This window comes from Sphingomonas sp. IC4-52, assembly GCF_020707225.1.
Classification (GTDB): Bacteria; Pseudomonadota; Alphaproteobacteria; order Sphingomonadales; family Sphingomonadaceae; genus Sphingomonas.
Window position 1 is genome coordinate 113,458 of record NZ_JAJFEU010000004.1, and the last position, 56,690, is coordinate 170,147.

Here is a 56,690-nt window from a genome sequence, read left to right on the forward strand (position 1 = left end):
CGCAGGCATCCCGCTTGCAACCGCCGTGGCGAACGCTGGCCTGATCGGCAGCAACCTCGATCGCCTGTCGACGCTGAACAACCTGGGCGACAACAACGCGCGTTATTACCAGGACAGCGAGAATTACGCGTTCTTCACGCACAACATCTTCAAGCTGACCGACACGCTGTCGATCACGGCCGGCCTGCGCTGGACCCATGAAGCCAAGAAGTTCCATGCGAACTTCAACAACACCAACACGGTCTGCCCGGCGCTACAGGCGGGCACGGCACAGGGCGGCCTGGGCGGCCTGCTGGCCAACCCGGCGCTCGCCACGCTTGCTGGCGGCATCATCACGCTGGGCTGCACGGGCAACTCGTCCGTGACGCTCAACGGCCTGGATCTGCAGGACAACTTCAACGAAGATCAGTTCACCGGCACCGGCGTGATCTCGTGGAAGCCGACCCGCGACCTGATGGTCTATGCAAGCTATTCGCGTGGCTACAAGGCTGGCGGCTACAACCTTGATCGCTCCGATCTGGGTTCGGCGCTGTTCCCGCGCTCGTCGGCGAACGTCACCAACCTGCGCTTCGATCCGGAGCTGGTGGACAGCTATGAAGCGGGCATCAAGTACTCGACGCGTCAGTTCACGGCGAACGTCACCGTGTTCCGCTCAGACTTCGAAAACTTCCAGCTCAACACGTTCAACGGCACCAACTATGTCGTCGAGAACATCGGTTCGTGCGCAGACAGCCTGAACGGCGGCGACCAGGACGGTTCGGCAGCGACCGGCGTCTGCACCGGCGATGTGAAGCCGGGCGTGCGCAGCCAGGGCGTGGAAGTCGAGCTGGGCCTGTACCCGGCGCGCAACTTCGCGGTGAACCTGGGCTACACGCTGGCCGACACCAAGTTCCGCCGCAACCTGGTGGGCTCGGCAGCGGGCGCTGCGCTTGACCCGGCACTGTTCCTGCTCGCCGGCAGCCAGATGTCGAACGCGCCGCGCAACGTGGTGACGGGCTCGGTCAGCTGGACGCCGGAGATCGGCAGCTCGGGCATGACCGGCCTGTTCTATGTCGATGGCCGCATGACCAGCGACTACAACACCGGTTCGGACCTGTTCTTCGAGAAGGAGCAGGACGGCTTCTTCCTGATGAACGCCCGTATCGGCGTTCGCGGGCCGGACCAGAACTGGTCGATCGAGGCATGGGCACAGAACCTGCTGAACCAGGACTACCAGCAGGTCGCGTTCAACGCGCCGTTCCAGGGCGCAGGCAGCCTCGCGCAGACGATCCGTCTCGGCACGTCGCCGGCGAACCAGCTGTTCTCCGCGTTCCTTGCCGAGCCGCGCACCTATGGCGTGACCCTGCGCAAGCGCTTCTGATCGCTCAGGGGCGCGGGTAACGCGCCCCGCCAGCGCTTTCTCACCCCGGCTTCAGTCAATGCTGAAGCCGGGGTGTTTTTCGTTCATGGGATGGGTGTGGTGGCAGGTCGGGCCGTGCCCCCCTCGGAAAGCGCCGGTCAGGCGGGCGGCTCCCACAATTCGATCACGTTGCCCTCCGGATCTTGGAGGCGCGCAAAGCTGCCGGTTTCCGGAGAGTCCCATTCCGCGCGTGTTTCAACCGCAATGCCCGACGCCTCGAGATCGGGAATCATCTCCGCAAGGCCGCTGACCCGAAGGTTGATCATGAAGGCGCGGTCGGCCGGAAAATAGTCGGTTGTGTCCTTGAACGGCGCGAATACGAAGGGGCCGCCTCGCGCTTGCCAGAACCACTCGCTGGCCGGCGCCGCCGGGTCGCCGCTACAGCCGGGGCCGACGTTCAGGTGATCGCGATACCAGGCGCCGAGCGCCTCTGGATCCCTCGCGCGGAAGAACAAGCCGCCCATTCCCAGCACTGGCATTGCCGTCTCTCCTTCTGGTCATTCCTGTCGACCTGATCAGGGCGGCGCACCGGGAGGGCGATCGTCACGCCGCCAGGTCGACCGCCCTGCCGGCCGCAGCGTCGAGCAGCCTTTTCTCCAGCGCCTTCAGCCGCGCACCAGTGGCGATCTTATCGCCGGTCAGATCGGTGATGTAGAAGGTATCGACCGCGCGCTCGCCATAGGTGGCGACATGGGCGGAATGGATCGTCACCTTTGACTGGAACAGCGCATGGGCGAGCTGATTGAGCAGCGCGGGGCGGTCGCGCGCATTTACCTCGACCACGGTGAAGCGGTTCGAAGCCTTGTTGTCGACCAGCACATTCGGCTCGATCCGGAAGGCGTCGGCACGCACCCGCGGCAGCGGCTTGGCCTTCAAGCGCTCCACCAGTTTGCCGCGATTGGCCAGCGCATCCTCGATCGCGGTCTGCAATCGGGCGAGCTGCTCAGGCTCGTCGAAGGGGCGACCGAACGGATCCTGGACGAGGAAGTTGTCGAGCGCCATGCCGTCGCGCGTGGTGTGGATCCGAGCGTCGATGATGTTCCCGCCAGCGACATGGATTGCGCCGGCGATACGGTAAAAGATGCCGGGATGGTCGGCGGCATAGACTGTAACCAGGGTCGCGCCGCGCTGGGCATAGACCTGTGCGTCGATGGCGAGCTGCGCTTCCCCGACGCCGGCAACGAAGCGGGCGTTGTGGGCCAGCACATCCTCCGGCTCGGCGATCCAGTAAGCCTCCGGGAAACGCCGCACATAGGTGGCCATGGTCGGCGCGTCCCAGCCTAGCGCCTCGGCCAGGGCGGCCTGCTTGGCGGCGATCCGCTCCTCGCGCCCGCGCTGCTTGTGGCCGAGGCGAAGCACTTCCTCCGCGGCCTCGTAGAGATCGCCGAGCAGCTGCCGCTTCCAACCGTTCCACGTCCCCGGTCCGACCGCGCGAATGTCGACGATCGTGAGAACCAACAGCAGCCGCAGCCGCTCCGCCGATTGCACAACATCGGTGAAATCAAGGATCGTCTTGAAGTCCGACAAGTCACGCTTGAACGCGGTGGCGGACATCAGCAGGTGGTGACGCACCAGCCACGCCACCGTCTCGGTCTCGGCAGGCGTAAGGCCGAAGCGGGGACATAGCTGCTCCGCCACGGCCGCGCCCAGGATGGAGTGGTCACCGCCGCGGCCCTTCGCCACATCGTGCAGCAATACCGCCACGTACAGCACCCGCCGCGACACGATCTGCGGCAGGATGCCGGCTGCGAGCGGATGCTCGTCCGCGAGCTCGCCGCGCTCGATTCGGGCGAGGAGGCCGATGGCGCGGATCGTATGCTCATCCACCGTGTAATGGTGGTACATGTCGAACTGCATCTGCGCGACGACGCGGCCGAAATCCGGCACGAAGCGGCCGAACACGCCGGCCTCGTTCATCCAGCGCAGCACCGTTTCCGGCTCCCGCGGCGAGGTCAGCAGATCGAGGAACAACGCATTGGCGCGTGGGTCGCTGCGCACTTCATCCACCAGCTTCGCATCGCGGGTCGCGGCACGCATGGCCAGCGGATGGATTTCCAGCCCATGGAGATCGGCCAGCTGGAAGATCTCGATAAGGCGCGTGGGATCCTCCGCGAAGAAGGTGTCGTGCGGCAACGCAAGTCGGCCCCGATCGAGAACGAAGCCGTGAAGCTTGCCCGGACGGCGGCGCAGGCGCGGCAGGCCGAAGCGGCGACCGCGGGCGGCAAACAGATCATCAATATGCGCCAGGAACACTCCGGTGAGCGCGCCGACGGTCTTTGCCTGCAGGAAGTAGAATTGCATGAACCGCTCAACCGCGGCCTTTCCGGGCCGATCGGCATAGCGCATCCGCTCCGCAATCTCCCGCTGCATGTCGAACGTCAGCCGGTCCTCGGCCCGGCCGGCGGCAAGATGCAGATGGCAACGCACCGCCCAGAGGAAATTGTCGGCCCGGTTGAATAGGCGGTACTCGGCCGGGGTGAACAGCCCCTTGTCCACCAGCTGGGCGGCGCGATCGACGTCATAGACATATTTGCCGATCCAGAAGAGCGCATGGAGATCGCGGAGGCCCCCCTTCCCTTCCTTCACATTGGGTTCGACGACGTAGCGGGTGTCGCCCATCTTGACGTGGCGCGCGTTACGCTCGGCCAGCTTGTCGGCGATGAATTGGCGCTCGGTGCCGCGTGTCACCTCATTGCGGAAGCGCGCCAGCGATTCCTCGTACAGCGCTTCGTTCCCGCACACGAAGCGCCCCTCGAGCAGCGCGGTCCGGATCGTCACATCGCTCTTCGCCTGCCGCACCATCTCGTCCAGCGAGCGAGAGGAATGGCCGACCTTCAGACCGAGATCCCAGAGGGCGTAGAGGATCGATTCGATCACCTGCTCGGCCCATGGCGTCTGCTTCCAAGGCGTGAGGAAGCCGATATCGACATCCGAGAAGGGCGCCATCTCGCCCCGGCCGTAACCGCCCACCGCCACCAGCGTGAGCCGCTCCGCCGCGGTCGGATTGCTGAGCGGATACAGCCGCTGTGTCACCAGATCGAACAACAGCTTCAGTAGCTGGTCGATCAGAAAGGCCTGGGCGTTGGCCGCTTCCAGCCCGCGCGACGGCCGTTCGCCGAGGCGCCGCGCGATTTCGGCACGGCCGGCATCCAGCGCGTCTTTCAGCATCGCCGTCGCCTTGCGACGAAGCAGCGCCGGATCATCCCGGTCCAGCGCAGCCAGTGCATCCGCGATCGCGCGCCGATCGATGATCGCGCGGCGGTTCGGCAAGCTGTCAAAGCGCGTGTTCATGCGCTCCGATGTACGCGCCGCGCGAGGCAAGGGCCATGCCCTTGCCCATCACTCGTGCCGGAGGGCGTCAATGGGGTTGAGGCCGGCCGCGCGACGGGCGGGGAAATAGCCGAACACCACCCCGATTGCGGCCGCGATGGCGAACGCCACCACGTTGATCGAAGGATCGAACGTCCACGGCACCTGCATCAGCGGCGTCGCCACCGCGATGACGAGCTGCGCCAGCACCAGGCCGACCAGGCCGCCAAGCATCGACAGGACGACCGCTTCCACCAGGAATTGCATCAGCACTTCATTGGCGACCGCCCCGATGGCCAGACGGATGCCGATCTCCCGAGTCCGCTCCGTCACGGAAACGAGCATGATGTTCATGATTCCGATGCCGCCGACCACCAGGCTGATCGCTGCGACGGCAGCGACGATGCGGGTCAGCAACGTCGTCGTTCCCGTCAGCGTGTCGCTGATCTGCTTGGTATCGAAGATGTTGAAATCATCCTGCTTGGTGCCGGTGATGTTGCGGCGTTCGCGCAACAGATCGGTGATCGAGGCCTGCACCGCGCTGGTCGAATAGGCCTGGTCGACCCCGACCAGCATCAGGCGCACATCGCGGCTGCCGGTGAAGCGGCGCTGCACTGCCTTGATCGGCATCACCACGGTGTCGTCCTGGTCTCCGCCGAATCCGGCCTGCCCGCGTGCGGTAAGAACGCCGATCACGTCGCAGCTGATCGAGCCGATCCGCATCCGTCGACCAATTGCATCGCCACCGCGGAACAGGTTTTGCCGGACGGTATTGCCGATGATGCACACCGCCTTGCCCGCCTGCTCCTCCGCCGGTGTCCAATATCGGCCCTGCGCCAACGGCCAGGGCTGAACCACGAAGACCCCGTTGGTGGTGCCCTGAACCGTCGTCGACCAGTTCGCCCCTTCGTAGATAGCGGTCGCCGCGGTCGAAGCTTGCGGCGCCACTGCAGTGACGCCGGCGACCTGTTGCGCAATCGCGGTCACGTCCTCGGGATCAAAGTCCGGCGGACGCGGGCCGCCGCCGCCGCGACCGAAGCCCTGGCCGGGGCGGATCTGGAGCACGTTGGTGCCAAGCGCGGCGATCTGCTGCTGCACGGCGCTGGTGGTTGCCTTGCCCAGCGTCACCATGGCGACCACCGCCGCCACGCCGATGACGATGCCCAGGATCGTCAGGAACGAGCGAAGCAGGTGCCGGCGGATCGATCGCAGGGCGAGGATGAAGGTGGTGCCGAACACGCGATCACGACCCCTGCTGCAGCCGGGCGCAGCACAGCGGCGCCTGGCGGACGATAAGCGGATCGCCGCGGCGGGATGAGGAAGCAGCGCGCATCACGACACATCCTCCCCCATCCGGTGGTTCGCATCGATCCGTTCCACCAGCCCGTCCTTGAAATGAACCACCGTGCGGGCAAACGCAGCCATTTCCGGCTCATGCGTCACCATCAACACGGTGATCCCGCTGTCGCGGTTCAGCCCGGTGAGCAACTCCATGATTTCGACCGATCGCTCCGAATCGAGGTTGCCGGTCGGTTCATCGGCCAGCAGCACATCGGGCCTGGTGACGATCGCGCGGGCGATAGCGACACGCTGTTGCTGACCACCGGAAAGCTCCGCCGGGGTATGATCCCACCAGTCCGCCAGGCCGACCTTGTCGAGCGCCGCCATACCGGCGTCACGGCGGCTCTTGCGATCGTCGCCGCGGTACAACAGCGGGAGTTCGACATTCTCGAGCGCGCTGGTGCGGCTCAGCAGGTTGAAGCCCTGGAAAACGAAGCCGAGGTATTTGCGGCGCAGCAGCGCCCGCTGGTCGCGATCAAGCGTCTCCACATGATGGCCGCGGAACAGGAAGGTGCCGCCCGTGGGCACGTCCAGGCAGCCGAGGATGTTCATGGTGGTCGACTTGCCGGAGCCCGACGGGCCCATCACGGCGACGAAATCACCGGCGGCGATATCGAGGTCGACGCCCTTCAGCGCCTGAAACGCCGTTGGGCCACTGCCGTACACCTTGGTGACATTGCGGAGCGAGATGATTGGCCCCGTCATCCCGCCTGCGCCCCGTCTTCGGTTCGTCGCTGGCCTGCGCGATCCAAGCTGCCACCACGCCGCGCTGGTGATCGAGGCGACTGCCCGGGAAGGACCGAAGAAGCTGGCGCGAGCGCCGGGTTATGCACCACCTGCGGCTCCCGGACGCTGACGCCGCTGTCCACCGCCGCCGCCGCCGCTGCGCGATCCTTCTTCGCCGCCCGCCAGCTGACCGGTGATCACTTCCATGCCGGGCTTCAGGCCGCCGGACAGCACCTCGGTGACTGAGCCGTTGGTATCGCCGGTTGTCACTTGCACGGGCTGCGGCTGGCCATCGGCACCCTTGACGTAGACCGTCTGCTGCGCGCCGCGGCCAAGCGTCGCCTGGCGTTCGGGCCGGTCGCGTCGCGGGCGGAAGGTCAGCGAGCCCGCGATGCCGCCGCTGCCGCCCGCACCGGCGGCGCTGGGCTTGAAGCGGAACGCGGCATTGGGAACGAGCAGCACGTTCTTCTTGTCGCTGGTAACGATGTCAGCGGTCGCGGTCATGCCCGGGCGCAGTTCCATGGTCGGGTTCGCCACGGTGAGATCGGCGGCATAGGATACGACCTGCCCCGTGGTCGCAGTGCCGGACGTGGCGCTGCTGGAAGACGCGCTGGCCGTGGTGGCGGTGAGGTTCGAACCGAGATCGACGCGGGTGATCGTTGCGGGGAAGGTGCGGCCCGGGAATGCATCAACGGTGAAGCTTGCCGACTGCCCTTCCTTCACGGAACCGACGTCAGCTTCGTCGATGGCGACCTCCAGCTTCATCTTGCTGAGATCCTCCGCGATCACGAACAGCGTCGGCGTGTTGAACGATGCCGCCACGGTCTGCCCCGGATCGACCTGACGCGCGAGCACGACGCCGTTCACGGGAGAGCGGATGATGGCGCGCTGACGCTGGGTCTGATTCTGCGCGAGATTGGCGCGTGCCGCGGCGACATTGGCCTCAGCAACCCGGAGCGCGGCAACCGCCCGCTGAGCGTTTGCCCGGCCGGTCTGCAGCTCCGTCTGCGAAGGGACGCGTCCGTTCGACAAGCGATACACTTCCTCCAGCCGGGCAAGCTGCGCCTGTGCCTCGGCCACGGTTGCGCGCGCCTGGTTCACGCCCGCAATGTTGGCGTTCAACTGCGCCTGACCGGCACGGATCTGCGCCTCGATCTGTTCGGGATCGATCAGCGCAAGCGCCTGCCCCGCGGTAACCCGGTCGTTTACGTCGACAACGACCCGCGTGACGAGGCCGGATAGCTGCGAGCCGACCGTCACCTGATTGGTCGGCGCCAGCTTGCCAGTGGCCGAAACGGTGACCGTCAGATTCCCGCGTCGCACCGGGGCCGTCGCGTAACCAGCCTCCGCCCGAGATCCGAACAGCCGAAAACCAAGCAGCACCAGCAGGATCACGCCAACGGCGATCGCGCCCCATTTCGCCCAGCGACGCCACGCCGGCTGCGGCTTCACCCCGAGGAAATCATCAAGTTGCTCGGTGGCCATCAGCGGGTTCCGTCCTGCCTGTTGTTCTGGGGTGATATCGCCTGGGGCGCCGCGGTCGAATCCCAGCCGCCGCCAAGCGCGGTGTAGAGCTGGATCAGCGCATTGGCGTGATCGGCGCGCGCCTGTGCGGCGCTGTTGCGAGCCGACAGCAACGCCGCCTCCTGCTGACTGAGGGTCGTGAAGTCGGTGAGGCCGGTGCGATACTGGCTGCGGCTGAGGATCGCGGAATTGTTTGCCGCTTCCAGTGCGACGGCGAACTCGCGTTCGCGCGCTTGCGCGGTGCTGAGCGCGACAACGGCATTCTCGATGTCTTCGAGCGCGATCAGCACCGTCTGCTTGTAAGCCGCAAGGGCGGCGTCGGCGGCAGCCTCTGCGCCGCGCACCTGGCTGTTCAGACGGCCGCCGTTGAAGATCGCTTGCGTCAGTCCGGCGAACAACCCGCCGGTGACCGTTTCCAGCAAACCGCCCAGGTTGCCGGCGCGGGTATCGATATTGCCGCTGATCGCCAGCGCGGGATACAGCTGGGCCTTGGCAACGCCGATCTGCGCGGTTGCGGCAGCAAGGTTCCGCTCGGCCGCGCGCACATCGGGGCGTTGCCGCAGCACATCCGCCGGAATGCCGACGCCAGCGCTTGCCGGCCCACGCGGGATCGGCTTCGTCGCGGCGAGCAGCGGCTTCAGTGTACCTGGCGCAGCGCCGGTGAGCACGCCGATACGGCTCACTGCGGCATTATACTGCTGCTCGATCAACGGGACGGAGGCCGCGGTCTGCGCGCGCTGCACCCGCGCCTGTTCCTGGTCGAGGCTGGAAACCAGCCCGGCCTGAACGCGAAAGCCGGCGATTTCCAGATTGTCGTCCTGCAACGCCAGGCTGTCGCGGGCATTGGCGAGCTGAAGCTGGTAAAGCCGGGCCAGCACATAATTGCGCGCGACCTCCGCCTGCACGGACAGCAGCACCGTCGCCTGATCAAAACCGGACGCCTCATATTGCGCCTGGCTGCTCTCCACGGTGCGGCGCACTTCGCCAAACAGGCCAATCTGATATTGTGCGTCGAGCCCGAGGGAGAAATTGGAGCCTCCCCCACCGCCGATGCTTTGCGTGGTGCCATCGGGGAGGGTGATCACCGTCTGCCCGCCACGCAGCGTTTCGGAGCGGCTGTAGCCCGCCGAGCCGTTCACCGTTGGCAGCAGGCTTGCCCGGCTTTGGACCAGCGCTTCGCGGGCCTGTCGCAGCCGAGCGGATGCCTGCGCGATGTCGAGATTGCTCGCGGCTGCTTGTTCCACCAATTGCCCGAGCACCGGATCATCGAAACTGCGCCACCAGCGCGTCAGATCCTCACGCGTCGGTTCGGCCGTGACCGAAAAGGTGTCGGGCACCCCGAGCTCAGTGGCGGTTCGTGGTCGATAATCCGGACCAACAGTACATCCGCCAAGAGCGGCGGCGAGGAGAAGCGTAGCCCGCAAGCGCGTCATGGATGCCGAAATGGTTGGAAGACCCATAAGGGTCCAGCGCTTTTGTGTCGCGATTTGTCGCAGCGCGAGACTCGTCGGCCAGCCGGGTGCAGGTGCAGCGATCAGGATACGGGGGTGAAGACGGCGTCCCGTCCCAGTGGCAGGCTTTAACGCGCGGTTATTCGAGCTCGATCAGCACCTGATCAACGGCGACGCTTTCACCAGTGGCCACACGCAATGCCGCGACCGTCCCGTCGGCCTCGGCGCGCAAGACATTCTCCATCTTCATCGCTTCAATCACGCCCAGCGCCTGACCGGCAGCGACATTCTCGCCGACGCTAACGTCCAGACGGACCAGCAACCCCGGCATGGGCGCGGTGACGATCTTGCCGGTATTGGCGGGGAGCGGATCGATCAGATGACGGGTGTAGCTGGCGATCCGCTGCGGCAGCACGCGCACTTTGTGCCGCGCACCGCGGGTATGCAGGGTAAAGCCTGTCAGCGTACGCGCCGCCTGCACAACCACTTCTTCGCCATCCAGGTCGATGCGGAATATCGTGCGGCCGGGTGCGTAATCGTGCGAGATGGCGATGTCCTCTCCATCCACCGCCACTGCGTCACCGGACATAGTGACGGCGAAATCCCGCTCGCCGATCCGAACCGACCAGTTCTGCTCAGCCGCGCCGCGCGCGTTCGCTTGCGTCATGAGCACAGCCAGTGCCGCGAGGCCTTCCAGGAACGCGGCGGGTGTCGGCGCGCCGTTGAAGCCTCGCGGATATTCCTCCTCGATGAACCCGGTGGTGAGATCGCCGCGACCGAAGCGCGGGTGCTGCATCAGTGCGGAGAGGAAATGGATGTTGGTGGCCGGTCCCTCGATCTCGAACGCATCGAGGGCGCGGACCTGCGCCGCGACCGCGGTTTCGCGGGTTGGGCCCCAAGTGATCAGCTTCGCGATCATCGGGTCGTAGAAGCGGCTGACCTCGCCACCTTCGGCCACCCCGTCATCCACCCGAACACAGAAGTTGGGATGCGTGTTGCCGTCGGCTTTCTGATCCTCCTCCGGCCCCGGGCGGCGATAGCGGACCAGGCGCCCGGTGCTGGGCAGGAACCCCCGATAGGGGTCCTCCGCATAGATGCGGGTTTCGACGGCCCAGCCATTCAGGTGAACGTCCGCCTGCGAAAAGGCGAGCCGCTCGCCGGCGGCGACACGGATCATCTGCTCGACGAGATCGAACCCGGTTACGGCCTCGGTGACGGGATGCTCCACCTGAAGCCGGGTGTTCATTTCCAGGAAATAGAAGCTTTCGCCGCTCGGATCGGCGCCTGACACGATCAGCTCCACCGTGCCTGCGCTATGATAGCCGACAGCGCGCGCGAGCGCGATTGCCTGCTCGCCCATCACCCGGCGCATGGCAGGCGTGACGAACGGCGACGGCGCCTCTTCCACCACCTTCTGGTGGCGGCGCTGAACCGAACATTCGCGTTCGCCGAGGTAAACCAAATTGCCGTGCTGATCACCGAGCACCTGAATCTCGACATGACGAGGGCTCTCGATGAACTTTTCGATCAGCACGCGATCATCGCCGAAACTGGCAAGAGCCTCTCGGCGGGTCGCGTCGAAGCCGGTGACGATCTCGGCCTCATCACGCACCAGCCGCATCCCCTTGCCCCCGCCGCCGGCCGAAGCCTTCACCATCACGGGATAGCCGATGGCAGCGGCGATACGCGCCCCGTCCGCCACGCTTTCGATCGCAGTGGGATGACCCGGCACGACATTCACGCCCGCCGCGCGCGCGATCTCCTTGGACGCGATCTTGTCACCCATGGCGGCGATCGCTGTCGGAGGCGGTCCTATAAAGGCGATGCCGGCTGCCGCGCAGGCCTCGGCAAAGGACGCGCGCTCGGACAGAAAGCCATAACCGGGGTGGATGGCATCCGCGCCGGTTGCGCGTGCGGCCGCGAGGATACGATCGGCATCGAGATAGCTTTCGCTCGCCGGCGCCTCACCGATCCGGATCGCCTCGTCCGCCATCGACACGTGGGGCGCGCGAGCGTCGGCATCGGAATAGACGGCCACCGTGCCGATGCCCATTCGCCGGGCCGTGCGGATGATCCGGCACGCGATCTCACCACGATTGGCGATCAGGATCTTGCCGAACACCCCTGCCCCTCGCTCATGGCCCTAAAATGCCGCCGCCGTCCCACGTGTCCTGACCGACGGCGGCACTGTCGCCAGCGTTATTCCGCTGCCTCGCACACGCGCACCGGTTCCTCGGCTACCATCGGTTTCAGCCCGAGCTTGGCAAAGAGATTCGCGTCCGCGCTGTCGCCCCGATTGCCCGCCGTCAGCAGCTTGTCGCCGGTGAAGATCGAGTTCGCGCCTGCCATGAAGCACAATGCCTGCGTTGCCTCGCTCATCGATTCACGACCGGCAGACAGACGCACCATGCTGAGCGGCATGGTAATCCGCGCCACCGCAACCGTGCGGACGAACTCGATGTCATCAATCTGGGCGAGCGGCGTATCCGCCAGCATGTCGCCCAGCACTGTGCCCTTCACCGGCACCAGCGCGTTGACCGGCACGCTTTCGGGATGCCGCGGCAGGGTGGCGAGCGCATGGACGAAGCCAACGCGATCCTCGCGTGTCTCGCCCATGCCGACGATCCCGCCACAGCAGACGTTGATGCCGGCCTGCCGCACATGCTCCAGCGTTTCCAGCCGCTCCCCGAAGGATCGGGTCGTGATCACCTCGCCGTAACGCTCGGGCGAGGTATCGATGTTGTGATTGTAATAATCGAGCCCGGCTTCAGCGAGCCTCTGCGCCTGTGCCGGCGTCAGCATGCCCAGCGTCATGCACGTTTCCATGCCCATGGCGCGGACGCCCTCGATCATGGCGATGATCGCATCCATGTCGCGATCCTTCGGATTGCGCCACGCGGCGCCCATGCAGAAACGCTGGCTTCCGGCATCGCGAGCCTCGGCCGCGCGCTGCAACACGGCGCGCACGTCCATCAGCTTGGTCGCCTTTACGCCCGTTTCGGCGTGGGCGGATTGCGAGCAATAGCCACAATCCTCCGGACAACCGCCGGTCTTGATCGACAGCAACGTGCATAATTGCACTTGGCCGGCGGCGTGATGCGCGCGGTGCACATTCTGCGCCTGCCACATCAGCTCGTCGAAAGGCAGGTCGAACAGCGCCGTGATTTCCTCACGGGTCCAATCATTGCGGGTCACCGCGTCCACATCAGATCCTTCAATTGTTTGGTCCGCTCCCGGGTCAGCCGCGCCAGGCATTGCGCGCGCGCGAACCCCTGCAGTGAGCCGCCGGCATATTCGCCGCCTTCGATCTCACACTGCCGATCGCGGAACTGCAGCCAAGCGCGCTGGCTGGCAAGCGTCGCCGTGGCGTAACCAAAGCCGCCACCGCGCGGCGTGCCCCGCGCATCGCGATCCTTCATGCGGGCATAGGTCTGTTTCCACTGCGCGTTCAGCGCAGCATCCGCCCGGCGAAGCTCATTGGCGGCCTGGGCATTCATCTGCGCCTGACTTTGGGCGCGGGCGGGCTGGCTCGACGCCAGGATCGCCAGGGACAGCGCAATTGCAGAAAGCCTCGTCATCGTACCTCCATGATCCGTCCCGATGCCAACGCACCGGGACGGGATGGATGTTCAACGGCCCTTGAACACAGGCTTGCGCTTCTCGAGGAAGCTGAGGCCGCCTTCGCGCGAATCCTCGGAGCCGCCAGCGAGCCGCTGACCCTCGGCCTCGGCGCGGAGCACCGCGTCGAATGTGCCGTCAAGCGCGGTCATGATGTTCCGGCGCATCGCGGACAGCGCAACGGTCGGCCCGGCGGCGAGACGCGTGGCAAGAGCAAGCGCCTCGTCCATCAGCTTGTCGTCATCCACCGCCTTGTAGATGAGGCCCCAGTTCTCCGCCTGCTCGGCGCCGATCCGCTCGCCCAGCATCATCATCTGCGTGGCCCGCGCCTTGCCGATCGTCTTGGCAAGCAGCCAGGTGGAGCCGCCGTCAGGCACGAGGCCGATGTTGACAAAGGCCTGGAGGAAATAGGCGCTCTTGCCGGCAAACACGAAATCGCCGGACAGGCCCATGGAGCAGCCGACGCCGGCTGCGGGACCATTGACCGCCGTCACCACCGGAACCGACAGGTTCATGATCTGGCTCATCAGCGGATTGTAAAAGTTCATCAGCGCACGATGGCTGGTGTCCCCACCCTTCACCGGCGAGTCCCCGCCGCCCCGCGCCTGAAGATCGGCGCCCGAGCAGAATGCCCGGCCAGCACCGGTAAGCAGCACGGCGCGCGCACCCTGCAGATCGTACAGCGCCACCGTCAGATCCTCGGCGAGCTGAATCGACGCCGCGTTCAGCCGTTCCGGCCGGTTCAACGTGATGACCAGGACGTCGCCCTTTTTCTCGGTCAGGATCGTTTCATATTCAGCCATTTCGGTCTCTCTCCCTCGTATATCCCGCTCCATCTGGAGAAGGGGTTGGCAGCAAGCTGCCGGATCCTTGCGCGTGCGCTACGTGGCGCAACACCTCGGCGATCGTCCGCCGCGTTGCGGCAGGCCGGATCACCGCATCGACGAACCCTGCATCCACGGCGTGAGAGGGATCAGCGATACGGGCGGCATAGTCACGCTTTTTCTGATCGTCCGTGTCGTCGAACAGCAGCTCGGCGGCAGCGGCAGTGTTCATCACCGCGATCTCGGCGCCCGGCCACGCGTAACAATGGTCTAACGTCGTTCGGCGCGATGCAAATACTGCCCAGACGGGCCCTATCGCGCGACGCGTAATGATTGTGATCCGGGGCCCGGGCGCTCGCGCCAGAGCTGCCATCATGTTCCCAGCCTCCCGAACGATGCCGCGCGCTTCTTCGGCAGTACCAGGCAGAAACCCAGGGGAATCCAGTAGCATAACCATGGGCAAGCCATAGCGACCACAGAAGCCGGCAAAGCGCGCCGCCTTGCGTGCGGCGGCGCTGTCGATCGTACCGGCCAGCACCATCGGCTGAGTGCCGAGGATCCCGACTGCTCGCCCCTCCACGCGGCCCAGGGCGCACACCAGATTGGCGGCGTGTTGAGGCTGCACGTCGAACAGTTCGCGCTCGTCCACTAACGCGCGGGCAAGCTCGCGCATGTCATAGGGTTCTGCCGGGTCAAGCGGGACGAGCTGGTCCAAGCCCGGCTCTTCGCGATGCGGGGGATCGGCAGTGAAGATCAGCGGCGTCGACGCGCCCACCGAGGAAGGTAGCAGATCGAGCAGATCGTGGGCCGCAAACAACAATTCGACCTCATCCGCGAAGACGCGGTCGGCCATGCCGGTGTGGATCGCGTGTAGGGTGGAGCCCCCCAGCGCGTCGGCGCTGGCGATTTCCCCGGTGGCTCTCCGCAACACGTCCGGGCCGGCCAGATGAAGCGCGGCTGCGCGTTCGAGCATGAATGTAACATCTGCGAGTGCAGGCGAAAGAGCGGCCATGCCCGCTGTAGCGCCGAACACCAGCGCCAGCTGCGGCACCTTGCCCTGGGCAAGCGCCTGGCACTGAATCATGTTCGATTGTGCGCCAAGGCCCAGGAGCCCGTCGTCCAGCGCCACGCCGGGTGAGTCATAGAGGCCGACGACAGGCGCACCCATGGACACCGCATGGTCGATCAGGCTGGCGATCTTCGTGGCGTGATCCTGCGTCATGATTCCGCTGGCGTCGGTCACATCCTGGCTGAACGCCGTGACCGGACGGCCCTGCACCAGACCCTCGCCGGTCACAACGCCCGCACCGATGGGACCCGTTTCGCGAAAGGTGGCGTGATCAAACAGAATGTCGAGCCGCTCGCGCGCGGTCAGGCGACCACGCGCATGCTGCACGTCGCTACGCTCCTGCTCCTCGACTGTAGCCGCCATGGCATCCTCCCGCCGCGCGGGCTTCCTGCGCCTGTGGATGGGCAGACGCAAATGCCAAAACGGTCAGGTATGTAGCTGGGAGGCGATGGGCATGTATTGCGCCGAAGCCACGGAGGATCGGGAAGTGTCAGCTGGAACGTGCGCTTCCTCGCCAATGGTGTGATGGTCCAAGCGTCTAAGGCCGAGGGCTCACCAGCCCTGCACCGCCTCCGGATCGGACAACGCCACCAGCCGGCGGGCAGCGCGGCGCGCGAACGCAAGCGTGCACTTCTTTCGCGCGTGCGTGTTCATCGGCGTGGTTCGCGCCTCCCGCACGACCGCTGCATCATAACGATCAGCAACGATCAAACCTGTCCGCTCTGGCAAGAACGCCTCGCTGGCGATCGGCGTGTGGTCGAAGCCCGCCGGCACCGCCCAGAAGAACCGATCACAATGCGGCAGATAATCCTGCCATTTGCCGTCACCCAGCAAATCCGCGCGCGATACCTTGATCTCGACGATCGTGATCTGGCCGCGCTGATCCAGCGCCATCAGGTCGACACGCCGGCCGCCATCCAGTGGCACCTCCGGCATGGCGATCAGTTCGTGGCGCAACAACAAGCGGGTTACGCCCCGCACGACATCAGCAGCGCAAAGCGGCGAGGCAGGATCGTCTACGCAAGAAGCGGGCGTGGTCAGCACGCCCGCTTCATAGAACAATTAGGGAACGGTGAAAAGGTGGGTAACTGAGGATCAGGAAGCCAAGCGCCCCAATGCGGCTCAGCGCCAGAAGATGTGGTTCCCGATCGATGCCACCTTGGTCAGGCCCGAAGCCGGCGCCCGGCCGCGGTTGAAGTACAGCGCGCGTTCCGCCTCACCATTCCAGGCGTCGGCGAGTGCCACCTTGGCCACCGCAACGGCCGTGCGATAGGGGCGGCTGTCCTCGTTGATTTCCGGAATGCGACCACCGCGAACGAAGCCGAACTGGCCACGCTGGGTCACCACGTCGCAGATGTCGGACGGGAAACGGCCGGATTTGGAGCGGTTGATGATCACATCAGCGACGGCAAGCTGGCCAGACAGCGGCTCACCCTTGGCTTCGTAGAAGATCGCGCCGGCCAGGCACTGGATCGCCTCGTCGTCGCCATCATGCGTCGACTGCGCGGCAACAGCGGCCGCAAGTGTCGGATATGCAACCGAATCGCCGACCGCGAGTTCATCGCTATCGAAGCCCGTCGGCTCAGAAACTGTAGCTGGTGCCGTCGAGGACACCATAACGTTGGTCTGGGGGAGCATCTGCTCGACCTCGGCAGCCAACCCGGCCGTGCTCTGCGCACTCAGGCCGAAGAAAGAGATCGTCATGGCTACGGCAACCGCAGCCCGCGAGAAAAAAGCCATCGTCCACTATCAAAGGCGGTGGGTACGCGGACACGATCCGGCGTTCAGAAGAACAGCGATCGGCCGGGATCCCCCCCGACTGCGTCACCGTTGCGGATCGCACCCGCCGCGGCACAACGCGAAAAATCGATGGCCGTGGCTCGCCATACCCGAGCGATCGAGTCAATTAACCGAGGATCGTTTCAGCGGCGAACCGTTGGCCGTCCACGATATCCAGAGCAACCACCCACAAATCGGGATCACGCGCGCGGCGGCGCGCCCAATAGTCGTCGAGTGATTCGCCGCTGCCTGCTTTCGGCCCGCTTGGTACCAGCGCGTCATTGCCGTCCGGGCCAATTCCGCGCTCGACCACGCGGTCTTCGAGCTCCAGCACGACCAGGATCGCACCTGCATCCGCATCTCCGCGGGCACGCACCACCGCAATCCCGCCGGCATCGTTGACTCGCCGCAGCAAGGCCGAGACGACAAGGTGCGTGGGCAGCCGCGCGTTCACGCGATCCGATAGCCCGGGAGCGAGGCAAGCGCGATCCGGCTGCGCATGAACGTGCCGGTGCCGCGAGCAACTTCCTCGCCATCCGCGGCGATCAGGCGCGCGTCACCGACGAACACCCGCCGCTGGCCGCTGATCCAGCGCCCCTCCGCGATGACCGGGCCGGCGGCCAGCGGGCGCGTCAGGACGAGGTTGAACTGGGTGGTCAGAAGAAAGCGATCGGTGATGAGGCTATTGCAGGCGTAGAACGCCGCATCGTCCAGCATCTTGAAATAGGACGTCCCGTGGGCGGCGCCCGCCGCGTGAAAATGATCCGGCACGATTTCGAAGCTGATCCGCGCCACCCCCGGTTCCGGGATTTCCAGCATCGATGCGAACAACCGGTTGATCGGCGCTGCGGCATACAGCGATTCAAGTGCACGGTGGTGCGCCTCCGCACCCTCAGGCCGCGTCACGCGTGGTTCCCGGTTCGTCGGACGTCAGAAGCGCATAGATGGCGTCGCGCGAACCGGCGCCGCGCAGCTTCGCGACAAACGCACGGTCGCGCAGCCGATTGGATACGCGCGCCAGCGCCTTGAGGTGATCGGCACCGGCATCGGGCGGAGACAGGATCGCCACGATCAGGTCGACCGGCATATCGTCGACCGCCTGAAACTCCACCGGCTGCGCCAGCCGGGCGATCATGACGACGATCCGTGGCAAGCCCTGGATGCGGGCATGCGGCAAGGCCACACCGCCGCCGAAGCCGGTCGAGCCCAGCTTCTCCCGCTCGGTGAGCGCCGTCGAGACGGCGCCGCCGGCCAAGCCAAGCGTCTGGGCAGCCAGGGCGCCCAGTTGCTGGAACAGCATCTTCTTGTTGCTTGCCGTCACCCCGACCGTGATCAGGTCGGGGTGGAGCAGATCGCTCAAATCACTGGCCATGACGTCCCGGCGTTCACCCCGCGCGCTGCGGTTCGACCCAGCCGATCGTCCCGTCGCCGCGCCGATAGACCATGTTGTAGGCCCCCGTCCCGCTATTCTTGAACAGCAGGGCAGCAGTATTGCGCAGGTCAAGCATCATTACCGCGTCCGAAACGGTGGCATCGGGCACGTCGACGCGCGTTTCGGCAATGATCAGCGGCCCTTCGGCGGGCTCGTCATCGTCGCTGATCCGCTCGGCAAAGAGCGTGTAACCGGCGTTGTCGAAATTATCATAAGCGACGCTTTCCGCCAGCGCCTGCACCTCGCCTGCGTTACGATCCTTCAGGCGGCGCATGTAACGGCGCAACTGCTTCTCGATCTTCTCCGCCGCACCATCAAAGGCAAGATGCGCGTCATGGGCATCGTGGCGGCCCTTCAGAACCAGTCCCTGCATCACGTGAACGACGATGTCGCAGCCGAAACCGGTGTCGTGCGGCCCCTTGCCGAACGTCACCTGAGCGGAGATCGCGCGGCTGAAATACTTGTCGGCAATCCCTTGCAGCCGGCTGTCGACATGATCCTTCAGCGCGTCGCCCGTTTCGACCTGGTGACCAGAGATGCGGATATCCATCGACCTATTCTCCATTGGCTGGTCCGGCTTGATTCGCCGGAGCGTTGGGCGTCAACCGGACGCCTCGGCCCCCCAGAGTGGATTCTTCACCCTCGTCATGAACGCGGCATGCGCGCTAAGTTCCTCCGCAGTGGCGGCGAAATGGCGGGCCGGGCGAACGACCCGCGGCGCGGATGTCTCGACCTTGACCTCTTCGACCACCAATTCGCTGACCAGAGAAAGCCCGATCTGCCGCCCGCCCCGCAGCTCGACATAGACCTGCGCCAGCAGTTGCGCGTCGAGCAATGCGCCGTGCAGCACGCGGTGGGACCGATCGATGCCATAACGTGAACACAATGCGTCGAGCGTCAGCTTCGCGCCGGGATGCCGCTGCTTCGCGATCGCCAGGGTATCCACCATGCGGCTGGTGCAAATGACGTCACGACCGCAGCGACCGAGCTCTCCGTTCAAGAAGCCGAAGTCGAACGACGCATTATGTGCGATCAGCGGCGCATCGCCGATAAACGCGACCAGCTCTTCCGCGACGGTGTGGAACAGCGGCTTGTCCGAAAGGAACGCATCCGACAGGCCGTGAATCGCGAACGCACCCGGCGGCATCGACCGTTCGGGGTGAAAATAAGCGTGAAAGGTTCGCCCGGTTTCGACCCGGTTGATCAGCTCCACACAGCCGATCTCCACCATGCGATCCTCGCCGAAGGTAAAGCCAGTGGTTTCAGTGTCGAAAACAATCTCGCGCATCGCAGGGATTATCGGCCTTCCACCGGCACGAGGCAAGCGATGACCCGGCGGACATGCGCCCGGGTTTCCTCGAGCGGCACGTCCGTCGGAATGACGAAATCGGCCTGCGCGCGCTTCTGTTCGTCGGGCACCTGGCGCGCGAGGATCGCGTCGAACTTGCCCTCGCTCATGCCCGGGCGCTGAAGGGTGCGGGCGCGCTGCACGTCGGGCGCAGCGGAAACGACGGCAACCTTGTCCATCGCACGCTGACCACCGGTTTCGAACAGCAAGGGCACATCGAACACGACGACCGGCGCGGCGGCATGTTCCGTCAGAAAGGCGGCCCGCTCCTCGCCCACGGCGGGGTGAACGATCGCTTCCAACGCCTTCATGGCGGCATCATCGCCAAGCACCGCTTCCGCCAGGGCCGTCCGGTTCACGCCCCCTTCCCCAGTCGTTCCGGGAAAACGCGCCTCGATGGCAGCCACCACACGCCCGGCCGGGCCCTGCAGCTTATGGACCTCCGCATCCGCGTCGAAGACCGGAATGCCTTCCTCAGCGAACATCTTGGCGACCGTGGACTTGCCCATGCCGATGGAGCCAGTGAGGCCGAGTTTGATCATCTGTTCCCCCTCCTGTTGCATATCGTCCCCTGCCTCTTCCAAACCCGGCTGCCGTTCCTCATCGATGGAGAAGAGGAGCGCGCCTCCGGATCACGGCATGGGACGAAAGCCGTTCCTGTTCTATCCGATCAATCGTTCGCGCAGTTCGCCGTCATGTTCGCGCGGGGCAGGCTGGCCAAAGAACAATTCGAACGCGGCCGCGGCCTGGCCGACGAGCATTTCGAGGCCGTCGATCGTCTCCAGCCCGCGTGCCTCGGCCGCATCGAGCAGGGGCGTGTGGAGCGGGGCGTAGACGATATCATAGACGACTGCCTCTGGCGGCAGCGGCAGGAGATCGAGATCGAGCGGCGGCTGGCCTTCCATGCCAAGCGCGCTGGTGTTCACCAGGAGCTTCGTCTCGGGGAGGCGAGCGTTCAGCGGCAGCGCCTCTCCCTTCAGGCCGAAGCGGCCGAGCAATGCGGCAGCCTTTAGCGGGGAACGGTTCAGGATCGTCACCTTGCCGACATCGAGGCGCGACAAGGCAAACAGCACTGCGCGCGCGGCACCGCCTGCACCGACGATCGCGACGGGCGCACCAGCGAGATCGAGATCGGCGATCGGGGCGTAGAAGCCGGCCGCATCAGTATTGGTGCCGAACACGCTGCCATCCTCGCGACGAACCACCGTGTTCATCGCGCCGATGCTATCCCGCACGTCGCCGGGATCATCGACGAGATCGAGCATCGCCACCTTATGCGGAATGGTGACGTTGCAGCCGCGCCACAGCGGATCGGCGCGGCGCTGGGCGATGAAGGCGGCGAGATCATCGGGCGCGACCTGCGTCGCGCGATAATCCGCCGCAATGCCCAGCTTCTCGAGCCAGAAGCCATGGATCAGCGGCGACTTGGAATGCTTGATCGGATTACCGATCACCTCTGCATACGGACGTTCAGCGGCGTCTCTGGCCATCGAATGTTGAGAAAGTTGAGACACTGGCGGTTCTTTCTCCATCACGCAGCGAGGACCTGCCGCTCGCGCAAATAGCCGAGCAGCGGGAGCAGCGGCATGCCCAGCACGGTGAACTGGCTGCCTTCGACGCGGCTGAACAATTGCACCCCCGGCCCCTCGATCCTGTAGCAGCCGACGCACCCCGCAATGGTCGGCCATTCGGCATCGAGATACGCCTCGATGAAGGTGTAGGACAGCGGGCGGACGAACATGCGCGCCTTGTCGACATGGCGCCACACCGGCCGGCCACCCTCAGCGATCACCGCTGCGCTGACGAGATCGTGGCGCTTGCCCGACATCATCGCGAGATGCTCCGCGGCTTGGGCTCGGTCGCGCGGCTTGGACAAAATGGTGCCATCCTCCAGCACCGCCAGGCTGTCGGAACCCAGCACCAGCGCCTGCGGGTTACGCTGCGACACCTTGAGCGCCTTCAATTCGGCAAGCGCGTCGGCAAGATCGCGCGGCGGGATTGCGCCAAGCGATGCCTTGGCGGCATCCTCGTCCACCATCGCCGGCTGCGCCTCGAACGGAACGCCGGCAGCTTCCAGCATCGCGCGGCGCGAGGCGGATTGCGAGGCGAGGACCAGTTTCAAGGGCGCGCTCACCGTTCCATCATCCCCGGCATGCCCCGGCGTTCGTTGAACAGCGAAATGATTGCGGCCGCGGTCTCCTCGATCGACCGCCGTGTGACGTCAATCACCGGCCAGCCGTTGTCGGAAAACATGCGGCGGGCATAGGCAAGTTCCCGCGTCACTGCTTCCTGATCCACATAGGACGTCTCCGGCGCTTGATTGAGCGAGAGCAACCGGTTGCGCCGGACCTGGATCAAGCGGTCCGGACTGGTGGTGAGCCCAACAACCAATGGGTTGGCCAAACTGTAGAGCGTATTGGGGGGCGGGCTTTCGACCACGATCGGAATGTTCGCCACCTTGAAGCCGCGGTTGGCGAGGTAGATGGAAGTCGGCGTCTTCGACGATCGCGAGACGCCGGCCAGGACGATGTCCGCCTCCTCCCACTCCTCCCACAATACGCCATCGTCATGGGCGATGGTGAACTGAATGGCATCGACACGCGCGAAATAGGCCGCGTCCAACACATGCTGACGCCCCGGCTTGTTCTTCGCCTGCTGGCCAAGCAACGCCGACAAGGCATCGTTCACCGGATCAAGCGGCGCAACCATCGGCAGGCCCAGTGCCTGGCAGCGCTGCTCCAGCGCCTCGCGCGTGCCCGCATTCACCAGCGTGTAGATCACGAGCCCGGGATTCTGGGCGATTTCCTGAAGGATGCGGTCGAGATGCGCTTCGGTGCGCACCATTGGCCAGAAATGCCGCACCGTTTCGACATTGTCATATTGGGCGAGCGCGGCCTTGGCGATGTTCTCCAGCGTCTCTCCGGTGGAGTCAGAGAGGAGGTGCAGGTGCAGCTTCACCGTCACGGGCATGAACCTGTGGATAACATGGGGATGACCGCTAGCGTAAGCTGCGAGAGGGGCCAAGCGGCAGTGCGCGCCGTGGAAAACTGATGAGTCATCCACAATTAAATCCACGCCGGGCGATTTTATCCACAGGCTGTGTGAATCGGGGATCGTTGAATCGAATCCCCGGGACTCTGCGACTCCACGAGCGTCAAGCTGTTGGCAATCCGGGGACGAACGCATAAGCCCCGCAACCAACGCGCCTACATCATCACACAACCATCAGACTCTTTCTTTTGAGAAGAAGCATGGACGCCCCAACCGATTCAAAACCACTGCTGGGCGTGTTGAAGGGACAGAAACGCGCGCGGCCACCGATGTGGTTCATGCGGCAAGCGGGCCGATACCTGCCCGAGTATCGCGCGCTCCGAGCCGAAAAGGGCGGATTCCTGGCGCTCGCGACCGATCCCGACGCGGCAGCGGAAGTGACGATCCAGCCGATCCGCCGCTTTGGTTTTGATGGCGCGATCCTGTTTTCCGACATCCTGATGGTGCCCTGGGCGATGGGGCAGGACCTGACGTTCGGGCCGGGCGAGGGCCCGCGCCTTTCCCCGCGGCTGCTGGACCAGAATCTCGGCTCGCTCACCAATGTGCTCGCGCGGCTGGACCCGGTCTATGCCACCGTTCGCCGCGTCGCCGCCGCGCTGCCCAGCGACACCACGTTCCTGGGGTTCGCGGGATCACCCTGGACAGTGGCGACCTATATGGTGGCCGGGCAGGGAAGCCGGGACCAGGCGGAAACACGCGGCCTTGCCTATCGCGATCCAGCCGCCTTTGCCGAAATCATCAATGCGATCGTGACGCTGACGGTTGATTACCTTTCCGGGCAGATCGAAGCCGGCGTCGAGGCAGTGCAGTTGTTCGATAGCTGGGCCGGCACGCTATCGCCGGCGCAGTTCGAGCGGTGGGTCATCGCGCCCAACGCCGCGATCGTGGCAGCACTGAAGGCCAGGCACCCCGATGTGCCGGTGATTGGATTCCCGAAGGGGGCAGGCGGCAAGCTGCCCGCTTATGCGCGCGAGACCGGCGTCGACGCGGTCGGGCTGGACGAGACGGTGGACCCCGTCTGGGCGGATTCCGTGCTGCCGACTGGGCTGCCGGTGCAAGGCAACCTCGATCCGCTCGCGCTGATCGCTGGCGGGCAAGCACTGGATTCGGCCATCGACCGGATCCTCGCGGCATTTGGCGAGCGGCCGCATGTCTTCAACCTCGGCCATGGAATCGACCAGCACACGCCGATCGCTCACGTCGAGCAGGCAATTGCTCGCGTTCGTTCGGGGCCGGCGGGCGGTTCAGGAGGGCAAGGCTGATGGGCGCTGGTTTCCTCGGCGCGGCGTATCTCTGGGTGAAGGCCGCGCACATCATCTTCGTGATCTTCTGGATGGCGGGGATGTTCATTCTGCCGCGCTATCTCGTGCATCATCAGGACGGGCTCGATGATCCGGCAGAGCGCGAGCGGTGGGAATTGCGCGAGCGGCGGCTGCGCAACATCATTCTCACGCCGTCGATGATCGCCGTGTGGCTAATTGGCCTGGTGCTGGCAGTGAATATCGGTTTGCTGGAGGGGATCCAGGGGCTTGCGTGGTTGCATGCCAAGCTTTTCGTAGTGTTCCTGCTGTCCGGCTACCATGGCTGGGCCGTCGGTTATTCGAAGCAGCTGGCAACCGGGCGTGCCACGCTGAGCACGCGACGGCTGCGGATGATGAACGAAGTTCCGGCGCTGGCCGTGACGATCATCGTGATCCTGGCGGTGGTGAAGCCATTCTGAACCTGCGCAACGCGCTCTAGCGAAAGAGGGCGCGCCGAAGGCCTGCCGCATCCCGTCAGGTCAGCAACGCGAATCCCGTCACCACCCCTTCTGCTGGCGCTTGACTAAGCCGCGGGGCGCTCCTACGTCGCCGGTACGGTGAGGTCGTTCGGCCTGCCGCCTTCCTCCAGTCTCGTTGCTGCGCGATCTCATCCGCCGACCGGGCTTCTCCCCCCACCGATCCTCATCGGACACACGATATGCATCTCAAGGACCTCAAGAAGAAAGCTCCGGCGGAACTGGTCCAGCTGGCCGAAGAGCTTGGCGTCGAGGGCGCCTCCACGCTGCGCAAGCAGGATCTGATGTTCGCCATCCTGAAGGTTCAGGCCGAGGAAGGTGAGCAGATCATGGGCGAGGGCACCATCGAGGTGCTGCCCGATGGCTTCGGCTTCCTGCGCTCGCCAGAGGCGAACTATCTCGCGGGTCCTGACGACATCTACGTCTCGCCGAATCAGGTGCGTAAGCATGGCCTGCGCACCGGCGACACGGTGGAAGGCGAGATCCGCGGGCCGAAGGACGGCGAACGCTATTTCGCGCTGACCAAGCTCGTCCGCGTCAACTTTGACGATCCCGATGCCGTTCGCCATCGCGTGAACTTCGACAATCTGACGCCGCTCTACCCGGACGAGCGGCTCAAGATGGAAATTGAGGATCCGACCGCGAAGGACAAGACGGGCCGCGTGCTCGATCTCGTCTCGCCGATCGGCAAGGGCCAGCGCTGCCTGATCGTCGCGCCGCCGCGCGTCGGCAAGACGGTGATGATGCAGAACATCGCACGCGCGATCTCTGCCAACCATCCTGAGGTGTTCCTGCTGGTGCTGCTGATCGACGAGCGGCCCGAGGAAGTCACCGACATGCAGCGCACGGTGAACGGCGAGGTCGTCTCCTCCACCTTCGACGAGCCGGCAACCCGCCACGTTGCCGTGGCCGAGATGGTGATCGAGAAGGCCAAGCGCCTCGTCGAGCACAAGAAGGACGTGGTGATCCTGCTCGACAACATCACTCGCCTCGGCCGCGCCTACAACACGGTGGTGCCGTCGTCGGGCAAGGTGCTGACCGGCGGTGTCGACGCTAACGCCCTGCAGCGGCCGAAGCGCTTCTTCGGTGCGGCGCGCAACATCGAGGAAGGCGGCAGCCTGACCATCATCTCGACCTCGCTGATCGATACCGGCAGCCGGATGGACGAGGTGATCTTCGAGGAGTTCAAGGGCACCGGCAACGCCGAAATCGTGCTCGACCGCAAGGTGGCGGACAAGCGTATCTTCCCGGCGATCGACGTGGGCAAGAGCGGCACCCGCAAGGAAGAGCTGCTGGTCGAGAAGGACAAGCTCAGCAAGATGTGGGTGCTGCGCCGCATCCTGATGCAGATGGGCACCGTGGACGCGATGGAATTCCTGCTGGGCAAGATGAAGGATTCCAAGACCAACGAGGACTTCTTCGCCAGCATGAACCAGTAAGGCGGATCGGCGGCGGCGCGGTCGATCCGCGTCGCCGCCCAACCGATCCAGCCAGCGCCCGGCGACCCTGCATAGCCGCCCCTCCGGCGTCTTGGTGGTGCGTGCCACGGCACGCTGGCGCACAGCGCCCAAGCCCGGTAACACGCCTGCAACCGGATCGGCCTGGCGCCGTTCGGTCCCTATCACCCGCAGGAGCGCTGACCGTTGATCCTAACCCTGCTCGCCCAAGCTGCTGCCGCCATTCAGGGGCCGGGGTCGCTGGCGGATATCTGGCAACATATCGTCGCCGACTTTTCCAATCTGTCTGATCCCGCCGCGCTGGCTGCCTTTGGCCAGGTGCTGATGATCGACCTGGTGCTGGCCGGCGACAATGCCGTGGTCGTCGGCGCGCTTGCTGCGGGCCTGCCGTCGGAACAGCGCAAGAAGGTGATCCTGATCGGCATCATCGCGGCGCTGGTACTGCGGATCTTCTTCGCGCTGATTGTCACGTGGCTGATGGGCATCGTCGGTTTGATCTTTGCCGGCGGCTTGCTGCTGTTGTGGGTGAGCTGGAAATTCTGGCGTGAGTTGCGCGCTGGTTCGCATGCCAACGCTGGATCGGAAGAGATCGAGGGCGACGAGCGCTCGGGCCTTGCCCCGGCGCGGTCCTTTGCCGGCGCCGCCTGGGCGGTTGCGGTCGCCGACGTGTCGATGAGTCTCGACAATGTGCTGGCAGTGGCGGGTGCGGCCCGTGAGCATCCCGGTATCCTGGTGGTCGGTCTGATCCTCTCCGTCGCGCTGATGGGCCTGGCGGCGAACCTGATCGCGCGAGTGATCGGCCGCTACAGCTGGATCGCTTATATCGGCCTGGCAGTGATCGTCTTCGTGGCGTTCAAGATGATCTACGAAGGCTGGATCGGCACCGGTGAGACGATCGGTCTCAGCACGCTGTTCTAACCTCGCCCAAGCAACCCGGCGCTCCCCGCCGATACGGCGGGGAACCGGGAAGGGTTCACCACGCGTTCAACCCGTCCTGGCCATAACCCGGCCATGCCCAACGGGAGAGCCATGTTGAGAAGTTTCGTGCCAATCGCCGCTGCAGTCGTGATCGCTGCGCCGGCGGCGGCGCAATCGGGTGATCTGGCGCTGGTCCAGAACCACCTGCGCGCCGTGAACACGATGACGGCGGATTTCACCCAGACCGATCGCGCCGGCAAGACGCTGACCGGCACCTTGTCGCTCAAGAAGCCGGGCAAGATCCGCTTCCAATATGAAAAGGGCGTGCCGATCCTGGTGGTTGGCGATGGCAAGGCGTTGACCTTTATCGATTACTCGGTCCGCCAGGTGCAGCGGTGGCCGATCAGCAATTCGCCGCTTGGCGTGCTGATCAATCCGGACCGTGACATTTCGCGGTTTGCCAAGGTGATCCCCAGCGGCGATTCGCGCGTCCTCTCCGTCGAGGGCTATGATCCCAAGCATCCGGAATATGGCCGCATCACCATGGTCTTCGCACGCGATGGCGCCGCGCCTGGGGGCTTGATGCTGCAAGGGTGGGTGACGCTGGACAGTCAGGGCAACCGCACGACGATCAGACTCGCCAACCAGCGGTTCAATGGTCCGGTAAGCGACGGAACGTTCCGTTGGAACGATCCGCGGAGATCGAACGCGCGCAACTAAACCGTTTCCATGACTGTTGTTCATGCCTGCGACAGGAAGGAACCGCTAGTGCATCGGGTGCGGATGTGGGGCGGTTCAGGATTTTCCCCCTGTTGCCTGAACCAGGCTTCACACCCCCCTGCGTGACGAACGTCAGGTCGGCCCTCGCTCCATGCCCCCGGAGCGGGGGCCTTTCCTTTTCCCGCGCACATGATGATTGCCGTTGCGCCGTTGCCGCCGCTAAAGCGCGCGGGTGAAGATCGTCAGCTGGAACATCAATTCGGTTCGTTTCCGCATCGCCATCGTGGAGCAGTTTCTACGCGAGGCGCAGCCGGACATCCTGTGTCTGCAGGAAACCAAGGTGGTGGATGCCGATTTCCCGTTCGAGACGTTTCGTCAGCTCGGCTACGAACATATTCTGATCCACGGCCAGCGGATGCATCACGGCGTGGCGATCATCAGCCGCGTCCCGATCACCGAAGATGACCGGCTGGACTGGCAGGCCAATCGTGAAGCACGGCACATTGGCGTTCGGCTGGCCAACGGCGTTCGGCTGGAGAATGTCTATGTTCCCGCGGGCGGAGACGTGCCCGATCGCGAGGTGAATGCGAAGTTCGGCCAGAAGCTGGATTTCGTGCAGCGCATGACGGAATGGTCCGCCACGCTCGACTGCCCGACCATTCTGACGGGTGACTTCAACATCGCGCCGCTACCCAGCGACGTGTGGAGCCACAAGGCATTGCTGAAGGTCGTCAGCCATACGCCGATCGAGGTGGAAGCGCTCGAGAGGCTTAAGGCATCGAACGATTGGGTGGACCTGGGCCGGCACTTCCACCCGGCACCGGCGCGGTTGCATACATGGTGGAGTTATCGGTCGCCCGACTGGACGAAGAACGACCGCGGGCGTCGGCTGGACCATATGTGGGCCACGGGGGACGTGGCGAAAGCGGCGCAATCGCACCACGTGTTCGAGGCGTGTCGCAGCTGGCTGAAGCCGTCCGATCACGTCCCGATCATGACGGAGTTCGCCTTTTGACCGACGCGCGCCAGGCAGCCCGAGCCATCGATGCGTTGCGCCGCGGTTGGCCGGTTCGCATTGGCGGGCTGGCGCTGCTGCCGATCGAAACGGCGGATCCCGTCCGTCTTAGCACCTTTGATCCCGGGGAACAGGCGCCCGTCCTCCTTTCTGCCGGTCGTGCGGAAACGCTGAAACTCGCCAACCAGCGCGAGGCGGCGGTCCCGGACGCGCCAGTGCTGGTCGACCGGGCGCCCTGGGTGGATTTTGCCGCTGCAACGGCGCTGGCCGATCCTCAGCTTGATCTTGCGACGCCGCTGAAGGGGCCGTTCCGTGCCATTCCGTTGCTCCACCCCGAGGATGCTGCCGCTGCGCTGCGGCTGGCGCGGATTGCCGGCATGTTGCCTGCTTTCTTCGTGCGGGAGGATGGCGACGCAGAGGTGAGCTTGTCGGTGGCGGACATCGATGCGCATGAGGATGCCGTCCGACTGACGATCGCTGCGCGCGCCCGCTTGCCGGTCGCCCATGCCGAAGATGCGGAGATCGTGGCCTTCCGCACGCCGGAGGGGGCAGGGGAGCATGTCGCGCTGCTGATCGGCATGCCGCAGGGCCAGCCGCCATTGGTACGGCTGCATAGTGAGTGCCTGACGGGAGATGCGCTGGGCAGCCTGAAGTGCGATTGCGGGCCGCAACTCGACGCGGCGCTGAAGGCCATTGCAGCGTCGGGCTGGGGCATCCTGCTGTATCTGCGGCAGGAAGGTCGGGGCATTGGCCTCGTCAACAAGCTGCGCGCCTATGCTCTGCAGGATCAGGGCTTTGATACGGTGGATGCGAATACGCGGCTGGGCTTTGCGATCGATGCGCGCGATTTCGGCGTCGCGGCGCGGATGCTCGACCTGTTGGGGCAGCGGAACGTGCGGCTGCTGACGAACAATCCTGGCAAGGTGGCGGGATTGGAGGCACGGGGGATCACCGTGACCGAGCGGGTGCCGCACTTCCTGCCGACAAACCCGCACAATGAGCGGTATCTCGCGACAAAGCGGGATCGCACCGGGCACCAGTTGTAAGAACGAGCGGGGACGTCCCGCTCGCGTGGCGCCCTAGAGCTTCAGCAGGCGGCGGACGTCATCGAAATCATGGGCAATGGCGTGAACGCCGATCTGCCGCAGCTTGGCATCATGTCCAGGGGTGCAGTGCAGCCCGGCGCACAAGCCGATCACGTGCCCGCCGCTCGCCACCGCGCCCGTGGCGCCAACCGGTGAATCCTCCAGGATCGCACAGCGATCGATCGGCACACCCAGTCGGCGGGCGCCATAGAGGTAGAGATCGGGCGCCGGCTTCCCGCGTTCGACATGCTCGGCGCCGGAATAAATGTGCTCACCGAACACGTCGGCGAGGCCCAGATGCCGTAGGTGAGTGCTGATCCAGCGGGTCGAACTTGAGGATACCACCGCCTTGGGCAGATCGACCGGCAGCGAGCGGACGAATGCGACTGCACCGGCGACCTCCTCCACTCCCTCGGCCAACACCCGTTCGTTCTCCGCCATCCGCGCTTCGCTCCAGTCGGCCGGTAGCGGGCCACCGATGAACGATTCAACGCGATCAAGGAAATCGCGTCCGGAAAGACCCATGAAGTTCGCCATGGATTCCTCCGGCGTGATCGGATGGCCACGATCGGAGAGGAAATCGGCGATGTGCTTGTTGCCGAGATACTCGCTCTCGATCAGCACTCCGTCAAAGTCGAACAGCAGGGCCTGAAAGGTCATGCGGCTGTTCCTGCCGCCTGGCGCTCTCCGAACAGCGCAGATCCGATGCGCACATGGGTGGCACCGATCATCACCGCGGTTTCGAAATCGTCAGACATCCCCATGCTGAGCCCAGCGACGCCTTCGTCCCGCGCGAGCTTCGCCAGCAAGGCAAAGTAAGGTGCAGCCTCGACGCCCGCCGGCGGAAGGCACATCAGACCAGCGATCGGCAGATCCGCGGTCCGGGCCTCTGCAAGCAGCGCCGGAAGATCGGCAATGGCACAGCCGCCCTTTTGTGGCTCCTCACCGATATTCACCTGGACGAAGCAGGCCGGACGACGTCCCTGCGCATCCATTGCCTTGGCGAGTGCCGTAACCAGCGACGAACGATCGACCGCATGGATGTCATCGGCGAGCGCGACGGCCTCGGCGGCCTTGTTCGATTGCAGCTGACCGATCAGGTGCAGGCGAGCGTCAGGATAGCGCTCGCGCAATGCCAGCCACTTTGCTTCCGCTTCCTGCACACGATTCTCGCCGAAGTCGCGATGGCCGGCGGCCAGCAATGGTTCGATCGCTTCGGCAGGGTGCGTCTTCGACACAGCGATCAGGGTGACGTCGGCAGCATCGCGGCGCGCGAGCTTGGCGGCGTGGGCGATGCGCCCGCGAATGGCGGCGAGGCGGTCGTCGGCTTGCATTGCGGGCGCTATAGGCAGGGCAATGCGCCGCCGCCACCCTGTCCCGACGCTTTGGCTTATGACCGACGAGCGGATGGGCGAGGCCTTGTGGGAGGCGGTTCGTCGGTTGCCGCGCGGTGCGGGGATCGTGTTCCGGCACCACGCGACCCCGCTCGCCGAGCGACGGCAGCTATTTGCACGATTGCTTCGGCTGGCCCGGGCGCGCGGCCTGGTGCTGGTACGGGCAGGGGACTTGCCGATGCGGGGAGAGATGGGTGTTCATCGCGGGCGGAGTCGTTCGCTCGTGACATGGCCGGTCCATAATGCAGGGGAGGCCCGTCTGGCGCGGCAGGCTGGGGCGGACGTTGTGTTTGTGTCGCCAGTATTCGGCACGCGTTCGCATCCCGGTGCCCGCGGTCTTGGCGTGCGCAGGGCAGAGGCGCTCGCGCGAACGCTGCCGATGGTCCGGATCGCGTTGGGCGGGATGAATGCGCGCCGTTTTCGCACGCTGCACAGGTTCGACGGGTGGGCGGCGATCGACGCGTGGCTACGTTAAGCCCTTCGCTCCACCGCGTATGACCGTCAGCAAGCGTTGGATGTTAGGACGGGCGTCAGACTGCCCATCCGGCGCCTGCGATCAGAAGCGGAAGGCTGTGCCCACATAGACCGCCTGGCTATCCCGGCGATCGTCGCTGAAGCGCGCGAGACGCTCACGTTCGGACTTGTAGCGCATGCCGGCCGTCAGATCGATATTACGCGTCAGGGAGTAGGACCCGCCAACGTCAAGCGAATAGCTCGGCCCTTCCTCGACCAGCTTCTGCGATCCCGGCAGTGCCCGATCAGCCGCTGCCTTCACCCGACCCGTGAAGCGCGGGAGCGAGTAGCTGACAGCCACGTCAGCCGCTTCGCGACCGCCAGGCTGACCGGCGAGATCGAGCTTGGCCACATCTCCGGATACGACGAAGCGCTTCCAGCCGACCGAAACACCCAGGTTGTAGGCGACGGGTACCAGGCCAACCGTGGGCGCTACGGCAGCAGCGCGGCCCGCGTCGGCGATCTGGCTGGACCGCGCGCGAACGGCAACGGTGACCGGTCGATTACCCTGACGATTTTCCGAAGGCGTGAACCGGAACTCGCTTGTCCCAAGACCGCTGCGCGCGAAGGCGGCGGCCAGGCGCGGATCCGCCGCCGAGGGTGTAAAGCCACCTAGAGCACGCGAGGCCGCCGGGCGCTTTGCCGTTGCCCGATCAACTTCTGAGGCGCCTGACGCGGGCGCAACAGCGAGCGCCGCGGCAATCGCCACGACAGACCCGCCAATGAGCGCACGTATCGCGTACACAGAATCCCTCCGACCCTTGGAAACGCACGTAGCACGATTCGTTCACGCGTCGCCATGTGCCTGTGCCGGTTTTGGCGGAAGTGTTGCACGCTTTCCACAATCCACGCTGCCAGCCAACGCGCCGGCGCGCTGATCGGACCCATGCCGGTGCCCTCGAGCGCGAACTTGCGGGCATAAGTCATGCTCTGTAGAGGTCAGCGTCACGATTTTTCCATCAGGAAGATGCCGATGTTCCGCCCGTTGCGTTCCGCGCTGGTCGTATGCGCTGCCCTTGCCATCGCCGGTTGTGGTGGTGGCCGTCAGCGGCCGGAGGCCGATCTTGCCGCCAGCCGTATCACCACCATTGGTGTGAACAGCTATCTGTGGCGTGCCTCTCTCGACACGCTGAGCTTCATGCCCCTGCTCCAGACGGACTCGAACGGCGGCGTCATCGTCACCGACTGGTACGTCAATCCACAGACCCCGACCGAGCGCATGAAGGTGACCGTGACGATCCTCGACCAGGATCTGCGCGCGGACGCGGTGCGCGTCGCTGCGCTGCGCGAAGTGAACCAGGGTGGGCAGTGGGTTGCGGCACCAGTAGCGGCAGCCACCACCCAGAAGCTGGAAGACATCATTCTGACCAGGGCGCGCGACCTGCGGCGTGCCTCCTCGGCGAACTGATCGCATAACCATGAGCCAGCGCTTCAACGCGCTCTCTGCCGACGCCCGCTGGCAGCGGGTGTGGGACGAGCGCCGGACCTTCGCCGCCGACGATCATTCGAACAAGCCCAAGAGCTACGTGCTCGAGATGTTCCCCTATCCCTCGGGGCGCATCCACATGGGCCATGTGCGCAATTACACGATGGGCGACGTGCTCGCCCGGTTCCGGCGCATGAACGGCATGGAAGTGCTCCACCCGATGGGATGGGACGCATTCGGCATGCCGGCCGAGAATGCGGCGATGGAAAAGGGCGTCCACCCCGGCGGCTGGACGCGCGACAATATCGCCACGATGAAGGCGCAGCTGAAGCGGCTTGGCTTCGCGCTGGACTGGACGCGCGAATTCGCCACCTGCGACCCGGAATATTACGGGCATGAGCAGGCGCTGTTCCTGAAATTCTACGAGGCTGGCCTGGTCTATCGCCGCGAAAGCGCGGTGAACTGGGACCCGGTCGACATGACCGTGCTGGCCAACGAGCAGGTGATCGACGGGCGCGGCTGGCGTTCGGGCGCCTTGGTCGAGAAGCGCAAGCTGAACCAGTGGTTCCTGAAGATCACCGCCTTTGCCGAGGACCTGTTGGGGGGGCTGGGCGAGCTGAAGGACTGGCCGGACAAGGTTCGCCTGATGCAGGAGAACTGGATCGGGAAGAGCCAGGGCCTGACGTTCCGCTTCGCGCTGAACGATGCGGCGGGCACGAACGAGGGCGTGGTCGAAGTCTATACGACCCGGCCCGACACGATCTTCGGCGCGAGCTTCGTCGCGGTGGCGGCGGATCACCCGCTGGCGCAGCGCGTGGCGGCGGACGATCCCGCAGCGCAGGCGTTCATCGAGGAGTGCCGCCGCGGCGGCACCACCGCGGCCGAGCTGGAAACGCAGGAGAAGCTTGGCTTCGACACCGGACTGAAGGCGGCGCATCCGTTCGATCCGTCACTGCAGCTGCCGGTCTATATCGCGAACTTCGTGCTGCTGGATTACGGCGTCGGCGCCGTCTTCGGCGTGCCGGCGCACGACCAGCGCGATTTCGAATTCGCCACCAAGTACAAGCTGCCGATCCGCCGTGTCGTGTCCGAGGGCACGAAGGATGCGCCCGAGTTCCAAGAGGCGGAGGCCTATACCGGGCCGGGCACGCTGGTGAATTCGCACTTCCTCGACGGGATGGACGTGGAGGATGCCAAGCGCGAGGTGATCACCCGCGCCGAGGCCGGTGGGTGGGGCGAGGGGACGACGGTGTTCCGCCTGCGCGACTGGGGCGTGAGCCGCCAGCGTTACTGGGGCACGCCGATCCCGATCATCCATTGCGAGGGCTGCGGCGTGGTGCCGGTGCCGGCGGACCAGCTGCCGGTGAAGCTGCCCGAGGACGTGAGCTTCGCGACGCCGGGCAATCCGCTCGACCGGCACCCGACGTGGAAGCATGTCGACTGCCCGTCCTGCGGCAAGCCGGCGGTTCGCGAGACCGACACGCTCGACACGTTCGCGGATTCTTCATGGTATTTCATACGCTTCGCCAGCCAGCCGGACGACAAGCCGTTCGACAAGGCGGTGGCCGAGCAATGGCTGCCGGTGGGGCAGTATATCGGCGGCGTGGAGCATGCGATCCTCCACCTGCTCTACGCCCGCTTCTGGACGCGCGCGCTGCAGCACATCGGCATGATCGACGTGGCGGAGCCGTTCGCCGGCCTGTTCACGCAGGGCATGGTGACTCACGAGACGTACAAGTCGAGCGATGGCCGCTGGCTGTCTCCCGGCGAAATCGAGAATGGCATCGAGACGGCAACCGGCCAGCCAGTGACGGTGGGCCGCGTCGAGAAGATGTCCAAATCGAAGAAGAACACCGTCGATCCCGAGCCGATCGTCGACCAATATGGCGCGGACGCGGTGCGCTGGTTCATGCTCTCCGACTCCCCGCCCGAGCGCGACCTGGAGTGGAGCGAGAACGGCATCGAGGGCGCGTGGCGCTTCATCCAGCGGCTGTGGCGCCTGGTGGGTGACCAGAGCGGCAGCGATGACGGCGAAGACGTGGGCTTGCGCAAGGTGGCGCATCGTACCGTCAAGGGCGTTGCCGAAGCGATCGAGGGCCTGCAGTTCAACAAGGCGGTGGCGCTGATCTACACGCTGGCCAATGCGGTGGAGAAGGCGAGGCCGTCGGCGGATCGCACCGCGGCGCTCGGCACGCTGCTGCGCATCGTGGCGCCGATGGTGCCGCATCTCGCCGAGGAAGCCTGGGCGGCGCGCGGTGGGGACGGCCTGATCGCCGATGTTGCCTGGCCCGCGATCGATCCTGCCATGCTGGTGGATGACGAGGTTACGATTGCGGTGCAGGTGAACGGCAAACTGCGCGATACGCTGGTAATGCCGAAGGGGACCGCCAAGGACGCTGCCGAGGCACAGGCCATGGCATCCGAGAAGGTGATCCGTGCACTGGAAGGCAAGGCCCCGAAGAAGGTGATCGTCGTGCCCGATCGATTGGTGAACATCGTCGCATGAAGCGGCACCTGACCCTCGTTGCGCTGTTGCCGATGGCACTTCTCGGCAGCTGCGGGCTCAAGCCGCTTTATTCCGGGGGCAGTTCCGGACCGGTGGCACAGGCGCTTGGGCAGGTCGAGGTCGCGCCCATTGAGGGTAAGGCGGGCTGGTTGGTCACCAATGCTCTTCGGGATCGGCTGGGCGCCGTCCCTGCGGGGCAAACCGCACGATACCGGCTGCAGATCAAGCTGGACGACGAGATCACCGGCTTGGCCATCCGCCGAGACGATTCGGTGGCTCGTGAACGCCGGACGTTGCGCGCCCGGTATCAGCTCGTCGAATTGGACAAGGGTGGCGTCGTCCTCGACGCCACAGCAGGCTCGGACGCCGGGATCGACGTGGTCGGATCGGACTACGCCACCATTGCCGCCGAAAGCACGGCACTGGAACGCCTCTCAGAGCGCGTTGCAGACCAGATCCTGATGCGTCTGGCGGTTTACGTGGGGCGTACGCCCACCGCGCCATGAAGGCCACTGAGGCGCGCCTGAAGGCGGCGCTGGATCGACCGCCGGCGGACATCCGGCTGTATCTCCTGTTTGGTCCGGACGAAGCGGGCGCGTTGGCGCTTGCGGAGCGTCTGCCGCGCGCTCTCGGGCCGGATGCGGAGCGGGTGGACGTGGAAGGCGCCGCGTTACGGGGCGACCCTGCACGACTCGCCGATGAGGCTGCCTCTCTTTCCCTGTTCGGGACCGCACGGCATGTGCGCGTGACTGGGGCAGGGGAGGAGAGCCTCGCTGCCGTCACGGCGCTGCTCGAAGCCGAGCGCGCAGGCAATCCAGTGGTGATGATCGCGCCTTCGCTGAAGGCGACGTCCAAGGTGGCGAAGCTGGCGCTCGACTCACCGCTTGCGCTGGCGCTCGCTTGCTATGTTCCGGGCGGCGACCAGCTCGAGGGTATCGCTGGTGAAATCGCGCGGGAGCATGGCCTGCGGCTGGGCGCCGGCGTCGCGCGGCGGTTAGCGCAGGCTGGCGGCGGCGACCGGGCGGTGATGATGCGGGAGATCGAGAAGCTGGCGCTCTACCTGGACGCTGCGTCCGATCATCCCGCGGAATGTAATCCCGATGCTCTGGAAGCGGTGGGCGCCGACTTGGGGGATGCAGAGACTGGTGACGTTATCAACGCGGTGATTGCTGCCGCGCCCGCTGCACTCGGCGAAGCCTTGCGGCGCTTGGACGAGGCCGGCATTTCCCCCGTTCCCTGGCTGCGCGCTCTGGCCCGGCGGCTCGCCTCTCTTGCAGAGATGAAGGGGGAGGTCGTCAACGGCGGCGACATTGCCGGCGTGATGAAGCGGCACCGTGTATTCTTCAAGGAAGAGGCCGCGACTGCGGCTGCCCTGCGGCGATGGTCCCCGCAAGCGCTCGCGCGCGCGCTGGCGATGGTTCGCGAGGCAGAGCGCAACGTGATGGCTGGCGGCGGCGGCGCAGGCGATGTGCTGGCTGCACAGGCTATGGTTGAGTTGGCGGTAAGGGTCCGCCGTTAGCTGGTCGGTTCGACGCTGCTGAGGTTGAGCCTCTGCCGCCGCGTATCGGCAGCGTCGGTTGTTGACCGGTCGAGCAGGGGTGGCAGGCCATTCCGCTCCGCGTGCTCCTCTGGAGCAGATCCCAACGAGCGTGGTTCACTTGCGAGGGGCGTTCTAGCCCTAGGCCGCAGCCCCACCTTTCCGGCGCTCCGACGTGGCGAAGCAATCGCGCTCACGGGCTCGGAAGTTGCCTCTCCTCTCCGGTGACCTAGGTCAGCCATATATCCGGTGGCGGAACATAGCGGCGGACGGTTCCTCCGCCGCTTTCCACGTCAGATCGGTTCTCCGCTAAGACGCTGGCAGAGCATGTCCAGCTGATCGAGCGTGCTGTAGTCGATCGTGACGGCGCCGCCGTTGACTCCATAAGTGATCCTGACGCGGAGACCCAGAAGGTCTCCGAGTTGCCGCTCCAGCGCAGCGACATCGGCGTCGCTGGTGCTACCAGCGCCGACGTCTGCTTGCTTGCGTTGCGTCTTGCGCGTGGAGGCGGGCTTGGCGTTCTGAGCCAGTTTCTCCGTCTGGCGAACCGACAGTCCCTTGGTGACTACCTGATCTGCCAACAATTCGGCGTCAGGTGCGCCAATGATCGCGCGAGCATGACCCATGCTGAGCGACCCATCGACAACCCGCGCTTGCACAGATTTGGGTAGATCAAGGAGGCGGAGAAGGTTGGCGACGTGGCTCCGCGACTTATGGACCGTCTTGGCGAGAACCTCTTGAGTATGGCCAAACTCGTCCACCAGCCGGCTGTAAGCCTCCGCTTCTTCGATCGCGTTGAGGTCCTGCCGCTGAATGTTCTCGACCAGCGCGATCTGCAGAGTCTCGCTGTCCGTATAATCCCGGACCACGACAGGTACTTCATGCAGCCTGGCGCGCTGTGCTGCGCGCCAGCGGCGTTCACCCGCGACGATCTGATAAGTATGGCCATGTGGCCGCACCACGATCGGCTGAATGATGCCACGCTCAGCGATCGAGGCCGCAAGCTCGTTGAGGGCATCTTCGTCGAAGTGGCGGCGCGGCTGATCGGGGTGAGGGGCGATCGCACTGACCGGGATCATCCGAACGCCGACAGGCGGGCTGCCATTGGTGTCCGTGGGTGAATCATCGCGTGCGATGTCCCCAAGCAAGGCACCTAGTCCCCGGCCGAGCCCGCCGCGCGGGCGCTTCGTGTCAGTCATGCTGCAACCTCATTCGCGTGGGGCAAGCGCGCGATCAGCTCTCGCGCCAACGCGATGTAAGCTTGAGATCCGCTGCACCGGTGATCGTAGATAAGGGCCGGCAGTCCGTGGCTAGGAGCTTCAGAAAGCCTGACGTTGCGGGGGATCACCGTTTCGAACACCACCTTCCCGAGCACGGCGCGCACGTCGGCCGACACCTGTTCCGTCAAGCGGTTGCGGCGATCGTACATCGTTAGTGCAACACCGATGATCGAGAGGGAGGGATTGAAGCGGGCACGAATGCGCTCGACCGTGGTCAGCAACTGGCTAAGCCCTTCCAGTGCGAAGAACTCACATTGAAGCGGCACGAACAGCGAATCCGCCGCCACCATGGCGTTGATCGTCAGCAGGCCCAGCGAGGGGGGACAATCGATCAAGGCGATGTCCCAACGCGGCGGCGCGGCGTCGAGCGCGCGATGCAGGCGATGGGTGCGCTGTTCGAGTTCGACCAATTCTATCTCGGCACCGGACAGATCGACCGTTGCCGGAAGCACATCAAGCCGCGGAATGCCGGTGTGAACCGCCGCCTTTTCAACCGGCGCTTGATCGACCAGCACGTTGTAACTGGATGATTCTCGCTGAGCCTGGCTGATGCCCAGCCCAGTGGAGGCATTGCCTTGCGGATCTAAATCGATGAGCAGCACGCGCTTGCCCGTTGCCGCAAGCGCCGTCGCGAGATTGATGGCAGACGTCGTCTTTCCGACGCCGCCTTTCTGATTGGCAACTGCTATTCGGATCATCGGCGCTGCCTCACATGACGTGCGCTGACGATACCTGCTTCGGGGCTGGTGATGCTTTGTTCCACGTGGAACAATCCCTCAAAGCGGCGCCGCGCCTCGTTCACTTCTGTCGTGGCCGATTGTCCCTTCGGGAGCAAGTAGAGCGTGTCCATGGACGCGATATGCGCGGTAGATTGCAACAAATCCGATAATGAGGCGACCGCCCGAGCAGAGATAATCGCAGCTTGTACGCCGGTCAGCCGCTCGACCTTTGCTTGGTGCACGGAAACTCGATTGCCGACGCCTTCTTCATCCACAACCGTCTGGAGGAAATCGGCACGCATGCGCCGCGGTTCGACCAGGGCGACGGGGTGCTCGACAGCAAGCGCAACGATCATGCCGGGGAAGCCGGCACCCGTCCCTACATCGACCCACAGGCCCTCGCTGCTTTGCGCCATTGGAAGGAGCTGTGCAGAGTCGAGCACATGGCGCTCCCAAATCACGGGGAGGGTGGCCTTGGCCACCAAATTCTGCCGATCGCTTTCTGCAAGCACGCGTGCGACGAAGCGGACGAGCCGCTTCATAGCCGATGCGCCGACGATCGCCTCGACAGCGGCGCGCGCTTCTTCCTCTGTCATCGCCGCGCTTTTGCGTCGAGCCACAATGCAGTCAGCGCTGCCGGGGTGACACCGCGTACGCGCGATGCCTCTCCCAAGGTGCGCGGACCGGCAGTGCGTAGCCGCTCACGCATTTCGTTCGACAAACCGGCAATGCGGTTGAGGTCATCACCAGCCGCAATCGTCACGCGGTCATCATGCTTCATCCTTGTGATTTCCGCCGCCTGTCGCGCCAAATAGGGCGCGTACCGGATATCCTCTTCATGCTCCCGGATCAGGTCGGCATCGAAGGCCGGACCAGTTTCACCCGCGCGCAATCGCGTGCGTTGCTCCATCCTTGCCTCAACGTGTTTGCGGCGAAGCCCTGAAAGCAAGTTCAGCCGCTCGGCGTGGTGGGAGAGGCGGGCCTCTGCGTTATCTGCTCGAAGCGCGAGCCTGTACTCCGCCCGGGCGGTTAGCATCCGATATGGTTCGCTGATCCCTTGCAGCACGAGATCGTCGATCATCACGCCAATGTAGCTGGCGCTTCGATCAGGAAGTAATGGTTCCCTCCCCAGTGCAGCCGCAGCCGCGTTGGCCCCAGCGACAAGTCCTTGGGCGGCCGCCTCTTCATAACCAGTCGTGCCGTTGATCTGGCCTGCCAGATACAATCCGGCGATCTGCGGAAGAGCCAGTGTGGCGTCGAGGGCGCGTGGGTCGATATGGTCATACTCCACCGCATAGCCGTGCATGGTGATGCGGACCTGTTCCAGCCCTGCGATGGTGCGCAGGAAGGCGTCCTGAACATCGGCGGGCAGGGAGGTGGAGACACCGTTTGGATAGACGATCGGCTCGTCGAGTCCCTCCGGCTCCAGGAATATCTGATGCCCATCCCTGTCACCGAAACGGCGGATCTTGTCCTCGATCGATGGGCAGTAACGCGGGCCCTGTCCTTCGATGGCGCCAGTTTGCAGCGGGGATCGGTGCAGATTGTCAGCGATGATCGCGTGCGCTGTCGGCGTGGTACGAGTGATCGCGCAGGCGAGTTGGGGCAGAACGCGCCCGCGAGTAATCGGCGACATGGTCCAGGGATCCACATCGGAAGGTTGCGGTTCCAGTCGCGCCCAGTCGATCGTGCGCCCGTCCAACCGGGGCGGCGTGCCGGTCTTGAGCCTTCCCATCGGAAGCTTCAGCTCCCTCAGCTGAACGGCAAGCGGAAGGGCAGCGGCTTCATCGACACGCCCCCCGACATGCTGTTCCTCGCCTCGGAAGAGCTTACCACCCAGGAACGTACCGGTGGCAAGCACAACCGTGGGCGCTTTCAACGTGTCGCCGTTGCCGAGCTTAGCCCCGCGCACCCGAGCCGCCTCAACATCAAGCCCGACGGTCTCGCCTGCTACAATGCTGATGTTCGGTTCCGCGGCGATCATGTCCTGAATAGCGGCTGCGTAGAGTCGGCGGTCCGCCTGAATACGGGGGCCCTGAACAGCAAGGCCTTTGCTCCGGTTCAGCATGCGATGATGGATCGCGGCAGCGTCTGCTGCTCGTGCCATCAGGCCGTCGTAGGCATCTACTTCGCGGACGAGATGGCCTTTGCCGAGCCCCCCGATTGAGGGATTGCACGACATCGCGCCGATCCGGCTGGGATCATGGGTCACGAGAGCGACCCGCGCTCCACGACGTGCGGCAGCAGCGGCTGCCTCCGTCCCGGCGTGGCCGCCGCCTACTACGATAACGTCAAATGATTGTTCCACGTGAAACACTACTTTCCGACACAGAAGCGCCCGAACAGAGCGTCGAGCATCGCCTCCGTCGCATCGATGCCGAGGAGGCCGGCAAGCGCGCGTGATGCTGTACGTACTTCTTCTGCTTGTAACAGCAAGTCATCTGATCCGATCACGTGATGCAGCGCAGCTTGTGCATCCGTGATCGCTTGGCGCTGCGCCTCGTGGAATGTCGGGCCGGTGATCTCACCGAGAACCTTGTCGCCTCGCCGCTCAATCTCTTCCCAGAGCGCATCAACCGTGGTCAGGTCGTTTATTGTCGTTGCGATCGCGCCAGGCAGGGCGGCTGGCCGAACGTCCGCACGCGCATGAACGGCGATCGCTCGAGGATCGTCTGAGTGAGGTTCACTCAGATCGAGGATGATATCCGCGGCTGCCACCGCTTGCAGCGCCCGTTCGATGCCGATGCGCTCGACAGGGTCTTCAGCTTTGTCCCGCAAGCCGGCCGTATCGATCAGCGTATAAATACGCCCGCGGCGCACGATGCTGGCTTCCACGCGATCCCGTGTTGTACCCGCGATCGGCGAAACGATTGCCGCCTCTCTGCCGATCAACGCGTTCAGCAGTGACGACTTGCCCGCATTGGGAGGGCCAACCAGTACGACGCGGATGCCATCGCGGTAGCGCTCAACGGCCGGGCGGGCGAGAACCTGTCCAAGCGTTTCAGCAAGGACAGCACTTTCCGATTCGATGAACGCTGGATCGACAGCGGAGACGTCATCTTCATCGTCGAAGTCGATCGCTGCTTCGATGATTGCGCCCAAGCGCGAGAGCGAGTCCATCCACCCGATCACCATTCGACTGATGGCGCCTTCTGCGCTCTCGATGGCTAGTCGGCGCTGCTGCTCGGTTTCGGCTTCCAGCAGATCGGCGAGCCCTTGAGCCTGGATCAAGTCGATACGACCATTGATTAAAGCGCGGCGCGTGAACTCGCCGGCACCAGCGGCGCGAAGATTAGATTGCGTCGCCAGAGCGTGCTCGACCGCTGCTACAACCGCTCGACCGCCATGGAGGTGTAGCTCCACCAGATCCTCGCCCGTGGCCGTGGCGGGGCCGGGGAACACCAGCACCAGCGCCTGATCGATCGCACTCCCCAAATGGTCCTTCAATGTTCGCAAGCCCGCGCGGCGCGGAGGTGGCAGTGATCCCGCAAGCCGCTCCCCGGCGGAAAGCGCGTCCGGGCCACTGATGCGCATCACCGCGATCGCGGCGGGCGGGCGGCCGCTTGAGACCGCGAAGATCGTGTCCGTCATCCGCTGGACTTGCTTGCCGCTTCGAACATGCGGCGCCACATGGCGGTGCCCGCCTCACCCATGGGTGCCCAGCTTTTGACGACTGCGTCGATCGCCTCCGGCCCCATGGTGCTTTGCTCCAACGATTGTTGAAGGATTGCGACATAACGATCCTGAAGAGGACCGAGATCGGGCAGCCCCATGAACCGGCGGGCTTCTTCCGGCGAACAATCGATTTCGATGGTGATCTTCATGACCACGCTCCCTTGAGCAGTCCCCCTGGGGACGATAGCGTCGCTGACACGCCATCTATGCCCGTGATGCCGCGCTCCTCGCAACCGCGTCGCTGGCCCACATCAACTGAGAGGATCTGACATGGGTGAAATGATCGACGTTGCCGCGCTGAACGGTGAAGGAACTTTCAAGGCGTATCGCGCACAGCCCAGTGGCACACCGACGGCGGCGATCATTGTCATTCAGGAGGTGTTCGGCGTAAACCCAGGCATTCGCCAGAAGTGCGATCGCCTCGCAGAGCAAGGCTATCTTGCTATCGCGCCTGACCTGTTCTGGCGGATCGCACCGAGCGTCGAGCTGAACCCCGACGTGCCGGAGGAGTTGCAGCGCGGGCTCGACCTGTTCGGACAGTTTGATCAGGATGCCGGCATTCGTGACATTGAAGCGACCATCCACCAGGCACGCCAGCTACTCGGCGGAACGGGCAAGGTGGGAGCGGTCGGTTACTGCCTAGGTGGCCGGTTGGCATTCATGACTGCGTGCCGGACGGACATTAATGCGGCTGTTGGCTATTATGGCGTCGGCATCGACGGCCTCTTGGTTGAGAAGCACGCCATCGCCCACCCGGTATTGCTGCACATCGCCGGCGAAGACGGCTTCGTTGACAAGGCCACCCAGCAGAAGATGCACGAAGGCCTCGATGATCATCCGAAGGTGACTTTGTACGACTATCCCGGTGAGGATCACGGCTTCGCGACTGAAATGGGCGATCGTCGGTCGGAGGAAGCAGCGAACTTGGCCGATGAGCGCACGGCAGCCTTCTTCCGCGAGCATCTGGCGTAACGCTCCTGCAGGCTGGCCCTCTGCGTGTTGGCGCAGCGGGCAAGCCTTGCGTATTCGTGCTCCTGCCGGCCGGTGCCTGAGAACGGATAAGCTTAGGCTGCTGCCTTCGTCTCGTTGATGAGCGCAAGCACCTGCTCCGCGAGAGACTTGGGGCAGATGAGCAGATCAGGAAGATAGGTGTCCTCCTGATTGTAGATAAGCGGGCTGCCGTCGATGCGCGAACAATGCAGGCCATGTGCCAGCGCCACCGCAACTGGCGCGGCGGAATCCCATTCGTACTGGCCGCCTGAATGCAGGTAGATGTCCGCCTCTCCGCGGACGACCGCCATCGCCTTTGCCCCTGCCGAACCCATCGGGACCAATGTAGCGCCTAGCCGCTCCGCCACGCTCACGGCTTCGGCGGCAGGTCGCGTGCGGCTCACCAGCATGCGCAGCGGATTGGCGGGTGGGGGAACCGCGGCTGGCTGATCGGACCGCAATACCAATCCAGCGCCAGGCAATGCCACGGCACCGACCGTTGCCACACCGTCAACGGCCAGGCCGACATGCACGGCCCAGTCCTGACGCTCTTCGCCATATTCGCGCGTCCCGTCGACGGGATCGACGATCCACACCCGCGACTTGCCCAGGCGATCGCCGTCGCACTTCATCTCTTCCGAGAGCAGGCCATCGTCCGGACGTGCTTCGCGAAGCGCTTGGACCAGGAACTGGTTGGCCGTCTGGTCCCCCGCTTTACCCAGCGCCTTTGCCGAGAACACGCGGGCACCGCGGACCTCCAGCAGGATCCGGCCGGCAGTCTCGGCCAGGTGCGCTGCAAGTTCAGCGTCGGACATAGCGGTCATGGAATGATTCTCTTGATGATCAGCTCGGCCGCTTCATCGGGTGTCATTGCCGTGGTGTCGATCCGGATCTCGGGATCTTCGGGTGGCTCATAGGGGCTATCGATCCCGGTAAAATTGGCAAGCTGGCCACTCCGCGCCTTGGCATAGAGACCCTTCACGTCGCGCCGCTCCGCTTCGGACAGCGGCGTATCGATATGTACCTCGATGAACTCGCCGGGCTGCATCATCTGACGCACCATCTCGCGTTCCGCGCGAAACGGCGAAATGAAGGCAGTGATGACGATCAGACCCGCGTCGGTCATCAGCTTGGCCACTTCGCCGACCCGGCGGATGTTTTCCACGCGATCGGCATCGGTAAAGCCCAGGTCCTTGTTGAGCCCGTGACGCACATTGTCGCCGTCGAGCAGGAAGGTGTGGCGGTTCATCCGCACCAGCTTCTTTTCGACAAGGTTGGCGATGGTCGACTTGCCGGCACCCGAGAGGCCGGTGAACCAGAGCACCACGGGCTTCTGGTTCTTGAGCGCGGCGAGCGTGTCGCGGCTGACATCGGTGGGCTGCCAATGGATGTTCTGTGAACGACGCAGGCTGAAGTGGAGCATGCCCGCGGCGACCGTGGCATTGGTCAGCTTGTCGATCAGAATGAAGCCGCCCAGTTCCTTGTTCGGGCTGGTCCGGTCATCGGCGTATGGCTCGAACACGAGCGGTTTGTCGGTGGAGAGGTTTGCGACCCCGATCGCGTTCAGATCAAGCGTCTTGGCGGCGAGCTGCTCCAGCGTGTTGACGTTGACCTGATATTTGGGTGCCTGGATCGTCGCCGTTACGGTCTGAGTGCCAAGCTTCAGCCAGTAGGAGCGGCCGGGGAGCATTTCGTCCTCGGCCATCCAAACGATCGTTGCCTCGAACTGATCGGCAACTTGGGGCGGTGCCGAGGCTGCAGCGATCACGTCTCCACGGGAGCAATCCACTTCATCGGTGAGCGTGAGGGTGACAGACTGGCCCGCGACCGCCTCGTCAAGGTCGCCGTCCAGCGTGACGATACGGGCCACCGTCGACGTCTTGCCAGAGGGCAGAATCCGCACCGGATCTCCCGGTTTGATCGTCCCGGCAGCCACGAGGCCAGCGAAACCGCGGAAATCCAGATTGGGGCGGTTCACCCATTGTACAGGCAGCCGGAATGGCTTCGCCTGATCAGCCTCTGCATCGATCTCGACCGACTCAAGGTGCTCGACCAGCGACGGCCCGGAGTACCAGGGCGTGTTAGGCGAGGGCGCAGTGATGTTGTCGCCTTTGAACCCGGAGATGGGGAGCGCCGTGAACGAACTGAGGCCGATAGACTCTGCAAACGTGCTGTAATCGGCCACGATCTCATCAAAAACGGCCTGATCGTAGCCGACCAGATCCATTTTGTTCACCGCTAGTACCAAATTCCGGATGCCGATGAGGTGGGCAAGGTAGGAGTGGCGGCGAGTTTGGGTGAGTACGCCCTTGCGCGCATCAACCAGGATGACCGCAAGATCAGCGGTCGACGCGCCAGTCACCATGTTGCGGGTATATTGTTCGTGCCCCGGCGTGTCGGCGACGATGAACTTGCGCTTCTCGGTCGCGAAAAACCGGTAGGCGACATCGATCGTGATGCCTTGTTCCCGCTCAGCCGCGAGGCCATCGACCAAAAGCGCGAAGTCGATGTCCTGGCCCTGCGTGCCGACCTTCTTGGAGTCGCTCTCGAGGGCGGCGAGCTGGTCCTCGAAGATCATCTTCGAATCATAAAGCAGCCGACCGATCAGCGTGGACTTACCGTCGTCCACAGAGCCGCAGGTGATGAAGCGCAGCAGCGACTTGTGCTGGTGGCGCGCGAGATAGGCGTCGATGTCCTGCGCGATGAGCGCGTCGACTTGATAGGCGGATTCTTGAGCGCTGCTGGCCATGTCAGGCGACCTCATCATGCGGCGCTTGTGTCGGCAGCCGGAACGCCGCCAGCGCGGACGTAGGCCGTTGCGCAACCGTCGCGGAAGCGGGCTTCAGGGGGGCGGGAGATGAAACGCAGCATCAGAAATACCCCTCCTGCTTCTTCTTCTCCATACTGGCGGAACCGGCATCCTTGTCGATCGCTCGACCCTGCCGTTCGCTGGTAGTGGTGAGGAGCATCTCCTGGATCACATCGGACAAGGTTGCCGCTTCGCTCTCGACGGCGCCGGTTAGCGGGTAGCAGCCGAGCGTACGGAAGCGGATCGAGCGTTCGACGGGCACTTCGCCCTCGCGAAGCGGGAAGCGATCGTCATCAACCATCAGGAGAAGCCCGTCGCGCTCAACGGTCGGGCGCTTCTCGGAAAAGTACAGCGGGACGATGGGGATGTCGTTCAGCTGGATGTACTGCCAGATGTCGAGCTCCGTCCAGTTGGAGATCGGGAAGACGCGGATGCTTTCGCCCTTCGCCTTTTTGGCATTGTAGAGGTGCCATAGTTCCGGCCGCTGGTTCTTGGGATCCCAGCGGTGATTGGCAGAGCGAAACGAGAAAACGCGCTCCTTGGCACGGCTTTTTTCCTCGTCGCGGCGCGCGCCACCGAACGCGACATCGAAGCCGAATTTGTCCAGCGCCTGCTTCAGCCCTTCTGTCTTCCACATGTCCGTATGAAGCGGGCCGTGATCGAACGGGTTGATGCCTCGCGCCTCGGCTTCGGGATTCTTGTAGACGATGAGTTCCATGCCGCTCTCGCGCGCCATTCGGTCGCGCAGTTCGTACATCGCCTTGAATTTCCATGTGGTGTCGACGTGGAGAAGCGGGAAGGGCGGCGGGGCCGGATAGAAGGCCTTTCTGGCGAGGTGCAGCATGACGGCGGAATCTTTGCCGACGGAGTAGAGCATCACCGGGCGTTCGCTCTCGGCGACCACTTCGCGCATGATGTGGATCGATTCCGCCTCGAGACGTTCGAGGTGGGTCAGGCGGCGGACTGGCATGATATCCCCGAGGTTGTTCGGAGCAGAACATGGCACTGCAGGCGTGACAGCAAACCTCCCATATGGGAGTATGCCTGATGGTAATTGCGCGCGCGGACGAGACGGACTTGTTGCTGCCGCTGCACGAGGGTGTTCATGAGGCGCGACCATGGACGACCTTTCTCACACGTTTGCGCCAACGCGTCCGGGCTGATGAGGCCGGTTTGATCATCAGCGCCGGGCTTGAGGAAAGGGAAACGCACCTTCTTGTGCCAGCCACCGCGACCATCCCTGACGATCGCAGCTGGCGCCGCGCACTTCGTCCCGGTCGCGCCTATGCCATTGAAGAACGAGAGGGATTTGGGAGGGTCGTTCGAGTTGACGAGCCGGGAGGGGCGACGGCTTGGCTCGCGATGAGACGCAAGGAGCGTGATTTTACCGCTGCCGACGCTGCCTTGCTGGCGCGCCTCGCGCCGCATCTGGCCATAGCACTGCGGACGCGGCGGGCGGTCGATCAAGGCCGGGCAGCGCTCGAGCTTTCCGAAGAGGCGCTGGCGCGTGCTGGCATTGCTTGGGTCGGTTTTGACGGCGACGGACGAATCCTGTCGATGTCGAAGGGTGCGGTAGCGGTGCTGGGCGCGCGCTGGGCAGGGAGCGGCGTGGGCAGTGTCGCCGCATCTCTCAAGGATGACGCACCGCAAGTTGTTCAAGTGCGCGACGAGGCATCACCCTGGATCCTTCTGATACCGTATCGGGAGCCATTGGAAGCTTCCTGGCCCCGGCTGTCGACGATCGGCCTGGTCGCAACACCCCGCATGGGGGATGAGCAAGCACGGGCTGCTGTGCTGGCGACCTTATTTGGATTGCCGCCCAGCGAAGCGAAGCTCGCAGCGGCGATCGCTGGCGGCGCCAGCCTGAGCGAGGCTGCCGATCAGCTTGGACTGACGATCGAAACCGCTCGCAATTACTCCAAGCGGCTGTTTGCCAAGACCCGGACCCGCGGGCAGCTGGATCTGGTGCGATTGATCGGGAGCAGCGTCGCCAGACTCGTCTGAACTACCGCCGCCGCGCAGCTGGCGTCACGCTGCGAGTGAAAAGCGCAGCAGGCGGTCCTCAACTGGAATCAGCGCGTGCGCCGGTCTCCCGACGGCCCGACCGATCTCGGGATGGGTGGCGTCGAGCCCGCCCGTCAGCGATCCAAACGCGGGCAGGATGAGCTTCGCACCGGTTGCCACGAAGCAGCGGCGGGAGATGAGCTTGCCACGCACCCGAATCCGCAGCTTGGGATGGAAGTGACCTGATAATTCGGGTCGCGTCTCGCCCGGTCGCGCCTCATGCCGCAGGATCAGCCCGTCAACGGAGGCTTCGTCCAGCACCTCACCGCCGCAGCGGTCAACGCCGTGCGGGTCATGATTGCCGGTGATCCAGGTCCAGCGCGTGGCAGACGTGAGCGCCCGAAGCATCTCCTGCGCGGCCGCGGGCAAGCGACTGCAGCCGTCGGGGTCATGGAAACTGTCGCCCAGGCACCAGACCTCGCGCACGTCCGTTTCCCGCACGAGCGCCGTTAGGTCTGAGAGGGTGGCAAAGGAGTCATAAGGCGGCAGCATCTGACCGCCGCGCGCGAACCAGCTTGCCTTTTCGAGGTGAAGATCCGCAACCAGCAGCGCCCGTCGCGCAGGCCAGAGCAGCGCCCCCTGCACAAGGGGCGTCAGAAGTTGGCCACCGAACGAAACAGGAACCATTCCGACGCCATGCATCGTTTCGCGTGGCGGATCAACTGCTTGCCGGTGAGAAACCCGGGGTCGGGCAGTGCCGCGCGTGGAGGTGCTTACGAGGTGGGGCGCTGCCCCCTATGCTGATGAGTTCGACCCCACCCCGGCGGCGCGCCTGGATGGCGCGCCCTCTCCAAACCGTCAGAAAGTGTAGGCGAGACCCAGGACGCCGAGCCACTGATTGCGCGAGCCCGCGACGCTGACCATTGGGCTGTCCGCGACGTCGTTGATCAGCTTGCGGTACGTGCCGCCGCCGACAATCTTGAAGCCCTTCAGGAGGTTGCCGGTGAGGGAGTAAGTGCCGATCGCGCCAACCGTCCAGCTTTTCCAACCCCCACGGCCACGGTAGGCGGGCAGCCCAGACACCAGGGCCTGATCGGGTGAAATGTCGTAGTAGGTGCGCAGATATTTAGTTTCGACCCGCTCGGCCGAGCCGAACAGTGCGACCGCAGCCTTAGTGGACAAGGGGGTAAAATAGTTGATCGTCGGCTGCCAGATGCCGCTGCGATGCACCTTGCTAACATCGTGCCGATAGCTGAGCGACACCGAAAGCTTGTCATAAGGGCTGGTGATGACGCCGGTCTTGCCGACACCGACGAAGCCGCCGAGTTCGATCGCGGTGTCTCGCTCCCCCAGCGCACGCACGCGCGGATCGTCGATGCTGGAACGATCGCTGCGCATGAAGTTGATCACACCAACCGGGCCAAGCTGGAAATCCCAGGAAGGGCCGGGCTGATTGGGGATGAGATCGGCGCTGGCGCGGTTGCCGAGCACCTGGAAGTTGATACCGCTCACTGACCCGATCACGCCGGGAACGGGCGCCCACCGGTAATCGTCGGAGCCTTCATAGTCGGGGAGATAACCGGCGCCGATTCCTACGGTGACGGAATCGCCGCCCATGTCCTGGGCGATTGCTTCGGCACTGCTGGATGGCGTGGTGGCATTCTGCGCAGCGGCAGCTGACGGCAGCGCGGTAACGGCAGCAAGGCCAAAGAGAATTCTGGCTATCACGGTTCGGTGCGTCCCCTTTTGATCCGCACCGAAACCCACCTGCAGCAATTTAGCTCCGGGTGAGTGCTTAAAGGATGTAGCGCAGCTTCACTTGTTGCTTCTCTGCATCACTGTTGATGCCGAAGCGGGCAGCCGAAAAGCGCGGCGGGCCAAAACGGATCGGGGGGTTGCGCGAAAAGCCGAAGCCTTCGCGCGGGATGCCAGCGAAAGTGTCCAGCTTCTTGTTGCCGTTTTCATCGTGGATCACGGCAACGGCATAATTGCCATGTGGAAGCCCCTCGAACCGCAACGAGGTAGTGCCAGCTGGAATGGACCGGCGGGTGGCGTTGTGATCGTCCACGCAGGACGGGAAATTGTCCGGCGCAGCGGTCAGGCAGATGCGCAGCATCCCTTTGGCAGAGCGAACCTGATCAAAATCGACATCAAGCCGCGCGACCGGCGTCGCGCCGATCAGCGTTGCCGCGCTCACGCCGAGCAGCAGCACGCGCCCGGTCCCGCGTGAAATCGCCCAAGCCTTCATCCGTGCGGCACAGCCGATCCCAGAACCGGAAATAAAGCCCATAGTTACACCCATACCGCTCATGATGGCGCTGATGATGGCTGGCGGTGATCAGCCAGGCCCCCAATGGCCCACGCCACATGAACCGTGGAAAAACCTCCCAGCCCATATGGTTGGTCACGCCCATAACGGTCATGATCGTCAGGACCAATCCGAGTGCGGCCACGTGGATCGGAATGGCGAACACCAGTAGCGGAATTACCACAGCGCCGGTCAGCGCCTCGATCGGGTGAAACGCCATTGCCGCCCAGGCCGTCGGCGGCCGGCTGGCATGATGCACCGCATGAGCGACGCGGAACGGCTTGGGTCGGTGCATCCACCGATGTGTCCAGTAAAACCAAGTATCGTGGGCAAACAGGAACAGCAGCACCGATACGGGCAGGTACCAGAGCGGAAACGCGGAGACGTCCGTGTAGATCTGTGTCCAGCCGCGGTTCTGCCAGCCCCAAGCGACGACGCCGGCGGGCACCCCATAAATGGCCGCGGATGCGAGACTCCACCAGATTTCGCGCCGGATCTGCGGATCAAGGCCGGCATAGAGGCCAGGATGCCGGAAGCGAGTGGCCATGGCGAAGGCGCCGCTGGTGATCAGGTAGCGGACGCCAACGATCATCGTCATCGCGGCGGCGGAAAGAACGATGGCAAGCGCAATCGACATGCGGCTGCTTGTACGGGTTGTGCTCTGATCGGGAAAGCACTGGCAGTGTCGTCACGGCAATCGGTCAACCTGAACAAAAGGATGTGCCGACGTCATCCATGCCGCTGGCGATCACTGCTTCCGTAGGCGTGACCGATCCGCTAGGCGGGAGAGATGCCGGTTACCCATGAATGCGACCTCGCCATTGTTGGCGGCGGGCTGGCTGGCGGGCTGATCGCAATGGCGCTGGCAGCACGCCGGCCGGAGTTGAAGGTCCGTCTTGTCGAAGGCGGGGAGACGCTGGGCGGCAATCACGTCTGGTCGTTCTTTGACGGGGACGTGGACAAGGACGATCGCTGGCTGTTGACCCCGCTCGTCTGCCACGCCTGGCCGACCTACGACGTGGCCTTTCCTGCGCACGCCCGGACGATCGCTCAGCCTTACTATTCGATCGAGTCCGACCGGTTCGACCAAGTGGTGCGCAAGGCTCTGCCGTCCGAGGCGGTCATGACGAACTGCAAGGTGCTGGCCTGCAGCCCCACGGCCGTCGTGCTGGCGGACGGCGAACGCATCGAGGCGACAGGAGTGATCGACGCACGCGGGGCCGGGGACCTCTCGATGCTGGACGTCGGCTGGCAGAAGTTCGTGGGTCGCTTGCTCGACGTGCCTGCCGGCCATGGCGTCGAACGTCCAATGGTGATGGACGCGACCGTGGCGCAATATGACGGCTATCGTTTCGTCTACCTGCTGCCGTTTTCGCCCACCCAGCTGTTCGTTGAGGACACCTATTACAGCGACAGCGCCTCGCTGAATGTCCGCGCGCTCAACCGGCGCATCGATGCGTACGCGGAGGCAAAGGGCTGGGCCGCGGCGCCGGGCGGACGCGAGGAGAAGGGTGCGCTTCCAGTTGTAATTGGCGGCGACTTCGAGGGATATTGGCGATGGGGCGGTGCGAAGGTCGCCAAGGCAGGCGCCAGGGCAGGGCTCTTTCATCCCACCACTGGATATTCACTGCCCGATGCGGTGCGGCTGGCGGTGCGGATTGCTGAGGCCAGTGATCTGAGTGGTGAGGGGCTCCACAATTTGACCCATGAATATGCGCGCGCGCGCTGGGACGAGCGGCGCTTCTACCGGATGTTGGACGCGATGCTGTTCCGTGCTGCAGATCCCGATGTGCGCTACAAGGTACTTGAGCGCTTCTACCGGCTTCACCCGAAGCTGATCGCGCGCTTCTACGCGGCGCGCTCGACGACAAAGGACAAGCTCCGCGTGCTGGCCGGGCGGCCGCCGGTGCCCGTTTTTCGTGCCCTTCGCGTGATCAGGAATGCATCATGAGCAGCCGCGCAATCATCATCGGCGCCGGGTTCGGTGGCCTCGCACTTGCGATCCGTCTGCAATCGGCAGGGGTCGCCACGACGATCGTGGAGGCGCGCGACAAGCCCGGCGGCCGCGCTTACGTTTGGCAACAGGACGGCTTCACCTTCGACGCGGGCCCCACCGTCATTACCGACCCGGCCTGCCTGGCGGAATTGTGGGCGCTGAGCGGTGACGAGATGGGCCGCGACGTAGCGCTGGAGCCGGTGCAGCCCTTCTACCGGCTGAACTGGCCCGACGGCACCAATTTCGACTACACCAACGACGACAAGCTGCTGCGTGCCGAGATCGCCAAGCTCGATCCGGCGGACGTTGAGGGATACAGCAAGTTCCTCGCTTACTCCGCCGGCGTGTATCACGAAGGCTATGAGAAGCTCGGCCATGTCGCGTTTCTGGATTTCGCCTCCATGATCAAGGCGGCGCCTGCGCTCGCCAAATATCAGGCGTGGCGCTCGGTTTATTCGATGGTTTCTTCATTCGTGAAGAGCGAGAAACTGCGCGAGGCGCTGTCGTTCCACACGTTGCTCGTCGGTGGCAACCCGATGACGACGAGCGCCATCTACGCGCTGATCCACAAGCTGGAGCGCGACGGTGGCGTATGGTTCGCGCGCGGCGGCACTAACCGGCTGGTCGCCGGCATGGTGGCTCTGTTCGAGCGGCTCGGCGGCACGTTGCGGCTGAACGACGCGGTCGAGGAGATCGAGACGCTGGGCGATCGCGTGACCGCGGTGCGCACCAAGAGCGGCTGGCGGCAGGAGGCCGACATGGTCGCTTCCAACGGAGACATCGTCCACACCTACCGCGACCTGCTGAACGGATCGCGTGCCGCCGCCAGGACAGCAGCGCGACTGGAGCGCAAGAAATTCTCGCCGTCGCTGTTCGTGGTTCACTTCGGCATCAAGGGCACGTGGCCGGGGATCCCGCACCACATGATCCTGTTCGGCCCGCGCTATAAGGGACTACTCGCCGACATTTACGACCATGGTGTGCTGAGCCAGGACTTCTCCCTCTACCTGCATCACCCGACCGTCACGGACCCGAGCCTCGCGCCGGAGGGCTGCTCGACCTTCTATGCGCTGGCGCCGGTGCCGCATCAGGGCAAGTTCCCCGAAGATTGGGAGCGGATCGCCCCCATCCTGGAGAAACGCATCCTGGACGAGGTGGGCCGCCGGTTGATTCCGGACATCCATGACCGGATCATCACCAAGTTCAGCTACACGCCGGCCGATTTCTCGCGCGATCTGAACGCACATCTTGGCAGCGCCTTCAGCCTGGAGCCGGTGCTGACCCAGAGCGCCTATTTCCGCGTACACAATCGCGATGATGCGATCAGGAACATGTACTTCGTCGGTGCCGGTACTCATCCCGGCGCCGGGATCCCCGGTGTCGTCGGCAGCGCCAAGGCGACCGCGGCATTGATGCTTGAAGGAGTAAGACGTTGAGTTTGTGTGTAACCCTCCAACTTGTCTCGGAGGGCGAAGTATGAAGCGCCTGGCAGTGTATTGCGGTTCGGCCACGCCACGCGACCCCATGTACATGGAACTCGCCTGGGACGTCGGCCGTACGCTCGCCGAACGCGGCATCGGCGTGGTCTATGGCGGCGGCAGGCTGGGCCTGATGGGCGCGGTGGCCGATGGTGCGCTTCAGGCCGGTGGCGAGGTGATCGGCATTATTCCCCAGGCGCTGGTCGACGCCGAGGTGGCTCATCGCGGCCTTACCGAGCTTCACGTCGTGAGCGGCATGCATGATCGCAAACGCGCCTTTACCGATCTCGCGGACGGCTTCGTCACTATTCCGGGGGGAACCGGGACGATGGACGAATTGTGGGAAGCGCTGAGCTGGGCGCAGATCGGTTACCACGCCGATCCGGTCGGCCTGCTGAATACCGCCGGCTATTACGATCATCTCGTCGCCTTCTGGGAGAAGATGGGTGAGGTGGGCTTCCTGCGGCCGCAGCACCGCGGCTTGCTGATCGTGGCGGAAACGCTGGGCGATCTGCTCGATCGCATGGCGGCGCATGAACCTGCGCAGCCAATCGTGCGCATGAGTGCGGACGACCTCTGATCCCAACGGGGCGACGGCCGTGGCTGTCGCCTGTTTCGCATGAGGCAAAGGTGGCGCGCGACAAAAAGCAACAGGTGAACGAGGAGCGCAGGGTGCTCGTTCAGGCCGCGCGCGATTCTATCGCACGCGGATCCAAGAGCTTCGCAATGGCCAGCAACCTGTTCGATCGCGAGACGCGCGAGCGAGCATGGCTGCTCTATGCCTGGTGCCGCGCGTGTGATGACATTGTCGATGGGCAGGATCACGGCCATGGCGCCGCGCCTGTCGTCGATGCCGAGGCGAGGGTCGCCATCATTGCGGAGAAGACGGTTGCCGCTCTGGCCGGTCGAACGGTTGGGGATATGCCGTTTGACGCCCTGCGCGTGGTTGCGGCGGAAACCGGCTTGCCGGCCAGATTTGCGCAGGATCTCGTCACCGGCTTTCGTCTGGACGCGGAGGATTGGCGTCCGCGCAGCGAGGACGATCTTTATCGCTACTGCTACCATGTCGCCGGCGCGGTGGGCTGCATGATGGCCGTCATCATGGGGGTCGATCCGGCGGACGAAGACACGCTGGATCGCGCCTGCGACCTCGGGATTGCTTTTCAACTGGCCAACATCGCGCGCGACATCGAGGAAGATGATCGGATCGGCCGCTGCTATCTGCCGATCGAGTGGTTGGTCGAGATGGATATGCCACCGGGCGAGCATATGAAGCCGCCGTTTCGTGATCGGCTGGTGGTGCTTGCCCGGCGCTTGGCGACCCGGGCAGCGCTGCATGAGGCGAGCGCACGCGTAGGCGCGGCGCGGCTGCCCCCTAGAGCGCGTTGGGCCGTGCTGGCGGCGGCGGGCATCTACGGTGACATCGCCCGCGAAGTGGCGGCGCGCGGTGCCCACGCCTGGGATCATCGCGTGACGACGCCAAAATCCGCCAAGCTGGCGTGGGTGGCGAAGGCGGCGATCGCCGCGCGGCGGCCGATCAAGGACACGCCCCGCCCTCCCTCGCTTTGGACGCGGCCGCGCTAGGACCGCTCTATGACGCCGGGCTGACCTCGGCATCCATCATTCCGTGCGTCACCGCGGCTGCAGACTCGCGAGAGCGACCAGCGCCGGAACAAGACCCAGCGGACCACTGACGTAATCACAGCCTTCCCCGCTCGCCCAAGTTCAGGGCGAGCGGGGTACGCTGCGCGACTACAACAGATCGGGCGGTGTCGCTTCCTTCACAAGCCGGGCGACGATCTCGTCCAGCGAGACGATCTCCTGCCCCTGGCTCCCCAACCGGCGAACGGCGACCGTGCCTTCCTCCGCCTCTCGCTTGCCGACGACCAGCAATGCCGGCACCTTCGCCAGGCTGTGCTCGCGTACCTTGTAGTTGATCTTCTCGTTGCGAAGGTCCGTCTCGACTCGCAGCCCGGCCGCCGTCAGCCGATCACGCACCACATGCGCATAATCGTCAGCCTCGGACACGATCGTCGCGACGACCGCCTGCACCGGTGACAGCCACAGCGGGAAGCGCCCCGCATGATGCTCGATCAGGATGCCAAGGAACCGCTCGAACGTCCCCAGGATGGCGCGATGAAGCATCACGGGACGATGACGCTCGCCATCCTCACCGATGTAGCTGGCGTCCAGCCGCTCGGGCAGCACGCGG

At 64.6% G+C, this 56,690-nt stretch carries 58 protein-coding genes (2 of these 58 only partly in view); 19 read left to right on the forward strand and 39 right to left on the reverse strand.

Annotated elements, in window-relative coordinates; genetic code table 11:
* Positions 1-1,360: the 3' portion of a TonB-dependent receptor gene (locus LK535_RS11415; RefSeq protein ID WP_227772036.1), read on the forward strand. It extends 1,475 nt beyond the left edge of the window; the window shows 1,360 of its 2,835 coding nt (coding positions 1,476-2,835); its start codon lies off the left edge, out of view; it ends in the stop codon at positions 1,358-1,360.
* 137 nt (positions 1,361-1,497) lie between these two features.
* On the opposite strand, the gene LK535_RS11420 is transcribed toward LK535_RS11415, so the two are convergent.
* The 22 genes from LK535_RS11420 to LK535_RS11525 form a co-directional block, all read right to left on the reverse strand.
* Positions 1,498-1,878: a VOC family protein gene (locus tag LK535_RS11420; RefSeq protein ID WP_227772037.1), complete on the reverse strand. Its 381-nt coding sequence runs from the start codon at positions 1,876-1,878 to the stop codon at positions 1,498-1,500.
* 64 nt (positions 1,879-1,942) lie between these two features.
* Entirely contained in the window at positions 1,943-4,690 is a 2,748-nt protein-coding gene (locus tag LK535_RS11425) for a [protein-PII] uridylyltransferase (RefSeq protein ID WP_227772038.1), read from the reverse strand.
* Positions 4,691-4,738: 48 nt separating this feature from the next.
* Positions 4,739-5,947: an ABC transporter permease gene (locus LK535_RS11430; RefSeq protein WP_227772039.1), complete on the reverse strand. Its 1,209-nt coding sequence runs from the start codon at positions 5,945-5,947 to the stop codon at positions 4,739-4,741.
* A gap of 93 nt (positions 5,948-6,040) precedes the next feature.
* Positions 6,041-6,754: an ABC transporter ATP-binding protein gene (locus tag LK535_RS11435; RefSeq protein ID WP_227772040.1), complete on the reverse strand. Its 714-nt coding sequence runs from the start codon at positions 6,752-6,754 to the stop codon at positions 6,041-6,043.
* 120 nt (positions 6,755-6,874) lie between these two features.
* Positions 6,875-8,260 (reverse strand): efflux RND transporter periplasmic adaptor subunit, encoded by a 1,386-nt coding sequence (locus tag LK535_RS11440; RefSeq protein WP_227772041.1) that lies wholly within the window; start codon positions 8,258-8,260, stop codon positions 6,875-6,877.
* Complete coding sequence (locus LK535_RS11445; RefSeq protein ID WP_227772042.1) at positions 8,260-9,732, reverse strand: efflux transporter outer membrane subunit; 1,473 nt, start codon at positions 9,730-9,732, stop codon at positions 8,260-8,262. The genes LK535_RS11440 and LK535_RS11445 overlap by 1 nt, the downstream gene beginning before the upstream one ends.
* A gap of 157 nt (positions 9,733-9,889) precedes the next feature.
* Positions 9,890-11,872, reverse strand: coding sequence for a biotin carboxylase N-terminal domain-containing protein (locus tag LK535_RS11450; RefSeq protein WP_227772043.1), 1,983 nt, complete (start codon positions 11,870-11,872; stop codon positions 9,890-9,892).
* A 77-nt stretch (positions 11,873-11,949) separates the two neighbouring features.
* On the reverse strand, positions 11,950-13,005 hold the full coding sequence (gene bioB / locus LK535_RS11455; protein WP_415837127.1) for a biotin synthase BioB: 1,056 nt from the start codon (positions 13,003-13,005) through the stop codon (positions 11,950-11,952).
* The gene (locus LK535_RS11460; RefSeq protein ID WP_227772045.1) at positions 12,942-13,328 is read right to left on the reverse strand and encodes a lysozyme inhibitor LprI family protein; all 387 of its coding nucleotides are present in this window, start codon (positions 13,326-13,328) and stop codon (positions 12,942-12,944) included. The genes bioB and LK535_RS11460 overlap by 64 nt, the downstream gene beginning before the upstream one ends.
* Before the next feature lie 51 nt (positions 13,329-13,379).
* Positions 13,380-14,171, reverse strand: a complete 792-nt coding sequence (locus LK535_RS11465; protein WP_227772046.1) for an enoyl-CoA hydratase-related protein — start codon at positions 14,169-14,171, stop codon at positions 13,380-13,382.
* Positions 14,164-15,624, reverse strand: coding sequence for an acyl-CoA carboxylase subunit beta (locus LK535_RS11470; protein WP_227772047.1), 1,461 nt, complete (start codon positions 15,622-15,624; stop codon positions 14,164-14,166). Before LK535_RS11470 ends, LK535_RS11465 begins: the two co-directional genes overlap by 8 nt.
* Before the next feature lie 189 nt (positions 15,625-15,813).
* Positions 15,814-16,305, reverse strand: coding sequence for an MmcB family DNA repair protein (locus LK535_RS11475; RefSeq protein ID WP_227772048.1), 492 nt, complete (start codon positions 16,303-16,305; stop codon positions 15,814-15,816).
* A gap of 78 nt (positions 16,306-16,383) precedes the next feature.
* The gene (locus tag LK535_RS11480) at positions 16,384-16,965 is read right to left on the reverse strand and encodes a cell wall hydrolase (protein WP_227772049.1); all 582 of its coding nucleotides are present in this window, start codon (positions 16,963-16,965) and stop codon (positions 16,384-16,386) included.
* 202 nt (positions 16,966-17,167) lie between these two features.
* Positions 17,168-17,494, reverse strand: coding sequence for a DUF1491 family protein (locus LK535_RS11485; RefSeq protein ID WP_227772050.1), 327 nt, complete (start codon positions 17,492-17,494; stop codon positions 17,168-17,170).
* Entirely contained in the window at positions 17,491-17,946 is a 456-nt protein-coding gene (locus LK535_RS11490; protein ID WP_227772051.1) for a PaaI family thioesterase, read from the reverse strand. The genes LK535_RS11485 and LK535_RS11490 overlap by 4 nt, the downstream gene beginning before the upstream one ends.
* Positions 17,933-18,412, reverse strand: coding sequence for a PTS sugar transporter subunit IIA (locus tag LK535_RS11495; RefSeq protein WP_227772052.1), 480 nt, complete (start codon positions 18,410-18,412; stop codon positions 17,933-17,935). The genes LK535_RS11490 and LK535_RS11495 overlap by 14 nt, the downstream gene beginning before the upstream one ends.
* Before the next feature lie 13 nt (positions 18,413-18,425).
* Positions 18,426-19,022 carry a ribosome hibernation-promoting factor, HPF/YfiA family gene (gene hpf / locus LK535_RS11500; RefSeq protein WP_227772053.1) on the reverse strand — a complete coding sequence of 199 codons (597 nt, stop codon included), beginning with the start codon at positions 19,020-19,022 and terminating at the stop codon, positions 18,426-18,428.
* Between the two features lie 51 nt (positions 19,023-19,073).
* On the reverse strand, positions 19,074-19,760 hold the full coding sequence (gene dnaQ / locus LK535_RS11505) for a DNA polymerase III subunit epsilon (RefSeq protein WP_227772054.1): 687 nt from the start codon (positions 19,758-19,760) through the stop codon (positions 19,074-19,076).
* 8 nt (positions 19,761-19,768) lie between these two features.
* A complete protein-coding gene (coaE, locus tag LK535_RS11510) occupies positions 19,769-20,362 on the reverse strand; it encodes a dephospho-CoA kinase (protein WP_227772055.1) in 594 nt (197 codons plus the stop codon).
* Between the two features lie 120 nt (positions 20,363-20,482).
* Positions 20,483-21,310: a shikimate dehydrogenase gene (gene aroE, locus LK535_RS11515; RefSeq protein ID WP_227772056.1), complete on the reverse strand. Its 828-nt coding sequence runs from the start codon at positions 21,308-21,310 to the stop codon at positions 20,483-20,485.
* A gap of 41 nt (positions 21,311-21,351) precedes the next feature.
* Positions 21,352-21,942 (reverse strand): Maf family protein, encoded by a 591-nt coding sequence (locus tag LK535_RS11520; protein ID WP_227772273.1) that lies wholly within the window; start codon positions 21,940-21,942, stop codon positions 21,352-21,354.
* Between the two features lie 8 nt (positions 21,943-21,950).
* Entirely contained in the window at positions 21,951-22,790 is an 840-nt protein-coding gene (locus tag LK535_RS11525) for a pyruvate, water dikinase regulatory protein (protein ID WP_227772057.1), read from the reverse strand.
* A 281-nt stretch (positions 22,791-23,071) separates the two neighbouring features.
* Between LK535_RS11525 and hemE the strand changes: the two genes are divergently transcribed.
* From hemE to ribA, 7 genes are all read left to right on the forward strand, one after another.
* Positions 23,072-24,133 (forward strand): uroporphyrinogen decarboxylase, encoded by a 1,062-nt coding sequence (gene hemE, locus LK535_RS11530; RefSeq protein WP_227772058.1) that lies wholly within the window; start codon positions 23,072-23,074, stop codon positions 24,131-24,133.
* Entirely contained in the window at positions 24,133-24,591 is a 459-nt protein-coding gene (locus LK535_RS11535; RefSeq protein ID WP_227772059.1) for a CopD family protein, read from the forward strand. Before hemE ends, LK535_RS11535 begins: the two co-directional genes overlap by 1 nt.
* A gap of 239 nt (positions 24,592-24,830) precedes the next feature.
* Entirely contained in the window at positions 24,831-26,087 is a 1,257-nt protein-coding gene (gene rho / locus LK535_RS11540) for a transcription termination factor Rho (protein WP_227772060.1), read from the forward strand.
* Positions 26,088-26,294: 207 nt separating this feature from the next.
* A complete protein-coding gene (locus LK535_RS11545; protein WP_227772274.1) occupies positions 26,295-27,023 on the forward strand; it encodes a TerC family protein in 729 nt (242 codons plus the stop codon).
* Positions 27,024-27,134: 111 nt separating this feature from the next.
* Positions 27,135-27,743 carry a LolA family protein gene (locus tag LK535_RS11550; protein WP_227772061.1) on the forward strand — a complete coding sequence of 203 codons (609 nt, stop codon included), beginning with the start codon at positions 27,135-27,137 and terminating at the stop codon, positions 27,741-27,743.
* Positions 27,744-27,975: 232 nt separating this feature from the next.
* Positions 27,976-28,758, forward strand: a complete 783-nt coding sequence (locus LK535_RS11555; protein ID WP_227772062.1) for an exodeoxyribonuclease III — start codon at positions 27,976-27,978, stop codon at positions 28,756-28,758.
* The gene (gene ribA / locus LK535_RS11560) at positions 28,755-29,804 is read left to right on the forward strand and encodes a GTP cyclohydrolase II (protein ID WP_227772063.1); all 1,050 of its coding nucleotides are present in this window, start codon (positions 28,755-28,757) and stop codon (positions 29,802-29,804) included. The genes LK535_RS11555 and ribA overlap by 4 nt, the downstream gene beginning before the upstream one ends.
* 33 nt (positions 29,805-29,837) lie before the next feature.
* On the opposite strand, the gene LK535_RS11565 is transcribed toward ribA, so the two are convergent.
* On the reverse strand, positions 29,838-30,503 hold the full coding sequence (locus LK535_RS11565; protein WP_227772064.1) for an HAD family hydrolase: 666 nt from the start codon (positions 30,501-30,503) through the stop codon (positions 29,838-29,840).
* A complete protein-coding gene (locus tag LK535_RS11570; protein WP_227772065.1) occupies positions 30,500-31,177 on the reverse strand; it encodes a YggS family pyridoxal phosphate-dependent enzyme in 678 nt (225 codons plus the stop codon). Before LK535_RS11570 ends, LK535_RS11565 begins: the two co-directional genes overlap by 4 nt.
* Before the next feature lie 58 nt (positions 31,178-31,235).
* Here LK535_RS11570 and LK535_RS11575 point away from each other — a divergent pair, with 58 nt between their 5' ends.
* On the forward strand, positions 31,236-31,712 hold the full coding sequence (locus LK535_RS11575) for a thiamine phosphate synthase (RefSeq protein ID WP_227772066.1): 477 nt from the start codon (positions 31,236-31,238) through the stop codon (positions 31,710-31,712).
* 81 nt (positions 31,713-31,793) lie between these two features.
* On the opposite strand, the gene LK535_RS11580 is transcribed toward LK535_RS11575, so the two are convergent.
* Entirely contained in the window at positions 31,794-32,486 is a 693-nt protein-coding gene (locus LK535_RS11580) for a hypothetical protein (protein WP_415837135.1), read from the reverse strand.
* A gap of 237 nt (positions 32,487-32,723) precedes the next feature.
* On the opposite strand from LK535_RS11580, the gene LK535_RS11585 reads away from it, so the two are divergent.
* The 4 genes from LK535_RS11585 to holA are packed head-to-tail and all read left to right on the forward strand — an operon-like array spanning position 32,724 to position 37,201.
* Positions 32,724-33,158, forward strand: a complete 435-nt coding sequence (locus LK535_RS11585) for a DUF3576 domain-containing protein (RefSeq protein WP_227772068.1) — start codon at positions 32,724-32,726, stop codon at positions 33,156-33,158.
* Positions 33,159-33,168: 10 nt separating this feature from the next.
* Positions 33,169-35,682: a leucine--tRNA ligase gene (gene leuS, locus LK535_RS11590; RefSeq protein WP_227772069.1), complete on the forward strand. Its 2,514-nt coding sequence runs from the start codon at positions 33,169-33,171 to the stop codon at positions 35,680-35,682.
* On the forward strand, positions 35,679-36,188 hold the full coding sequence (gene lptE, locus LK535_RS11595; protein ID WP_227772070.1) for an LPS assembly lipoprotein LptE: 510 nt from the start codon (positions 35,679-35,681) through the stop codon (positions 36,186-36,188). The genes leuS and lptE overlap by 4 nt, the downstream gene beginning before the upstream one ends.
* Entirely contained in the window at positions 36,185-37,201 is a 1,017-nt protein-coding gene (gene holA, locus LK535_RS11600) for a DNA polymerase III subunit delta (RefSeq protein ID WP_227772071.1), read from the forward strand. Before lptE ends, holA begins: the two co-directional genes overlap by 4 nt.
* 311 nt (positions 37,202-37,512) lie before the next feature.
* On the opposite strand, the gene LK535_RS11605 is transcribed toward holA, so the two are convergent.
* From LK535_RS11605 to LK535_RS11630, 6 genes are read right to left on the reverse strand one after another with little or no spacing between them, the layout of a single operon-like run.
* The gene (locus tag LK535_RS11605; RefSeq protein ID WP_227772072.1) at positions 37,513-38,418 is read right to left on the reverse strand and encodes a ParB/RepB/Spo0J family partition protein; all 906 of its coding nucleotides are present in this window, start codon (positions 38,416-38,418) and stop codon (positions 37,513-37,515) included.
* Complete coding sequence (locus LK535_RS11610) at positions 38,415-39,197, reverse strand: ParA family protein (RefSeq protein ID WP_227772073.1); 783 nt, start codon at positions 39,195-39,197, stop codon at positions 38,415-38,417. Before LK535_RS11610 ends, LK535_RS11605 begins: the two co-directional genes overlap by 4 nt.
* The gene (locus LK535_RS11615) at positions 39,194-39,760 is read right to left on the reverse strand and encodes a 16S rRNA (guanine(527)-N(7))-methyltransferase RsmG (RefSeq protein WP_227772074.1); all 567 of its coding nucleotides are present in this window, start codon (positions 39,758-39,760) and stop codon (positions 39,194-39,196) included. The genes LK535_RS11610 and LK535_RS11615 overlap by 4 nt, the downstream gene beginning before the upstream one ends.
* 50 nt (positions 39,761-39,810) lie before the next feature.
* On the reverse strand, positions 39,811-41,535 hold the full coding sequence (gene mnmG, locus LK535_RS11620; RefSeq protein ID WP_415837128.1) for a tRNA uridine-5-carboxymethylaminomethyl(34) synthesis enzyme MnmG: 1,725 nt from the start codon (positions 41,533-41,535) through the stop codon (positions 39,811-39,813).
* Positions 41,535-42,809, reverse strand: coding sequence for a tRNA uridine-5-carboxymethylaminomethyl(34) synthesis GTPase MnmE (gene mnmE, locus LK535_RS11625; protein ID WP_227772076.1), 1,275 nt, complete (start codon positions 42,807-42,809; stop codon positions 41,535-41,537). The genes mnmG and mnmE overlap by 1 nt, the downstream gene beginning before the upstream one ends.
* On the reverse strand, positions 42,806-43,042 hold the full coding sequence (locus LK535_RS11630; RefSeq protein ID WP_227772077.1) for a DUF6489 family protein: 237 nt from the start codon (positions 43,040-43,042) through the stop codon (positions 42,806-42,808). Before LK535_RS11630 ends, mnmE begins: the two co-directional genes overlap by 4 nt.
* A gap of 121 nt (positions 43,043-43,163) precedes the next feature.
* Between LK535_RS11630 and LK535_RS11635 the strand changes: the two genes are divergently transcribed.
* Positions 43,164-43,865: a dienelactone hydrolase family protein gene (locus LK535_RS11635; protein ID WP_227772078.1), complete on the forward strand. Its 702-nt coding sequence runs from the start codon at positions 43,164-43,166 to the stop codon at positions 43,863-43,865.
* 92 nt (positions 43,866-43,957) lie between these two features.
* Here LK535_RS11635 and LK535_RS11640 read toward each other — a convergent pair whose 3' ends face one another.
* The 3 genes from LK535_RS11640 to cysD form a co-directional block, all read right to left on the reverse strand.
* Positions 43,958-44,698: a 3'(2'),5'-bisphosphate nucleotidase CysQ gene (locus tag LK535_RS11640; RefSeq protein WP_227772275.1), complete on the reverse strand. Its 741-nt coding sequence runs from the start codon at positions 44,696-44,698 to the stop codon at positions 43,958-43,960.
* Between the two features lie 5 nt (positions 44,699-44,703).
* The gene (gene cysN, locus LK535_RS11645) at positions 44,704-46,650 is read right to left on the reverse strand and encodes a sulfate adenylyltransferase subunit CysN (protein ID WP_415837129.1); all 1,947 of its coding nucleotides are present in this window, start codon (positions 46,648-46,650) and stop codon (positions 44,704-44,706) included.
* 103 nt (positions 46,651-46,753) lie between these two features.
* A complete protein-coding gene (gene cysD, locus LK535_RS11650) occupies positions 46,754-47,662 on the reverse strand; it encodes a sulfate adenylyltransferase subunit CysD (protein WP_265334189.1) in 909 nt (302 codons plus the stop codon).
* Positions 47,663-47,739: 77 nt separating this feature from the next.
* Between cysD and LK535_RS11655 the strand changes: the two genes are divergently transcribed.
* Positions 47,740-48,696, forward strand: a complete 957-nt coding sequence (locus LK535_RS11655; RefSeq protein WP_227772079.1) for a helix-turn-helix transcriptional regulator — start codon at positions 47,740-47,742, stop codon at positions 48,694-48,696.
* Positions 48,697-48,720: 24 nt separating this feature from the next.
* Here the strand turns inward: LK535_RS11655 and pdeM are convergent, their stop codons facing one another.
* The 4 genes from pdeM to LK535_RS11675 all read right to left on the reverse strand — a co-directional run bounded on the left by pdeM (position 48,721) and on the right by LK535_RS11675 (position 51,641).
* Positions 48,721-49,383: a ligase-associated DNA damage response endonuclease PdeM gene (pdeM, locus tag LK535_RS11660; RefSeq protein ID WP_227772080.1), complete on the reverse strand. Its 663-nt coding sequence runs from the start codon at positions 49,381-49,383 to the stop codon at positions 48,721-48,723.
* Between the two features lie 171 nt (positions 49,384-49,554).
* Positions 49,555-50,463 (reverse strand): MipA/OmpV family protein, encoded by a 909-nt coding sequence (locus LK535_RS11665; RefSeq protein ID WP_321576565.1) that lies wholly within the window; start codon positions 50,461-50,463, stop codon positions 49,555-49,557.
* 28 nt (positions 50,464-50,491) lie between these two features.
* Positions 50,492-50,908, reverse strand: coding sequence for a DUF2141 domain-containing protein (locus tag LK535_RS11670; protein ID WP_415837130.1), 417 nt, complete (start codon positions 50,906-50,908; stop codon positions 50,492-50,494).
* The gene (locus LK535_RS11675; RefSeq protein WP_227772082.1) at positions 50,847-51,641 is read right to left on the reverse strand and encodes a sterol desaturase family protein; all 795 of its coding nucleotides are present in this window, start codon (positions 51,639-51,641) and stop codon (positions 50,847-50,849) included. The genes LK535_RS11670 and LK535_RS11675 overlap by 62 nt, the downstream gene beginning before the upstream one ends.
* Positions 51,642-51,794: 153 nt before the next feature.
* Between LK535_RS11675 and crtY the strand changes: the two genes are divergently transcribed.
* From crtY to LK535_RS11695, 4 genes are read left to right on the forward strand one after another with little or no spacing between them, the layout of a single operon-like run.
* Positions 51,795-52,955 (forward strand): lycopene beta-cyclase CrtY, encoded by a 1,161-nt coding sequence (gene crtY / locus LK535_RS11680; RefSeq protein WP_227772083.1) that lies wholly within the window; start codon positions 51,795-51,797, stop codon positions 52,953-52,955.
* Positions 52,952-54,436, forward strand: a complete 1,485-nt coding sequence (locus LK535_RS11685) for a phytoene desaturase (RefSeq protein WP_227772084.1) — start codon at positions 52,952-52,954, stop codon at positions 54,434-54,436. Before crtY ends, LK535_RS11685 begins: the two co-directional genes overlap by 4 nt.
* Positions 54,437-54,476: 40 nt before the next feature.
* On the forward strand, positions 54,477-55,058 hold the full coding sequence (locus LK535_RS11690) for a TIGR00730 family Rossman fold protein (RefSeq protein WP_227772085.1): 582 nt from the start codon (positions 54,477-54,479) through the stop codon (positions 55,056-55,058).
* A gap of 50 nt (positions 55,059-55,108) precedes the next feature.
* A complete protein-coding gene (locus tag LK535_RS11695) occupies positions 55,109-56,062 on the forward strand; it encodes a phytoene/squalene synthase family protein (protein ID WP_227772086.1) in 954 nt (317 codons plus the stop codon).
* A gap of 168 nt (positions 56,063-56,230) precedes the next feature.
* Here the strand turns inward: LK535_RS11695 and thrS are convergent, their stop codons facing one another.
* Positions 56,231-56,690 carry the 3' end of a threonine--tRNA ligase gene (gene thrS / locus LK535_RS11700; protein ID WP_227772279.1) on the reverse strand. 1,544 nt of this gene lie beyond the right edge of the window, so 460 of the gene's 2,004 nt are visible here — the last part of the coding sequence; the start codon falls outside the window, past its right edge — the gene reads right to left on this strand; the stop codon is at positions 56,231-56,233.

Coding starts and splice junctions, on each gene's coding strand:
- LK535_RS11420 (WP_227772037.1), bottom strand. CDS start 1,878: ATGCCAGTGCTGGGAATGGGCGGCTTGTTCTTCCGCGCGAGGGATCCA.
- LK535_RS11425 (WP_227772038.1), bottom strand. CDS start 4,690: ATGAACACGCGCTTTGACAGCTTGCCGAACCGCCGCGCGATCATCGAT.
- LK535_RS11435 (WP_227772040.1), bottom strand. CDS start 6,754: ATGACGGGGCCAATCATCTCGCTCCGCAATGTCACCAAGGTGTACGGC.
- LK535_RS11440 (WP_227772041.1), bottom strand. CDS start 8,260: ATGGCCACCGAGCAACTTGATGATTTCCTCGGGGTGAAGCCGCAGCCG.
- LK535_RS11445 (WP_227772042.1), bottom strand. CDS start 9,732: ATGACGCGCTTGCGGGCTACGCTTCTCCTCGCCGCCGCTCTTGGCGGA.
- bioB (WP_415837127.1), bottom strand. CDS start 13,005: ATGCCTGGCGCGGCTGACCCGGGAGCGGACCAAACAATTGAAGGATCT.
- LK535_RS11460 (WP_227772045.1), bottom strand. CDS start 13,328: ATGACGAGGCTTTCTGCAATTGCGCTGTCCCTGGCGATCCTGGCGTCG.
- LK535_RS11465 (WP_227772046.1), bottom strand. CDS start 14,171: ATGGCTGAATATGAAACGATCCTGACCGAGAAAAAGGGCGACGTCCTG.
- LK535_RS11470 (WP_227772047.1), bottom strand. CDS start 15,624: ATGGCGGCTACAGTCGAGGAGCAGGAGCGTAGCGACGTGCAGCATGCG.
- LK535_RS11480 (WP_227772049.1), bottom strand. CDS start 16,965: ATGACGATCTCTTTCTTCGGCCTGAGTGCGCAGAGCACGGCCGGGTTG.
- LK535_RS11495 (WP_227772052.1), bottom strand. CDS start 18,412: ATGGCCAGTGATTTGAGCGATCTGCTCCACCCCGACCTGATCACGGTC.
- hpf (WP_227772053.1), bottom strand. CDS start 19,022: ATGGATATCCGCATCTCTGGTCACCAGGTCGAAACGGGCGACGCGCTG.
- dnaQ (WP_227772054.1), bottom strand. CDS start 19,760: ATGCGCGAGATTGTTTTCGACACTGAAACCACTGGCTTTACCTTCGGC.
- coaE (WP_227772055.1), bottom strand. CDS start 20,362: ATGATCAAACTCGGCCTCACTGGCTCCATCGGCATGGGCAAGTCCACG.
- aroE (WP_227772056.1), bottom strand. CDS start 21,310: ATGGCCAGAGACGCCGCTGAACGTCCGTATGCAGAGGTGATCGGTAAT.
- LK535_RS11525 (WP_227772057.1), bottom strand. CDS start 22,790: ATGCCCGTGACGGTGAAGCTGCACCTGCACCTCCTCTCTGACTCCACC.
- hemE (WP_227772058.1), top strand. CDS start 23,072: ATGGACGCCCCAACCGATTCAAAACCACTGCTGGGCGTGTTGAAGGGA.
- LK535_RS11535 (WP_227772059.1), top strand. CDS start 24,133: ATGGGCGCTGGTTTCCTCGGCGCGGCGTATCTCTGGGTGAAGGCCGCG.
- rho (WP_227772060.1), top strand. CDS start 24,831: ATGCATCTCAAGGACCTCAAGAAGAAAGCTCCGGCGGAACTGGTCCAG.
- LK535_RS11550 (WP_227772061.1), top strand. CDS start 27,135: ATGTTGAGAAGTTTCGTGCCAATCGCCGCTGCAGTCGTGATCGCTGCG.
- LK535_RS11565 (WP_227772064.1), bottom strand. CDS start 30,503: ATGACCTTTCAGGCCCTGCTGTTCGACTTTGACGGAGTGCTGATCGAG.
- LK535_RS11570 (WP_227772065.1), bottom strand. CDS start 31,177: ATGCAAGCCGACGACCGCCTCGCCGCCATTCGCGGGCGCATCGCCCAC.
- LK535_RS11575 (WP_227772066.1), top strand. CDS start 31,236: ATGACCGACGAGCGGATGGGCGAGGCCTTGTGGGAGGCGGTTCGTCGG.
- LK535_RS11585 (WP_227772068.1), top strand. CDS start 32,724: ATGTTCCGCCCGTTGCGTTCCGCGCTGGTCGTATGCGCTGCCCTTGCC.
- leuS (WP_227772069.1), top strand. CDS start 33,169: ATGAGCCAGCGCTTCAACGCGCTCTCTGCCGACGCCCGCTGGCAGCGG.
- lptE (WP_227772070.1), top strand. CDS start 35,679: ATGAAGCGGCACCTGACCCTCGTTGCGCTGTTGCCGATGGCACTTCTC.
- holA (WP_227772071.1), top strand. CDS start 36,185: ATGAAGGCCACTGAGGCGCGCCTGAAGGCGGCGCTGGATCGACCGCCG.
- LK535_RS11605 (WP_227772072.1), bottom strand. CDS start 38,418: ATGACTGACACGAAGCGCCCGCGCGGCGGGCTCGGCCGGGGACTAGGT.
- LK535_RS11610 (WP_227772073.1), bottom strand. CDS start 39,197: ATGATCCGAATAGCAGTTGCCAATCAGAAAGGCGGCGTCGGAAAGACG.
- LK535_RS11615 (WP_227772074.1), bottom strand. CDS start 39,760: ATGAAGCGGCTCGTCCGCTTCGTCGCACGCGTGCTTGCAGAAAGCGAT.
- mnmE (WP_227772076.1), bottom strand. CDS start 42,809: ATGACGGACACGATCTTCGCGGTCTCAAGCGGCCGCCCGCCCGCCGCG.
- LK535_RS11630 (WP_227772077.1), bottom strand. CDS start 43,042: ATGAAGATCACCATCGAAATCGATTGTTCGCCGGAAGAAGCCCGCCGG.
- LK535_RS11635 (WP_227772078.1), top strand. CDS start 43,164: ATGGGTGAAATGATCGACGTTGCCGCGCTGAACGGTGAAGGAACTTTC.
- LK535_RS11640 (WP_227772275.1), bottom strand. CDS start 44,698: ATGTCCGACGCTGAACTTGCAGCGCACCTGGCCGAGACTGCCGGCCGG.
- cysN (WP_415837129.1), bottom strand. CDS start 46,650: ATGATGAGGTCGCCTGACATGGCCAGCAGCGCTCAAGAATCCGCCTAT.
- cysD (WP_265334189.1), bottom strand. CDS start 47,662: ATGCCAGTCCGCCGCCTGACCCACCTCGAACGTCTCGAGGCGGAATCG.
- LK535_RS11655 (WP_227772079.1), top strand. CDS start 47,740: ATGGTAATTGCGCGCGCGGACGAGACGGACTTGTTGCTGCCGCTGCAC.
- pdeM (WP_227772080.1), bottom strand. CDS start 49,383: ATGGTTCCTGTTTCGTTCGGTGGCCAACTTCTGACGCCCCTTGTGCAG.
- LK535_RS11675 (WP_227772082.1), bottom strand. CDS start 51,641: ATGTCGATTGCGCTTGCCATCGTTCTTTCCGCCGCCGCGATGACGATG.
- crtY (WP_227772083.1), top strand. CDS start 51,795: ATGCCGGTTACCCATGAATGCGACCTCGCCATTGTTGGCGGCGGGCTG.
- LK535_RS11685 (WP_227772084.1), top strand. CDS start 52,952: ATGAGCAGCCGCGCAATCATCATCGGCGCCGGGTTCGGTGGCCTCGCA.
- LK535_RS11690 (WP_227772085.1), top strand. CDS start 54,477: ATGAAGCGCCTGGCAGTGTATTGCGGTTCGGCCACGCCACGCGACCCC.